This window comes from Gilliamella sp. ESL0405, assembly GCF_019469205.1.
GTDB lineage: Bacteria > Pseudomonadota > Gammaproteobacteria > Enterobacterales > Orbaceae > Gilliamella.
The window spans coordinates 346,029-403,699 of record NZ_CP048265.1 but is presented as its reverse complement, the minus strand read 5'-3'; the positions used below and the strand labels follow the sequence as shown (position 1 = coordinate 403,699).

At 38.2% G+C, this 57,671-nt stretch carries 53 protein-coding genes and 3 CRISPR repeat arrays (1 of these 56 only partly in view); of the genes, 24 read left to right on the top strand and 29 right to left on the bottom strand.

The window, feature by feature from the left end; translation table 11 throughout:
- The 4 genes from recJ to GYM74_RS01845 all read left to right on the top strand — a co-directional run.
- Nucleotides 1-1,609 carry the 3' portion of a single-stranded-DNA-specific exonuclease RecJ gene (recJ, locus tag GYM74_RS01860; RefSeq protein ID WP_220218807.1) on the top strand. The gene continues 128 nt to the left of window position 1, outside the view, so 1,609 of the gene's 1,737 nt are visible here — the last part of the coding sequence; its start codon lies beyond the left edge, outside the window; the stop codon is at nucleotides 1,607-1,609.
- Nucleotides 1,610-1,720: 111 nt separating this feature from the next.
- Nucleotides 1,721-3,118: a UDP-N-acetylmuramate:L-alanyl-gamma-D-glutamyl-meso-diaminopimelate ligase gene (gene mpl, locus GYM74_RS01855; RefSeq protein ID WP_220218806.1), complete on the top strand. Its 1,398-nt coding sequence runs from the start codon at nucleotides 1,721-1,723 to the stop codon at nucleotides 3,116-3,118.
- Nucleotides 3,119-3,182: 64 nt separating this feature from the next.
- The gene (locus GYM74_RS01850; protein WP_220218805.1) at nucleotides 3,183-4,667 is read left to right on the top strand and encodes an NAD(P)H-hydrate dehydratase; all 1,485 of its coding nucleotides are present in this window, start codon (nucleotides 3,183-3,185) and stop codon (nucleotides 4,665-4,667) included.
- Between the two features lie 55 nt (nucleotides 4,668-4,722).
- A complete protein-coding gene (locus GYM74_RS01845) occupies nucleotides 4,723-5,082 on the top strand; it encodes a helix-turn-helix domain-containing protein (RefSeq protein WP_220218804.1) in 360 nt (119 codons plus the stop codon).
- 72 nt (nucleotides 5,083-5,154) lie between these two features.
- On the opposite strand, the gene GYM74_RS01840 is transcribed toward GYM74_RS01845, so the two are convergent.
- Nucleotides 5,155-6,522 (bottom strand): L-serine ammonia-lyase, encoded by a 1,368-nt coding sequence (locus tag GYM74_RS01840; protein WP_220218803.1) that lies wholly within the window; start codon nucleotides 6,520-6,522, stop codon nucleotides 5,155-5,157.
- A 255-nt stretch (nucleotides 6,523-6,777) separates the two neighbouring features.
- The gene (locus tag GYM74_RS01835) at nucleotides 6,778-8,082 is read right to left on the bottom strand and encodes a serine/threonine transporter (RefSeq protein ID WP_220218802.1); all 1,305 of its coding nucleotides are present in this window, start codon (nucleotides 8,080-8,082) and stop codon (nucleotides 6,778-6,780) included.
- 359 nt (nucleotides 8,083-8,441) lie between these two features.
- On the opposite strand from GYM74_RS01835, the gene proS reads away from it, so the two are divergent.
- The 3 genes from proS (at nucleotide 8,442) to GYM74_RS01820 (ending at nucleotide 12,370) form a co-directional block, all read left to right on the top strand.
- Nucleotides 8,442-10,163: a proline--tRNA ligase gene (gene proS, locus GYM74_RS01830; RefSeq protein ID WP_220218801.1), complete on the top strand. Its 1,722-nt coding sequence runs from the start codon at nucleotides 8,442-8,444 to the stop codon at nucleotides 10,161-10,163.
- A gap of 20 nt (nucleotides 10,164-10,183) precedes the next feature.
- Nucleotides 10,184-10,768 carry a tyrosine-protein phosphatase gene (locus GYM74_RS01825; RefSeq protein ID WP_220218800.1) on the top strand — a complete coding sequence of 195 codons (585 nt, stop codon included), beginning with the start codon at nucleotides 10,184-10,186 and terminating at the stop codon, nucleotides 10,766-10,768.
- A gap of 138 nt (nucleotides 10,769-10,906) precedes the next feature.
- Nucleotides 10,907-12,370 (top strand): M48 family metalloprotease, encoded by a 1,464-nt coding sequence (locus tag GYM74_RS01820; protein ID WP_370634034.1) that lies wholly within the window; start codon nucleotides 10,907-10,909, stop codon nucleotides 12,368-12,370.
- A 57-nt stretch (nucleotides 12,371-12,427) separates the two neighbouring features.
- Here the strand turns inward: GYM74_RS01820 and GYM74_RS01815 are convergent, their stop codons facing one another.
- The 3 genes from GYM74_RS01815 to GYM74_RS01805 are packed head-to-tail and all read right to left on the bottom strand — an operon-like array spanning nucleotide 12,428 to nucleotide 14,572.
- Nucleotides 12,428-13,090 (bottom strand): histidine phosphatase family protein, encoded by a 663-nt coding sequence (locus GYM74_RS01815; RefSeq protein WP_220218798.1) that lies wholly within the window; start codon nucleotides 13,088-13,090, stop codon nucleotides 12,428-12,430.
- A 22-nt stretch (nucleotides 13,091-13,112) separates the two neighbouring features.
- Complete coding sequence (gene rluC / locus GYM74_RS01810; protein WP_220218797.1) at nucleotides 13,113-14,096, bottom strand: 23S rRNA pseudouridine(955/2504/2580) synthase RluC; 984 nt, start codon at nucleotides 14,094-14,096, stop codon at nucleotides 13,113-13,115.
- A complete protein-coding gene (locus tag GYM74_RS01805) occupies nucleotides 14,066-14,572 on the bottom strand; it encodes a hypothetical protein (RefSeq protein ID WP_220218796.1) in 507 nt (168 codons plus the stop codon). The genes rluC and GYM74_RS01805 overlap by 31 nt, the downstream gene beginning before the upstream one ends.
- A gap of 262 nt (nucleotides 14,573-14,834) precedes the next feature.
- Between GYM74_RS01805 and dsbB the strand changes: the two genes are divergently transcribed.
- From dsbB to rapZ, 4 genes are all read left to right on the top strand, one after another.
- Nucleotides 14,835-15,368: a disulfide bond formation protein DsbB gene (gene dsbB, locus GYM74_RS01800; protein WP_220218795.1), complete on the top strand. Its 534-nt coding sequence runs from the start codon at nucleotides 14,835-14,837 to the stop codon at nucleotides 15,366-15,368.
- 72 nt (nucleotides 15,369-15,440) lie between these two features.
- Nucleotides 15,441-16,097: a bifunctional tRNA pseudouridine(32) synthase/23S rRNA pseudouridine(746) synthase RluA gene (rluA, locus tag GYM74_RS01795; protein ID WP_220218794.1), complete on the top strand. Its 657-nt coding sequence runs from the start codon at nucleotides 15,441-15,443 to the stop codon at nucleotides 16,095-16,097.
- A 74-nt stretch (nucleotides 16,098-16,171) separates the two neighbouring features.
- On the top strand, nucleotides 16,172-16,768 hold the full coding sequence (locus GYM74_RS01790; RefSeq protein ID WP_220218793.1) for an XTP/dITP diphosphatase: 597 nt from the start codon (nucleotides 16,172-16,174) through the stop codon (nucleotides 16,766-16,768).
- 95 nt (nucleotides 16,769-16,863) lie between these two features.
- Nucleotides 16,864-17,712, top strand: coding sequence for an RNase adapter RapZ (rapZ, locus tag GYM74_RS01785; RefSeq protein WP_220218792.1), 849 nt, complete (start codon nucleotides 16,864-16,866; stop codon nucleotides 17,710-17,712).
- A gap of 3 nt (nucleotides 17,713-17,715) precedes the next feature.
- Here the strand turns inward: rapZ and GYM74_RS01780 are convergent, their stop codons facing one another.
- Entirely contained in the window at nucleotides 17,716-18,537 is an 822-nt protein-coding gene (locus tag GYM74_RS01780; RefSeq protein ID WP_220218791.1) for a divergent polysaccharide deacetylase family protein, read from the bottom strand.
- On the bottom strand, nucleotides 18,534-19,742 hold the full coding sequence (envC, locus tag GYM74_RS01775; RefSeq protein WP_220218790.1) for a murein hydrolase activator EnvC: 1,209 nt from the start codon (nucleotides 19,740-19,742) through the stop codon (nucleotides 18,534-18,536). Before envC ends, GYM74_RS01780 begins: the two co-directional genes overlap by 4 nt.
- A gap of 213 nt (nucleotides 19,743-19,955) precedes the next feature.
- Here envC and glyQ point away from each other — a divergent pair, with 213 nt between their 5' ends.
- The 4 genes from glyQ to ybaK all read left to right on the top strand — a co-directional run bounded on the left by glyQ (nucleotide 19,956) and on the right by ybaK (nucleotide 24,425).
- Nucleotides 19,956-20,891, top strand: coding sequence for a glycine--tRNA ligase subunit alpha (glyQ, locus tag GYM74_RS01770; protein WP_220218789.1), 936 nt, complete (start codon nucleotides 19,956-19,958; stop codon nucleotides 20,889-20,891).
- Nucleotides 20,892-20,901: 10 nt separating this feature from the next.
- Nucleotides 20,902-22,974 carry a glycine--tRNA ligase subunit beta gene (gene glyS, locus GYM74_RS01765; RefSeq protein ID WP_370634044.1) on the top strand — a complete coding sequence of 691 codons (2,073 nt, stop codon included), beginning with the start codon at nucleotides 20,902-20,904 and terminating at the stop codon, nucleotides 22,972-22,974.
- A gap of 60 nt (nucleotides 22,975-23,034) precedes the next feature.
- Nucleotides 23,035-23,853 carry a hypothetical protein gene (locus GYM74_RS01760; RefSeq protein WP_220218787.1) on the top strand — a complete coding sequence of 273 codons (819 nt, stop codon included), beginning with the start codon at nucleotides 23,035-23,037 and terminating at the stop codon, nucleotides 23,851-23,853.
- Between the two features lie 86 nt (nucleotides 23,854-23,939).
- Nucleotides 23,940-24,425, top strand: coding sequence for a Cys-tRNA(Pro) deacylase (gene ybaK, locus GYM74_RS01755; RefSeq protein ID WP_220218786.1), 486 nt, complete (start codon nucleotides 23,940-23,942; stop codon nucleotides 24,423-24,425).
- Between the two features lie 173 nt (nucleotides 24,426-24,598).
- On the opposite strand, the gene GYM74_RS01750 is transcribed toward ybaK, so the two are convergent.
- From GYM74_RS01750 to GYM74_RS01735, 4 genes are all read right to left on the bottom strand, one after another.
- The gene (locus GYM74_RS01750; RefSeq protein WP_220218785.1) at nucleotides 24,599-24,871 is read right to left on the bottom strand and encodes an HU family DNA-binding protein; all 273 of its coding nucleotides are present in this window, start codon (nucleotides 24,869-24,871) and stop codon (nucleotides 24,599-24,601) included.
- A gap of 165 nt (nucleotides 24,872-25,036) precedes the next feature.
- On the bottom strand, nucleotides 25,037-25,639 hold the full coding sequence (locus tag GYM74_RS01745; protein ID WP_220218784.1) for a YjaG family protein: 603 nt from the start codon (nucleotides 25,637-25,639) through the stop codon (nucleotides 25,037-25,039).
- Nucleotides 25,632-26,705: a uroporphyrinogen decarboxylase gene (gene hemE, locus GYM74_RS01740; protein ID WP_220218783.1), complete on the bottom strand. Its 1,074-nt coding sequence runs from the start codon at nucleotides 26,703-26,705 to the stop codon at nucleotides 25,632-25,634. The genes GYM74_RS01745 and hemE overlap by 8 nt, the downstream gene beginning before the upstream one ends.
- Before the next feature lie 153 nt (nucleotides 26,706-26,858).
- Nucleotides 26,859-27,764 (bottom strand): LysR family transcriptional regulator ArgP, encoded by a 906-nt coding sequence (locus GYM74_RS01735; protein WP_220218782.1) that lies wholly within the window; start codon nucleotides 27,762-27,764, stop codon nucleotides 26,859-26,861.
- Nucleotides 27,765-27,972: 208 nt separating this feature from the next.
- Between GYM74_RS01735 and rpiA the strand changes: the two genes are divergently transcribed.
- Together rpiA and serA are read left to right on the top strand one after the other, a co-directional pair.
- Nucleotides 27,973-28,629 (top strand): ribose-5-phosphate isomerase RpiA, encoded by a 657-nt coding sequence (rpiA, locus tag GYM74_RS01730; protein ID WP_220218781.1) that lies wholly within the window; start codon nucleotides 27,973-27,975, stop codon nucleotides 28,627-28,629.
- A 68-nt stretch (nucleotides 28,630-28,697) separates the two neighbouring features.
- Nucleotides 28,698-29,939: a phosphoglycerate dehydrogenase gene (gene serA, locus GYM74_RS01725; RefSeq protein ID WP_220218780.1), complete on the top strand. Its 1,242-nt coding sequence runs from the start codon at nucleotides 28,698-28,700 to the stop codon at nucleotides 29,937-29,939.
- A gap of 199 nt (nucleotides 29,940-30,138) precedes the next feature.
- Nucleotides 30,139-30,706: direct repeats of the CRISPR family, unit length 28 nt; unit sequence TTTCTAAACGACTTATGCAGCCGTGAAG.
- A gap of 573 nt (nucleotides 30,707-31,279) precedes the next feature.
- A CRISPR array of direct repeats spans nucleotides 31,280-32,208; the repeat unit is 28 nt; unit sequence TTTCTAAACGGCTTATGCAGCCGTGAAG.
- Nucleotides 32,209-32,781: 573 nt separating this feature from the next.
- Nucleotides 32,782-33,288: a CRISPR direct-repeat array (repeat unit 28 nt; unit sequence TTTCTAAACGGCTTATGCAGCTTTGAAG).
- 685 nt (nucleotides 33,289-33,973) lie between these two features.
- Here the strand turns inward: serA and GYM74_RS01720 are convergent.
- The 6 genes from GYM74_RS01720 to srlA form a co-directional block, all read right to left on the bottom strand.
- On the bottom strand, nucleotides 33,974-34,753 hold the full coding sequence (locus GYM74_RS01720; RefSeq protein ID WP_220218779.1) for a DNA-binding transcriptional repressor: 780 nt from the start codon (nucleotides 34,751-34,753) through the stop codon (nucleotides 33,974-33,976).
- A gap of 101 nt (nucleotides 34,754-34,854) precedes the next feature.
- Nucleotides 34,855-35,220, bottom strand: coding sequence for a transcriptional regulator GutM (locus tag GYM74_RS01715; protein WP_220218778.1), 366 nt, complete (start codon nucleotides 35,218-35,220; stop codon nucleotides 34,855-34,857).
- 74 nt (nucleotides 35,221-35,294) lie between these two features.
- Nucleotides 35,295-36,074: a sorbitol-6-phosphate dehydrogenase gene (srlD, locus tag GYM74_RS01710; protein WP_220218777.1), complete on the bottom strand. Its 780-nt coding sequence runs from the start codon at nucleotides 36,072-36,074 to the stop codon at nucleotides 35,295-35,297.
- Nucleotides 36,075-36,084: 10 nt separating this feature from the next.
- Nucleotides 36,085-36,453 carry a PTS glucitol/sorbitol transporter subunit IIA gene (locus GYM74_RS01705; protein ID WP_220218776.1) on the bottom strand — a complete coding sequence of 123 codons (369 nt, stop codon included), beginning with the start codon at nucleotides 36,451-36,453 and terminating at the stop codon, nucleotides 36,085-36,087.
- A gap of 102 nt (nucleotides 36,454-36,555) precedes the next feature.
- Entirely contained in the window at nucleotides 36,556-37,563 is a 1,008-nt protein-coding gene (locus GYM74_RS01700; RefSeq protein WP_220218775.1) for a PTS glucitol/sorbitol transporter subunit IIB, read from the bottom strand.
- Nucleotides 37,564-37,597: 34 nt separating this feature from the next.
- On the bottom strand, nucleotides 37,598-38,146 hold the full coding sequence (srlA, locus tag GYM74_RS01695) for a glucitol/sorbitol-specific PTS transporter subunit IIC (RefSeq protein ID WP_220218774.1): 549 nt from the start codon (nucleotides 38,144-38,146) through the stop codon (nucleotides 37,598-37,600).
- A 268-nt stretch (nucleotides 38,147-38,414) separates the two neighbouring features.
- Between srlA and GYM74_RS01690 the strand changes: the two genes are divergently transcribed.
- The 5 genes from GYM74_RS01690 to GYM74_RS01670 all read left to right on the top strand — a co-directional run bounded on the left by GYM74_RS01690 (nucleotide 38,415) and on the right by GYM74_RS01670 (nucleotide 41,989).
- The gene (locus GYM74_RS01690) at nucleotides 38,415-38,969 is read left to right on the top strand and encodes a Dps family protein (RefSeq protein WP_220218773.1); all 555 of its coding nucleotides are present in this window, start codon (nucleotides 38,415-38,417) and stop codon (nucleotides 38,967-38,969) included.
- A 77-nt stretch (nucleotides 38,970-39,046) separates the two neighbouring features.
- The gene (locus GYM74_RS01685) at nucleotides 39,047-39,595 is read left to right on the top strand and encodes an NADPH-dependent FMN reductase (RefSeq protein WP_220218772.1); all 549 of its coding nucleotides are present in this window, start codon (nucleotides 39,047-39,049) and stop codon (nucleotides 39,593-39,595) included.
- Nucleotides 39,596-39,668: 73 nt separating this feature from the next.
- A complete protein-coding gene (mutH, locus tag GYM74_RS01680; RefSeq protein ID WP_220218771.1) occupies nucleotides 39,669-40,340 on the top strand; it encodes a DNA mismatch repair endonuclease MutH in 672 nt (223 codons plus the stop codon).
- 394 nt (nucleotides 40,341-40,734) lie between these two features.
- Complete coding sequence (locus GYM74_RS01675) at nucleotides 40,735-41,256, top strand: PTS transporter subunit IIC (protein WP_220218770.1); 522 nt, start codon at nucleotides 40,735-40,737, stop codon at nucleotides 41,254-41,256.
- Entirely contained in the window at nucleotides 41,189-41,989 is an 801-nt protein-coding gene (locus GYM74_RS01670; RefSeq protein ID WP_220218769.1) for a PTS transporter subunit IIC, read from the top strand. The genes GYM74_RS01675 and GYM74_RS01670 overlap by 68 nt, the downstream gene beginning before the upstream one ends.
- A 96-nt stretch (nucleotides 41,990-42,085) precedes the next feature.
- On the opposite strand, the gene argA is transcribed toward GYM74_RS01670, so the two are convergent.
- The 7 genes from argA to GYM74_RS01635 all read right to left on the bottom strand — a co-directional run bounded on the left by argA (nucleotide 42,086) and on the right by GYM74_RS01635 (nucleotide 49,854).
- Entirely contained in the window at nucleotides 42,086-43,414 is a 1,329-nt protein-coding gene (argA, locus tag GYM74_RS01665) for an amino-acid N-acetyltransferase (RefSeq protein WP_370634043.1), read from the bottom strand.
- A 328-nt stretch (nucleotides 43,415-43,742) separates the two neighbouring features.
- A complete protein-coding gene (locus GYM74_RS01660) occupies nucleotides 43,743-45,023 on the bottom strand; it encodes an MFS transporter (protein ID WP_220218767.1) in 1,281 nt (426 codons plus the stop codon).
- A 91-nt stretch (nucleotides 45,024-45,114) separates the two neighbouring features.
- Nucleotides 45,115-46,314, bottom strand: coding sequence for an MFS transporter (locus tag GYM74_RS01655; RefSeq protein WP_220218766.1), 1,200 nt, complete (start codon nucleotides 46,312-46,314; stop codon nucleotides 45,115-45,117).
- Between the two features lie 294 nt (nucleotides 46,315-46,608).
- On the bottom strand, nucleotides 46,609-47,121 hold the full coding sequence (gene aroL, locus GYM74_RS01650) for a shikimate kinase AroL (protein ID WP_220218765.1): 513 nt from the start codon (nucleotides 47,119-47,121) through the stop codon (nucleotides 46,609-46,611).
- A 212-nt stretch (nucleotides 47,122-47,333) separates the two neighbouring features.
- Complete coding sequence (locus GYM74_RS01645) at nucleotides 47,334-47,687, bottom strand: DUF1870 family protein (protein WP_220218764.1); 354 nt, start codon at nucleotides 47,685-47,687, stop codon at nucleotides 47,334-47,336.
- A gap of 148 nt (nucleotides 47,688-47,835) precedes the next feature.
- Nucleotides 47,836-48,666 carry a shikimate dehydrogenase gene (gene aroE, locus GYM74_RS01640; protein ID WP_220218763.1) on the bottom strand — a complete coding sequence of 277 codons (831 nt, stop codon included), beginning with the start codon at nucleotides 48,664-48,666 and terminating at the stop codon, nucleotides 47,836-47,838.
- A gap of 288 nt (nucleotides 48,667-48,954) precedes the next feature.
- Nucleotides 48,955-49,854, bottom strand: coding sequence for a LysR family transcriptional regulator (locus GYM74_RS01635; protein WP_220218762.1), 900 nt, complete (start codon nucleotides 49,852-49,854; stop codon nucleotides 48,955-48,957).
- A 300-nt stretch (nucleotides 49,855-50,154) separates the two neighbouring features.
- On the opposite strand from GYM74_RS01635, the gene rpmB reads away from it, so the two are divergent.
- Nucleotides 50,155-50,391, top strand: coding sequence for a 50S ribosomal protein L28 (gene rpmB / locus GYM74_RS01630; protein ID WP_220218761.1), 237 nt, complete (start codon nucleotides 50,155-50,157; stop codon nucleotides 50,389-50,391).
- Nucleotides 50,392-50,406: 15 nt separating this feature from the next.
- Nucleotides 50,407-50,574 (top strand): 50S ribosomal protein L33, encoded by a 168-nt coding sequence (gene rpmG, locus GYM74_RS01625; protein WP_034884348.1) that lies wholly within the window; start codon nucleotides 50,407-50,409, stop codon nucleotides 50,572-50,574.
- A 126-nt stretch (nucleotides 50,575-50,700) separates the two neighbouring features.
- Here the strand turns inward: rpmG and gltP are convergent, their stop codons facing one another.
- The 5 genes from gltP to GYM74_RS01600 form a co-directional block, all read right to left on the bottom strand.
- Nucleotides 50,701-52,011, bottom strand: a complete 1,311-nt coding sequence (gltP, locus tag GYM74_RS01620; protein WP_370634042.1) for a glutamate/aspartate:proton symporter GltP — start codon at nucleotides 52,009-52,011, stop codon at nucleotides 50,701-50,703.
- Nucleotides 52,012-52,098: 87 nt separating this feature from the next.
- Nucleotides 52,099-54,792 carry a DNA topoisomerase (ATP-hydrolyzing) subunit A gene (gene gyrA / locus GYM74_RS01615; RefSeq protein WP_220218759.1) on the bottom strand — a complete coding sequence of 898 codons (2,694 nt, stop codon included), beginning with the start codon at nucleotides 54,790-54,792 and terminating at the stop codon, nucleotides 52,099-52,101.
- A 97-nt stretch (nucleotides 54,793-54,889) separates the two neighbouring features.
- Nucleotides 54,890-55,468: an SIS domain-containing protein gene (locus tag GYM74_RS01610; protein ID WP_220218758.1), complete on the bottom strand. Its 579-nt coding sequence runs from the start codon at nucleotides 55,466-55,468 to the stop codon at nucleotides 54,890-54,892.
- A gap of 16 nt (nucleotides 55,469-55,484) precedes the next feature.
- Complete coding sequence (locus GYM74_RS01605; protein WP_220218757.1) at nucleotides 55,485-55,856, bottom strand: YraN family protein; 372 nt, start codon at nucleotides 55,854-55,856, stop codon at nucleotides 55,485-55,487.
- Entirely contained in the window at nucleotides 55,819-57,669 is a 1,851-nt protein-coding gene (locus tag GYM74_RS01600) for a penicillin-binding protein activator (RefSeq protein ID WP_220218756.1), read from the bottom strand. The genes GYM74_RS01605 and GYM74_RS01600 overlap by 38 nt, the downstream gene beginning before the upstream one ends.
- Between the last annotated feature and the right edge of the window lie 2 nt (nucleotides 57,670-57,671).

The following is a 57,671-nucleotide window of genomic DNA, read 5'->3' as shown; positions in this document are numbered from 1 at the left end:
TACCACACGCAATTTAACCGGTTATGATAATTTAGATGGTATCAATGATGCTGTCGAATTGCTTTATCAAGCAATGAAAAATAATCAACGTGTTATGATTGTCGGTGATTTTGATACCGACGGCGCAACCAGCACCGCTTTAACAGTCAGAGCCCTAAAAAAAATGGGGTGCCAATTTGTTGATTATATTATACCTGATCGTTTTCAAGACGGTTATGGCTTAAGCACCAGTGTGGTTGAGAAAGCCATAGCTCAAAAAGCCGATCTTATTGTGACTGTCGATAATGGGATATCTTCATTCGATGCGGTTGAATTTGCCAAACAATCGAATATTGCGGTTATCATCACCGATCATCACTTATGTCCGGAGCAGTTACCTAATGCTGATGCCATAGTCAATCCGAATTTGCCTGATTGCGCTTTCCCTTCTAAACATTTAGCCGGCGTAGGTGTGGCGTTTTATTTAATGCTGGCTTTACGGGCTAAATTGCGCAAGGAAAACTGGTTTGCAAGCAATAACTTAGAAGAATATAACATTGCCAGCTTACTGGACTTAGTGGCTTTAGGAACGATTGCTGATGTGGTGCAATTAGATCATAACAATCGTATATTAGTACATCAAGGAGTCAATCGGATTCGTTCCGGCTATTGTTGTGCTGGTATCAAAGCATTATTGCAAGTTGCGAAAAAAGAGGCGGCTTGTTTTACCTCTATCGATCTTGCTTACTATATTGCGCCGCGCTTAAATGCCGCAGGAAGAATGGATAATATGTCATTGGGAGTGGAATTATTACTCTGTGATGATTTTGACACCGCCATTAAACAAGCAACCGAACTTGATGCGTTAAATAACGATCGCAAATTAATCGAACAAACAATGCATAAAGAAGCGTTATCGCTTATTGAAAAGATAGAAACACAAAAAGCGGCAATTCCTAGTGCATTAGTTGTTCATCATCCACAATGGCATCAAGGGATTATTGGGATATTATCGGCTCGGTTGAAAGAGAAATACTATCGACCAGTGATTTCATTTGCTTCAACACAAGACGGTCTATTAAAAGGCTCCGGCCGATCGATTGCCGGTTTACATTTGCGTGATCTGATTGAACAGTTAGATCAGCTTCATCCTGATCTTTTAGTCAGCTTTGGTGGGCACGCTATGGCGGTGGGGTTGTCTATTCGAGAACAAGATTTAGCCCATTTTACCGACAGTTTTGAAGCACTGGTTGATCAAGTATTAAATGATGAATTGCTTGAACAAGTGATTGAAACCGACGGTGAGATAGCCAGTCAAGATTTCAATTATGCTATAGCCAAACAGCTAAAAGATTCAGGCCCATGGGGAGAAGGCTTTTCCGAACCAATTTTTGACGGTGAGTTTATCGTTCACAGACAGCAGTTATTTGCCGAAAAACATCTTAGATTAGTACTGGAGCCGAAACAAGGTGGACCTATTATTGAAGGGATATATTTCAATGCTGATACAACTAAATGGCCTGATCAATCAATCAAAAATGTAACAATCGTTTATCACTTAGGTGTCGATGAGTTTCGAGGCAATCAAGCTGCAAAATTAATGATAAGGCATTTATGGCCTATCGCATAAGCCATAAAAATCGACTATAATTAACGAAACTACTTCAAAAAACCTATTTAACCAAACTGGTAACAAAACCATTATTTTTTACTACAATTTATACAAAGTTAAGGACTAAAAATGCATATTCATATTCTTGGTATCTGTGGCACATTTATGGGAGGAATTGCATTAATAGCCCGCTCACTAGGTCACAAAGTCACCGGTTCAGACAAAAATGTTTACCCGCCGATGAGCACCTTGTTACAACGAGAAAATGTCGAAATCATTGAAGGCGACGATCCTGCGCAATTAAATCCTACACCGGATTTAGTTATCATTGGTAACGCATTATCACGGGGTAATCCTTGTGTGGAATACATTTTAGATAATAACATTCCTTATATCTCAGCACCGCAATGGTTGCATGATAATGTGTTAAAAGATCGCTGGGTGATTGCGGTTGCCGGTACTCATGGTAAAACTACTACCGCCAGCATGGTAAACTGGATCTTAGAACAACAAGGCTTTAAGCAAGGCTTTGTTATTGGTGGCGTACCTGGAAACTTTGACATATCAGCCAGATTAGGCGAAGGAAATTTCTTTGTTATTGAAGCTGACGAGTATGACTGTTCGTTCTTTGATAAACGCTCCAAATTCATGCACTATTGCCCGAAAACGCTAATAATGAACAACTTAGAATTTGACCACGCTGACATATTTGATGATCTCAGCTCAATTCAAAAACAGTTTCATCACTTAGTGCGCTTAGTGCCAAGTAAAGGTCTGATTATTGCACCTCAAGAAGATGTCAATCTTAAACAGGTGTTAGCCAAAGGTTGTTGGAGTGATCAAATTTTTACTGAATCGGAAACAGGTTGGTTAGCCCAACGAATGAATAACGATGCCAGCCACTTTGCGGTCTACTTTAATGGTAATAAAGTAGGCGAAGTTCGATACTCTTTAGTTGGTGAACATAATATGCACAATGCCATAATGGCTATTGCTGCTGCCAACAATGTCGGGGTTAAAGCTGAAGATGCTTGTCAGGCATTAGGCTCATTTATCAATGCCAAACGACGTTTAGAGTTATATGGTCAAGTGAATAATATTGAAATTTATGACGACTTTGCGCATCATCCAACCGCAATTTTAGCGACGTTAGAAGCATTACGCAGTAAAATTGGTGCTAATCGCCGAATTTTAGCCGTACTCGAACCACGTTCTAACACCATGAAACTCGGAATATCTAAAGATGAGCTTGCACCGTCGCTTGGGCGGGCTGACGAAGTTTACATGTTCCAACCGGAACAGTTACCTTGGTTGGTTGTTGATGTTGTTGATGCCTGTATTCAACCGGCTTATTGGTCGGGCGATATCGATCTTTTAGTTGAAATGATCACAAAATCCGCAAAACCGACCGACGCTATATTGATTATGAGTAATGGTGGTTTTAATGGTATTCATAAAAAGATTTTAGATAGTCTGGAAAAACAACAAATTAAAAATCAGCAAGACAAACCCTTGTTAATCAAATAGTCGTTTTCACCCCTTCAAAGATATGCCACAGCGTGTGGCATACCGTTACCAACAAGGAGACTGCATGCAATACTTAGTCACCTCGTCTGAAATGCAGCACTATGATGCTCATACTTCGCAAACAATCGGCTTGCCTGCACTAGTGTTAATGGAACGAGCGGCATTAGCGGTCGTCAATCAACTTCAAACTGAAGATTTTAACCTAAGCAGAGTTGCGCTCATATGTGGTTATGGTAACAATGGTGGAGACGGCATTGCCGTTGCGCGTTTACTCAAATTACACCATATCGATGTGACAGTCTATTTAGTTGGCTTACCTAATAGTGCATCGGCTCAAACATTACAGCAAATTAAAATCGCTCAGCACTATCAAATCCCTGTCATGACATCGTTACCCGATTCACTTTCGTCCTATACAACGGTTGTCGATGCTATTTTCGGTATCGGTCTTAATCGCAATGTTAGCGGTGAATTTTTGCGGGCTATTGAGCTGATTAATCAAAGTCATGCCGATGTGCTAGCGATTGATATCCCTTCCGGCGTGTGTGCCGACACCGGAAAAATATTAGGTGCGGCGGTAAAAGCGAAACAGACAGTAACCTTTGCCTATTCTAAGCTCGGATTATCCTTCTATCCTGGCCTTGAGTTAGCCGGCAAAGTAACGATTGCCGATATTGGGATTTATGCCGACAAACCGGCTTCGCATTATACTTTCGAGCAAGATGATCTCGATAAATTATTACCGATACGAGCAAATGACTCCCATAAAGGCTCTTATGGTAAAGTATTGACAATCGCCGGTTCGCAAAACATGTCCGGTGCCGCTTACTTATCGGCTAAAGCCGCCTATCGAGCCGGCGCCGGGTTAGTACGTATTTACACACCAATTTGTAATAGCACAATTTTATTATCCCAACTCCCCGAAGCATTATTATCGCCTTTTACACCAAATCACGTTAATTTTACTGAACTCGAAACATGGATAAATTGGGCATCGGTAATTGTTATCGGCCCCGGTATGGGGGTATCAGATGATAGTCATCAGATTTTATCTTACGTGCTTAACCATGCGACCGTGCCAATTATTATTGATGCTGACGGACTTAATGTGTTATCGCAAGATTTGTCATTACTTAAGCAAGCCAAATCGCCCATTATCCTTACACCACATTTAGGTGAAATGGCCAGCCTAACCAAACGCGCTATCGATGAAATTAAACATAATTTAATCGCAATAGCAAAAACTTTTTCGCAAAAGCACAATGTCATTTGTGTGTTAAAAGATGCTAAGACCGTCGTTGCCCAACCTCACAAACCGACTTATATTAATCAATCGGGTAATAATGGTATGGCAACGGCAGGATCAGGTGATGTGTTAACTGGCATTATAGCCGGACTTATTGCCGGTCATTTACCCGCCGCTCAAGCAGCCCCAGTAAGTGTTTACTTGCACGGTTTGGCTGGTAATAATGCGGCTGAAAAATTAAATAAATACAGTTTATTAGCTTCTGATATCATCGAAGGTTTAACCCATATACTACCCAATTAATCCCAAAATAACAGGCTCGAAACCCAATGCATTATCTCTATATTGAGGATAACTCATGAATGAAACAACCGAAATGGTTGCCATGTTATGTCGCAGAATAAAAATGGCCAGAATTGAAAAAAATTTATCACAACAAGAACTTGCCCAAAAATCTGAGCTTGGCATAGCAACCATTAAACGCATCGAAAGTGGTGAATCCATTACTTTACATACACTGATTAACGTACTAAAAGGATTGGGCGAGCTTGATCAGCTCAATAATTTACTTGCCTACAATGAACTGATGCATCATACATCAACTGAGCAAGCTAAACGAAAAAGAAAGTTACGTTCAATAAAAAGTGAAAAAGCCGATATGCTGGCCAATAATGATTTTTTACGTTCTAAAGTCAATACCATGCGCTGGAAATATTAACTTTGATCGCTTCAATTCGCCAAATTGTTAGTCGGCGAATTGAAGGATTAATTTATCGCAGTTAACGGCAAATTAACTACAATGAACGGTAATTGCCAGCCCGCCTCGTGATGTTTCACGATATTTAGCGTTCATGTCTTTACCGGTTTCATACATGGTTTCAATCACCTTATCAAGCGACACTTTGGCAACGGTTGTGCGTCTTAAAGCCATACGAGTGGCATTAATTGCTTTAACAGCGGCGATAGCATTACGCTCAATACATGGCACTTGTACTTGCCCGGCAACCGGATCGCAAGTTAAACCTAAATTATGTTCCATGGCAATTTCAGCGGCCATACAAACTTGTTGCGGATTCCCACCTAAAAGCTCAGCAAGCCCAGCGGCAGCCATGGAGCAAGCAACACCAACTTCACCCTGACACCCTACTTCTGCACCCGATATTGAGGCATTTTTTTGATAAAGCTGCCCAATTGCGCCACAAGTTAAAAAGAAACGCATTGAGATATCCGGCGTAACAGGATTAATAAACTTATCATAATAGGCAAGCACCGCAGGAATGATCCCACATGCACCATTAGTTGGCGCCGTGACAACCCGCCCACCGGCAGCATTCTCTTCACTCACCGCTAAGGCAAACATATTGACCCAATCAATAATGACCATAGGATCGCTGATAATATTATCTTTGGTGGTCGATAATTGACGGTACAAGGAAAACGCTCGGCGTGGCACTTTAAGCGGGCCGGGTAATAACCCTTCGGTGTTCATGCCACGTTTAATACAATCTAAAATAGTCTGCCCGACACGATGAAAATAGTCTTCAATCTCTTCATAAGAGTGCAATTCCAGCTCGTTTTTCATCATAATACTGGAAATGGATAACGAATTATCTTCACACGATTTTAATAGCTGTGCGGCAGTCGAAAATGGATAAGGCAACAAAACCGGATTTTGCTCTTGCTGACCAAATTGCGCCTCTTCAACAATTTTGCCCCCACCAACAGAGTAGTAAGTTTTTTGAAACAGCAGCTCATCGCCATGATAAGCGCTTAATGTCATACCATTTTCATGTAATGGTAAAAATTTAGAATGAAAAACCATACACTCAGCTAGTGGAAAATCAATTTCATAACGATTGTCATAAATCGATAACCGATTAGTCTGACTAATTTTTTCAATAAATATCGGGATGTTATCAATATTGACGGTATCGGGTTTTTCACCAGCCAGCCCCAGAATAATGGCGATATCGGTCTGATGCCCCTTACCGGTTAGTGATAATGAACCATAAACATCTGCTACAATTTTGGTTACAGACGGCATCAACCCTTGACTTATCAGCTCATCGACAAATGCTTTTCCAGCTCGCATTGGTCCGACTGTATGTGAACTTGACGGCCCAATACCGATTTTAAATATTTCAAATACCGAACTCATATTTTTCCCTTTTCAAAGCCCAATGTAACTGAGCCTTTTTGATAAAAACTTTATAGATTACTCAAACAAATTGGATAACAAACATCTGTGTTAAAAGCTTAACAACCACCAGTTAGGACAAAACGCCTCACGCTTAGAATGAAAAATTAGGACTGCTTTATAACACAATTGCTATCAACTTGAAGAATATTTATCCGCCTATTAACCTAAGCGGATTTTTTCTTTAAATGGTCATCATTACTGATAAATTCAAGCTTAAAGCAAATTATAAATAGCTGCTGAAATAGCAATCAAACCCATAATGACAATAAATACATTACTTAATTTGCCACGATACTTAGCTAATGCCGGTAATTTGTTGATCGCATACATTGGCATTAAAAACAGCAGTATCGCTAAAATTGGACCACCCAATGATTCAATTAAACCTAAAATACTCGGATTAAGTGTGGCTGTTCCCCAGGCCGTGATAAACATAAAGCCAATGGCAATTTTATCTAATTTTGCCGGTGAAATTGTTTTATCACAGCTACGCAGTGCTTTATTAACCACGCCATTAAAGCCCTCTTTACCCCCTAAATAGTGGCCTAAAAATGATTTCGCCATTGCAATAAACGCAATTGGGGGCCCAATATACTCAATAACAGGTGAATTAAATCGGTTTGCCAAATAAGATAATGTCGAAATATTTTGTGCTTTTGCATCCAACAGCTCAGCAGGGGTTAAGCAAAGTGCACAGCTAAACACAAAAAACATGACCGTTACAACCATCATTATATTACTTGCAGCAATAATTGTAGAGCATTTTGGTTCAGCGTAAACATCGCCATACTCTTTGCGTTTAGCAACGGCTAAAGAAGAGATAATTGGAGAGTGATTAAATGCAAATACCATAACCGGAATAACCAGCCACAGCGTCATTAAAATACTTTGACTGCCGTCACTACCGGCCCCACTTAATGATACGTTAGCAAAAATTTCACCATTCCATTCCGGAATTAAAAATAGCGCTAAAATCATCAGTACAGCAATAAAAGGAAACACTAAAATCGACATCACTTTGACAATCAGCTCTTCACCAAAGTGAACAATCGACATTAAAAAAGCGACTAATACAAAAGATAATAACGCCCTTGGTATCGATGCCATGCCTAATTGATGTACCATAAAGCTATCAACAGTATTGGTGATACCAACGCTGTAAACCAATAAAATCGGGTAGATAGCAAAGAAATAAAGCACCGTGATAAAGTTGCCGGCAGTTCGTCCAAATGCCTCTTCAACCACCACCGTGATATCACCTTCAGGATTTTTACCCGATAAAACAAATCGACATAACGCTTGATGAGCAAAAAACGTCATCGGAAAGGCAAGGACTAACATCACCAATAGTGGAATCAAGCCTCCGACACCTGCATTTATTGGTAAAAACAGAACGCCAGCCCCGATTGCTGTGCCATACAGACTTAGCATCCATAAGGTATCACTTTTACGCCACTTAGGTAATTTTACCCCATTGGTACCCCCAACAACATCTTTGTTTTCTACAGCATTATCCATATTAAAATTCTCCTATACCTAAAAATTTGGGCGTATGATATCAATTTAACAACGTTACTAAAGTGATCTACATCACACAAATAGATAAAAAATTAAATATAATCAATGGGATAAACATATCTTTTTTGATACCTAGCCAACTTCCTAATTGCTAAAGCATCACTTTTGATACGAAATACATAAAAATCACTATCCTAATTACATAAATCTGTAGGTTGATCTAACTAAACTCTTTTAAACCAATTATGCCACTGCAAAAAAAATAACAATAAAATTACTTTAGTGTTACGTTAGGTACTGCTAAACTAGCTAACATTTTTATTATATTTATAGATAAATTATTTTTTCAGGATAAACGTATGCGAACCAGTAAATATCTTCTTTCTACGTTAAAAGAAACGCCTGCTGATGCTGAAGTCATTAGCCATCAATTAATGTTACGTGCCGGAATGATCCGCAAAGTTGCCGCGGGATTATATACTTGGCTACCGACTGGTTATCGTGTGCTAAAAAAAGTTGAAAACATTGTTCGTGAAGAGATGAATAAAGCCGGTGCGATCGAAGTGCTAATGCCGGTTGTTCAACCTGCCGATATTTGGCAAGAGAGCGGACGCTGGGAACAATATGGTCCGGAATTATTAAGAATTAAAGATCGTGGCGATCGTGATTTTGTCTTAGGCCCAACCCATGAAGAAGTCATTACTGATTTAGTGCGTAATGAAGTGAGTTCATATAAACAATTACCGCTAAATATTTATCAAATTCAAACAAAATTCCGTGATGAAGTTCGCCCAAGATTTGGCGTGATGCGATCACGTGAATTTATTATGAAAGATGCTTATTCGTTCCATACCACTCAAGAATCGCTTCAAGAAACTTATGATGATATGTATAAAGCCTATAGTGCGGTATTTACTCGTGCCGGATTAAACTTTAGAGCGGTGCGAGCGGATACAGGCTCAATTGGTGGTAACTGGTCACACGAATTTCAGGTATTAGCTGACAGCGGCGAGGATGATATTGTTTTTTCAACCGAATCGGATTACGCTGCCAATATTGAAATGGCACAAGCATTAGCACCAACGCAAACTCGCCTTGCGCCAACAAGTGCCATGACATTAGTTGATACGCCTAATGCCAAAACTATTGAGGAATTAGTCGAACAATTTGAATTACCGATTGAAAAAACGGTTAAAACACTCATGGTTAAAGCAAGTAAAGAGAGTGGGCACCAGCTAGTTGCACTATTAGTCCGTGGTGACCATAGTTTAAATGAGATTAAAGCAGAAAAGATTGATATTGTGGCATCTCCTCTTGAATTTGCGACCGAAGAAGAGATACGGGCAATTGTCAAAGCTGGACCAGGATCATTGGGACCAATTAATCTCAATATGCCAATTATTATTGACCGTGATGTGGCTGTAATGAGTGATTTTAGTGCAGGCGCCAATATCGATCATAAGCACTACTTTAATATCAACTGGGAACGTGATTGCCCGCTTCCTCGCATCGAAGATATTCGTAATGTTGTTGAAGGAGATATCAGCCCGGATGGTAAAGGCACGCTACAAATAAAACGAGGTATCGAAGTTGGGCATATTTTCCAACTGGGTACTAAGTACTCACAAGCAATGAAAGCCACCGTACAAGGTGAAGATGGTCAAAACCATGTGATGATCATGGGCTGTTATGGTATTGGTGTAAGCCGTATTGTTGCTGCTGCCATTGAGCAGTGTCATGATGAACGTGGGATTGTATGGCCAGAAGCAATTGCGCCTTTCAGTGTTGTGATTATACCTATGAACATGCATAAATCAGAAAAAGTACAAGCAACGGCTGAAAAGCTCTATGCCGACTTGCAAGCTGCTGGCATAGAAGTACTATTTGATGATCGTAAAGAGCGCCCGGGCGTTATGTTTGCTGATGCTGAGCTTATCGGTATTCCACACACCATTGTCATTGGCGAAAGAAACTTAGATAACGGCGAAGTTGAATATAAACATCGTGCCGGTGGTGATAAAACGCTGGTTAAAGTTGAAGATATCCTTAGCTTTATCCAAAAGCGTCGTCAGTCAATTTAACACTGAATCAATTATTGAAGATGAATTATAAAACACAACATCTAATAGCAAACTATCCAAGCATACTAAAACAATTGGTGATGCTATTATTGTTGTGTTATTTAATTTTGATTACCACCGGTTGCCAGTTGCCGAATAAAAACCAGCTGGAACTACCCGGCAATTTTCATAAAATTTCTGATGATGTTTATCGCGCCGAACAACCAACAACGAAACAGCTACAGAATCTTAATGAGCTGGGCTTTAAAACTATCATTAATTTACGATTATTGCACAGCGATCGTGGTAGATTAACCGATACTAACCTGTCTGAGGTTTGGGTTAGAATGCGAGCCGGTGATATCAATGATGAAAACATGATTGAAGTGCTGACCGCTATTGCCAAATCCCCTAAACCGATTCTGATCCATTGTTGGCATGGTAGCGATCGCACCGGTGTAGTCAGTGCGATGTACCGTTTGGTTTTTCAAAACTGGACAAAAGAGCAAGCAATAAACGAATTGATGCAACCGGAATTGGGTTATCACAAAAAAGCATACCCCAATATCATACAATATCTGAAACAAGTGGATGTTGAAAAAATCCGTGCAGTCGTATTTCAATAATTTATTTTACGAATAAAAAACCGTTCAAGTTCGCCTCAATACGCATTTTATGCTTTTTTAGGAAAGGCTATTAAAATTCAGTGTGGTATTGTCTTTTTTTTCAGCTAAAATAACTGCCTATCACTCCTATGATTATGGTTGAAAAGAATGTTAAAGAAAGCAATCGCATTAGTTTTATCAAGTACATTATTATTACAAAATAGCGCTGTCGTCTACGCGAATAACATCTCCCTACCGGATATCGGCACCGCTGCCGCTTCGACCTTAAGTATTGGTCAAGAACTGGAAATGGGCGATTACTACATGCGAATGCTTCGAGCCAGTGCGCCAATCATTAACGATCCGGTTTTGAACCAATATATTAATGAGATTGGCAAAAAGTTAGTGTCAAAATCTGAATCCGTGCAAACCCCTTTCCATTTTTACATTATGCGAAGCGATGTGCTAAATGCTTTCGCCTTTTTTGGTGGAAATGTGGTGATTCATTCTAAACTTATATTAGATACCGATAACGAAAGCCAACTCGCCTCCGTTATGGCGCATGAAATTGGCCATGTTACTCAACGCCATTTGGCAAGAGCAATGGAAGCACAGAATCGTAATAGCCCTTATGTCTGGGGAGCTACGTTATGCTCGTTATTGCTTACTTTAGCCAATCCTGAAGCTGGCATGGCAGCCATGACCGGCACGATGGCAGGATCGCAACAAAGCATGATAAGCTTTACTCAATCAAATGAACAAGAGGCCGATCGTGTCGGGCTTAGAACATTAGTGAAAGCGGGTTTTGATCCTAACGCTTCATCTGAATTTTTACAAAAACTCGCCGATCAAAGCCGTTTTACCACTAAACCGCCAGAAATTTTATTGACTCACCCCTTACCCAATAGCCGTTTAAGCGATGTTCGCAGCCGTTCCTTACAGTACGGTAAAAAAAATGTCTCCTCGTCAATAGACTACTATTTAGCCAAAGCACGACTTGCTATTCTTTATAACTCAAGAAATAAAAACATTGCTAAACTCTTGATTGAAGATTACAAAAAACTTAATACGCCACAAAGTAAAGTAGCCATTATCTATGCCAATGCGCTGGTTGATAATCATAATGGCAACAATCAGAAAGCTAAAGAGCAACTACAACCATTATTAGATAATGATCCAAACAATATCTGGTATATCGATTTAATGACCGATATTGATTTGGCAATGAATAATGGCAGCAGCGCTATTACTCGCCTGCAAGCGGCACTGAAACATTCACCGAATAACGCGGCATTAAAGCTTAACCTTGCAAATGCCTATATTAAAACGAAAAACTATCAGCAAGCTGCCAGTTTGTTACATCGTTATACCTTTGATAACAGTGATGATCAAAACGGCTGGGAATTACTGGTACAAGCTTACGGTGGCTTAAATTCACGCGCGCAAGAGATGAGCGCTCAAGCTGAAGTACAAGCGTTAGACGGTGATTTTGAAGGGGCAATTAATATCTTGCAAAATGCCAAACGTCAAACCAAAAACAATCAGACTTTAATTTCAAAGATTGATGCAAGAATTAATCAAATACAAAAACTACAAAAACGCTATGCGCCTTATCGAAGATAACAAGTAGCAAAACATCTCCAGACGACATTCACGATGAGTCTGGAGAATAAAATCACACTATTTTTGGTTTAAATGATCGACATTATTGAAGAATTTAACTGAAAATTGACCTTCTGTCTGATCATCTGATTGCTGATAGTTCACCACGCTAATACTGGTATTTAACATTCGTGGGAAGTAATCCTCGTCACGATGCAACCGCCAGTCACCGCCATTTAGAACGCAAAGCAATAAGCGCAATACCGTGCCATGCGAAACCACAAGAATGTTACCATTTTGTTCGGGTGCATTTTGCACAATGGTGGTTAATGCGTTTTTCATTCGGGATAGCACTTCAAGGTAGTTTTCACCTTGATTGACACTTGCATCAAAATTAGCCGGATCGGTTAAATAAGTATTAAATTCCGGGACTTCTTTTTTCAGCATAGGAACATGCTGACCTTCCCAGGTACCAAAATCCATTTCCCGAAGATCGGCAAGTTCAAATGTTGGTATCACATTATCATTTTCATGAATAATATAATCTCGAGTTTCCATTGCTCGTTGCTGAGGGCTGGAATACGCCTGCATAAAAGGCACATTTTTTAAATGCTGTCCGGTCACTTTAGCCCCTAAAATACCGTCTTGTGTTAAAGGAGAATTTTGCGATCCTTGCATCTGATCTTTAATATTCCATTCAGTTTGACCGTGTCTTATTAGATATAAATTTAGATCTTTCATTCGTGCTTACTACCTTTTAATTTTATGATTTTGACTGTTGATGTTTATCTTTTCTCAGCAATGCCAAACAAGTTTGCAAAGTCTCATCCATCGGCGCTTGTAGTTGCATTGGCTCTAAGCTTTTGGGATGAATAAATTTTACATTGGCAGCGTGTAAAAATAATCGATTCAACTCGGTTTTATTTAATAATACATCAAATTGATGACAACCATACCTGTCATCAAAAGCAATCGGGTGTCCGGTATATTGAGTATGCACCCGAATTTGATGCGTTCGCCCTGTGACAGGACTTGCTTTTATCAATGTGGCACATTCAAACCGCTCTTCAACTTTAAAGCGTGTTTCTGAAGGTTTACCATTTTTATCGACTTTAACCACACGTTCACCACTTTTAAGCACATTTTTAAGCAACGGCGCTTGCACGACTTTGCATTCAGAAGGCCAACTGCCTTTGACTAAAGCAAGATAGTTTTTGGTCATCTGTTTTAATCGGAGTTGTTCATGCAGTGCTTTTAAAGCTGAACGTTTTTTAGCAATTAACAGCACACCCGAGGTTTCACGGTCGATACGGTGAACTAATTCAAGAAATTTTGCTTCTGGTCTTAACGCACGTAATCCCTCAATAACGCCAAAACTCAGCCCACTACCGCCGTGCACCGCGATGCCGGAAGGTTTGTTAATGGCCAAAATGACCTCATCTTCATAAATAATCGCTTTTTCTAAATCAGCCACTTTGTTGAGCTTAGTTGATATTTCCGGCGCGGGCTTTTCTGACACACGAATAGGCGGAATACGAATTTCATCCCCGATATTTAACTTATATTCGGGTTTTATACGTTTTTTGTTAACCCGCACTTCCCCCTTTCTCAATATGCGATAAATCATACTTTTTGGGACACCTTTTAAATGTGTGATCAAAAAGTTATCGATACGTTGAGTCGCATTTTCTTCAGATATCGTCACAAAAGTAACGTTTAATTTTTTTTGTGGGGCGTTTGTATGCATATAGGTGATAACTCGTTGATAATTGCTTCCCAATAATAATCCAGACTTTGAAAATGATTAGTTAATATATTCATTTTTTGTTCAAAATCATCAAAATAGTGTGCTCTATTTTTTTTATCATTTTTCCAATTATTTAAAAATAATTCATAATAATAAATAGAGAATAGAAATTGAAATAATCCAACATTTAATATAATTTTTTTCTTATTTGAAGGAAAAAATAAATAAACGTGATGATTAGTAATATTATATATTATCTTTCCATTTTCACTATCATCTAAAATTAATTCATTATTATTGAGATAGTTAGTTTCTTTTGTAAATTTAAAATCTAATTCTGTGGAGTTGGGTAAACCGATATTAAATAGTATTTCTGCATCTTCAATATTTAAACTATCTCTTAAATCATTGTTATCGTTTTTTATAATTAAATTATCTTGAAAAAATAATTTGATTTGCGCTAGTTGATTTGTCATTCTTCTTCCATTATTACTAGGGAAAACCGGTTTTTTGCAAATATTAAATTTTCAATATCTGCTTAAACTATTTAAGTTTCTTTTGTTAAATCCGGATAGTCATAACTTTGATTAATTAGAGATGATGAGTCCACTATCAATGAGTAAAAGTCGTTTTACATTATTGAAAAATCCTCTACACTACCGCTAACTTAATAATAGAACATTTTCCAATACACTCACTGATGAATGATTATAACGGAATACGGGAGAATAAAATAGTATGTTAGCATTGCTCAATCAATACTCACGTGGAAGAATAGCATGGGCGCTATTATTTTTATCTACAGCTGTTTTTGAAATAACCGCACTCTATTTTCAACACGGTTTAGGGCTAGCCCCTTGTACGCTTTGTATTTATCAACGATGTGCAATTTACGGCATCATGTTAGGCAGTATTTTCGGATTAATTGCCCCCCAAAAGCTAATTTATCGCCTATTGGGTATTGCAATTTGGTTATATAGTGCCTATAAAGGTTTGAACTTAGCCATGTATCACGCCCATTTACAATTTGAACCCAATTTAACCGACAGCTGTGCTATAAACGTTCAATTTCCAAGTTGGCTTCCATTAAATCAATGGTTTCCAAGCATGTTTAATGCTTATGGTAGCTGCGCTGAAAAAATATGGTCATTTTTAACCATTGAAATGTCACAATGGATGATTATCATTTTTGCCTGCTATATTATTGTCGGTATCATTGTCCTGTTTTCCCAAATTTTCCCAACAGCCAAAAGCTCGACGTGGCATAAATAATATTAGACTGGCACTTTTTGCCGAGTTTGTTAGAATGTGTGACAATTTTATTTTACAAATTGTCACACACAAATGCTTTTGGAATATCATCCGCCTACTGATCCGTGGCTTTCAATTCTATATCAAGATGATCATATTGTGGTTGTTAATAAGCAATCTGGTCTGCTATCTGTTTCGGGTAATAAGCCTCAATTTATTGACAGTATTATTCATCGTCTACAACAAAAATACAGTTATGTTGAATCGGTACATCGTTTAGATATGGCAACTAGCGGTATTATGGTCGCTGCGCTATCTAAACTTGCCGATCGTGAAATTAAGAAACAATTTAGAGAACGGATTCCGAAAAAAACTTATATCGCTGTTGTACATGGGCATATTGAACAAGATTGTGGCCAAGTTGAACTGCCTTTGATTTGTGATTGGCCTAATCGTCCACGGCAAATGGTTGATATGGAAAACGGTAAACATGCATTAACCGAGTATCAAGTCGTTGCACGCAATAGTGACAACACCACACGGGTTGAGTTATACCCGTTTACTGGCCGTTCGCATCAATTACGGGTACATATGCAAGCTATCGGACACCCAATTTTAGGCGATAAATTTTATGCGCACCCGCAAGCTTTTGCGATGTCGAAAAGATTGCTATTACACGCACAATCACTCACGATTAATCACCCTAAAACCGGGGAAAGCATGACATTTACTTGTGAACCGGAATTTTAAACCGCTAGGTAATCAGTAACCATTTAACTGACTAAAATAGCCTAAACAACATCAATCAATTAAGGAGCAACAAAATGCAACAAATTGTTTTAGCAACCAATAATCAAGGTAAGGTCAATGAGTTACAAACGCTATTAGCCGACGCCGGTTTTAATATTGTTGCGCAAAAACAGTTCAATGTTCCGGACGCTGAAGAAACAGGTTTAACCTTTGTTGAAAATGCTATTTTAAAAGCTCGTCATACTGCAAAATTAACCGGTTTACCCGCCATTGCTGACGACTCAGGATTAGTTGTTCAAGCGCTTAATGGCGCTCCCGGGATCTATTCGGCTCGTTATGCCGGTGAGCATGGCAACGACCAGAGTAATAATGAAAAATTACTCAATGCATTAAAAAATGTCCCGCCGGAAAATCGGCAAGCTTACTTTTATTGTGCGCTGGTATATTTGCAACATGAAAACGACCCAACGCCCATTATCTGTTTAGGTAAATGGGATGGTGTTATCTTAAATGAATTAAAAGGCGAAGGTGGTTTTGGTTACGATCCGCTGTTTTACATACCGCAACTCAATTGCACAGCGGCGGAGTTAACCAAGGATCAGAAAAGCCAGATATCACATCGTGGATTAGCGCTTAAGCAGTTAATTGCCCAAATTAAAGCTAAGCACTAAAGCATGATGTTTTGCATGATTGTTTATACACAAAATTGCACAACAAGAAGTAAAAAGTATATACTTAAGGCAACAAATATGCTGGAGTTGTTATCATGATTTTAATGATAGTAAGTGGTCGTTCAGGTTCCGGAAAATCGATTGCGTTACGTGCATTAGAGGATATGGGATTTTATTGTGTCGATAATATCCCGCTTGCACTATTACCACAATTAGCCGATTCATTAAAAAACAACAATACCCCTGTTGCCGTTAGTATTGATATCCGAAATTTACCCGCCAATTTTGACTTTAATCACGATGTATTACAGCGTTTACCGGCATCGGTAACCCCCGAAATTATCTTTTTCGATTGCAGTCGAAACACCCTTATTCGCCGTTACAGTGAAACAAGGCGCATTCACCCTTTAACCAATCAAAAATATTCGTTAGAAGAAGCTATCGACCTTGAAGAAAAATTTCTGGAGCCATTAAAATCGCACGCTAGCTTAGTGATTAATACCGATAATCTTTCGGTACATGAGCTATCAAGTATTTTAAGGTCTCGAATTTTAGGTAAAAAAGAGCGTGAATTAACAATTATTTTTGAATCGTTTGGCTTTAAACATGGTTTGCCGGTCGACGCCGATTTTGTTTTTGATGTACGCTTTTTACCCAATCCACACTGGGATATCAATTTACGAGCCCTAACCGGATTAGATGAGCCGGTTAAGCAATATCTGTTAAAACATGACGAAGTGACCAATTTTATCTATCAAACAGCCAATTACCTTAAGCAATGGCTGCCTCTTTTAGAAAAAAATAACCGCAGTTATTTAACCATTGCTATCGGTTGTACGGGTGGTCAACATCGTTCGGTTTTTATTGCTGAGCAGTTAGCGGCGTTTTTCCGGGCGCAAAATAAACAAATTCAAGTTCGTCATCGCACGTTGGAAAAAAAGTAACCGCTACTGTTTGGTTAGCATAAACTGACACAATAGCTCAAATAATTGTCGATATTTGTCGAGTAGTTTTTCTAAGTAAAGTGGGTTTTGCGTAGGTAACTCCGGGGCTGGAATTAACTCGCTGATTTTAATTAATTCAATATCATCGGGTAAATTTGCCAGTTTAGATGTTAGCACATTCACCGTTTGTGGATGAGGATGACCAATTGCAATTGCCACGCCATGCTTGCGCGCAACGTTAATTGCTGATTCAAATTGCTGGCCGATTGCGGTTTCAGTTATTTTATCATCTAAAAAGACATCTCGCTCAAGAACGGGAATAGCGTACTGGCTTGCCGCCTCTTTGGTTTTAGTTCTACCGATTGTCTTACTATCTAAAAAAAACATTGAGTAGTTGCTTAAGGCTTTCATCACATGATTCATACCCGTAAGATCCGAGGTCATCAAACTCCCCATATGGTTATTGACACCAATTGCATAAGGTACACGCTCTACTGCATCGGTTACAATTCGACTCACGACTGACTCTTCCATATAAGGAAAAAGGGTATCTTTCTCGAGCGGTTGTTTTCCTGTAGGTGCCATAGGTAAATGAATAATCACATCATTACCATGCTGATGAGCTAGCGTTGCAATCTTCTGTGCATTTGGAGAATTAGGTAAAACAGCGACAGTAATATTGGGTGAAAGCGCAATAATTTTCTGTTCGTTACTTTGCCGATAACCAAAATCGTCAATAACTAAAGCAAGTTTTGCCGCCCAAACACAGTGGACATTAACGATCATTAAGCTTAAAAAAATAAAATGTACTAAACGTATCATCATTTTAACCACCCTCTTGGATCAAGCGCTTTACCGTCTCGCCTAATTTCAAAATATAAGCTTGGCGTATTTTGCCCGCCGCTTGAACCAACTAAAGCAATAGGTTGATTGGCATGAATTTTATCCCCAACATCAACTAAAACCCGTTGATTATATCCATATAAGCTCATATCACCTTTCCCATGTTCCAGTGCAACAACAAAACCATATCCTTGTAACCAACTGGCAAGAATAACTCGCCCGTCTGCAATCGCTTTTACTTGTGTACCGTCATTAGCATTGATTACCATTCCTTTCCAATGAAGTTCACCTTGTAAAGACTCACCAAATCGATGCGCAACAGTTCCGCTAACCGGCCAATCAAATTGGTGTCCGGGCTGACCAATACCACTGACACGAGCCATTAAACTGCGTTCGTCAGCGCTAAGTGTATAGTTTGTATTTTTCTGTTTTGCCTCAATGTGTTTTGCTTGTCTGGCTTCTTCTTCGGCAATAAGACGGCTCTCTCTTTCTGCCTGAGCAATTTTAGCTTGTAGTTTGGTTTCGTTTTCTTTTAGCTGAGCCAATTTTTGCTCATTTATTTGCATCGACGATTCAAGCGAGTTAATGGTTTTTTGCCGATCTTTTTGATTTTTCACAAGCCCGACTTGCTCTTGTTTCTGTTTGGTTTGTAATGCTTTTTGCGTAGTGAGTTTTATTTGTAACGCCGCTTTTTTATCGTTAAGTTGTAATTGCGTTTCACGCAGGGCATTAATTTGCTGCTCTCTTGCCTGATTGATATAACGATAATAGGTAATTAAACGTTCATTGCGATCGTTCTCTTCACTGGCAAAAATAAGTTCGAAACCGGTACTTTTTCCCAATTTAAACGCACTTTCAAGCTGTTTAGCTAATACCTGCCGTTGTTGCGTTTGTTTAGCGCTCAAATCATCGATTTGTTTAATTAATTGGTTAATTTCAGAATTGAGTTTTTTAAGTATGGTGCCATTTTTTTCAATGGATGTGAGTAGTTTGGCTATTTGTGTTTCTTGTTCTTTAAGCGCATTAACTAATTGTGTTCGCTCTTTTTTTTGCTCAGCTAAACGGGTTTCTTGCTCTTCAATGGATTGACGTATAATTTGTAATTGCTGATTATCATCAGCATACAAAAAACTAACTTTCATTAAGCAAATTAGCGTTACGACGACAATTTTGTTATGAATAGACATGGCGTTTGAATTTTTAATTTATTACCAAGCAATTAAGATAGTTTTACTATACCGATAAATAAGCCAATATGCAAAATGAAAACAGTATCAAATCGGTTAAACAATATATTAAATTATATAATGATTAGGCATTTCACAAGCTTGAATAAAAAGTATAAAATACAGCACTATTTAAATTATTGAAAAATCAATTCAACCATTAAAGATAACATCATGCAAAAGTTTAATGTCAAAACCTTTCAAGGGTTAATACTTACGTTACAAGATTACTGGGCTAATCAAGGTTGTACGGTAATTCAACCGTTAGATATGGAAGTTGGCGCCGGCACCTCTCATCCGATGACCTGTTTACGTGCACTAGGACCTGAGCCTATCAATGCCGCTTATGTTCAACCTTCACGCCGCCCAACCGATGGTCGCTATGGTGAAAATCCCAACAGGTTACAACATTATTATCAGTTTCAAGTTATCTTAAAACCGTCACCAGAGAATATCCAAGAGCTCTATTTAGGATCACTCAAAGAGCTAGGACTCGATCCAACAATTAATGATATTCGTTTTGTCGAAGACAATTGGGAAAACCCTACGTTAGGCGCATGGGGATTAGGCTGGGAAGTTTGGTTGAATGGTATGGAAGTAACTCAGTTCACCTACTTTCAGCAAGTAGGCGGGCTTGAGTGTAAACCGGTAACAGGCGAAATAACTTATGGTTTAGAACGCTTAGCGATGTATATTCAAGGTGTCGATAGTGTTTACGATTTAATCTGGAGCGACGGTGCTTTTGGTAAAACCACCTATGGCGATGTGTTTCATCAAAACGAAGTTGAACAATCGACTTACAATTTTGAATATGCCAATATCGACTTTTTATTTTACTGCTTTGAACAACACGAAAAAGAAGCAAAATTTTTACTTGAATTAGAAAAACCTTTACCGCTACCTGCTTATGAACGAATTTTAAAAGCTGCACATTGCTTTAATTTACTTGATGCCCGTAAAGCGATTTCAGTAACCGAGCGACAACGCTATATATTGCGGATCAGAACATTAACCAAAATGGTTGCTGAAGCTTATTACGCCTCGCGTGAAGCACTTGGATTCCCGATGTGCCAAAATTCACCGTCAAACGAAAATGCATCATCTAAGTAGGAAGATAAATATTATGCAAAAAACATTTTTAGTGGAAATTGGTACAGAAGAGTTACCACCAAAATCACTCCGCACATTAGCGCAAAGTTTTGCCGCTAACTTTATTGAACAACTGGATAATGCTAATTTAGAACATGGTGAAGTACTTTGGTACGCATCGCCACGACGTTTAGCGTTAAAAGTATTAAATTTAAATGATACTCAGCCCGATAGCCAAATTGTTAAACGTGGCCCGGCTGTGAGTGCCGCTTTCGATCAAGCAGGCAATCCAACCAAAGCGGCAGAAGGTTGGGCTCGTGGTTGTGGTATTAGCGTTGATCAAGCTGAGCGTGTGCAAACCGACAAAGGTGAATGGCTATCTTATACCCAATATCAAAAAGGTCAGGCGGTTGTTGATCTATTGTGTGATATGGTAAAAGCATCGCTGAGCAAATTACCAATACCTAAACCGATGCGCTGGGCGGCTCGTCAAGTTGAGTTTATCCGCCCTAGCCATACTGTGACAATGCTATATGGTGATGAGCTGGTTCCCGGCACAATTTTAGATATTCAATCAGACCGCATTATCCGTGGTCACCGTTTTATGGGTGAACAAGAGTTTACCATTGATCATGCTGATCAGTATCCGGACATTCTTGAGCAGCGTGGTAAAGTCATTGCTGATTATGACAAACGTAAATCAATTATCAAACAGCAAGCACAAGAGGCGGCAGCCAAACTTAACGGTAAAGCAGATTTAACCGAAAGTTTACTTGAAGAAGTCTCATCTTTGGTTGAATGGCCGGTTGTGTTAACGGCAAAATTTGAAGAGCGATTTTTAGATGTGCCGGCCGAATCACTGGTGTATACCATGAAAGGCGATCAAAAATACTTCCCTGTTTATGATAATCAAGGCAAATTACTGCCGAATTTTATTTTTGTTGCCAATATTGAATCAAAAGATCCACAAGTGGTGATTGCCGGTAATGAAAAAGTGGTGCGCCCACGTTTAGCCGACGCCGAATTTTTTTATAAAACCGATTTAAAACAGCGTTTAGAAGACCGCTTACCTCGCCTTGAAACCGTGTTATTTCAACAACAACTTGGCACCGTTAAAGATAAATCATTACGAATCGAAGCACTGGCCGGTTATATAGCCGAGCAAATTGGCGCTGATGTTGCTAAGGCCAAACGTGCCGGAAAATTAACTAAGTGTGACTTAGTCACTAATACCGTGTTTGAGTTTCCCGAAACGCAAGGTATTATGGGACGATATTTAGCCATAAAAGACGGCGAAAGTATTGAAGTTGCCACTGCCATTGAAGAACAGTATAAACCACGTTTTTCAGGTGATGAATTGCCGAGCACAAACGTATCATGCGCGGTTTCAATCGCTGAAAAAATGGATACCTTAGCGGGTATTTTTGGTATCGGTCAACACCCTAAAGGCGACAAAGACCCGTTCGCATTACGCCGTGCGGCAATCGGTGTTTTACGTATTATTGTTGAAAAAAGCTTACCTTTAGATTTGCTTGATTTAACAAACTATGCGACATCACTATATGGCGATAAGTTAAACAATAAAAACGTTGTGACCGATATTGTCAGCTTTATGCAAGGTCGCTTCCGAGCATGGTATCAAGAGCTTGGTTTTGCAATCGATACCATTCAAGCGGTGTTAGCGCTTAATCCAACTAAACCGGCTGATTTTGATGCCCGGATTAAAGCTGTTACCCATTTTAGAACGCTACCGGAAGCCTCTTCACTGGCTGAAGCCAATAAACGGGTTTCAAATATTTTATCGAAAGCACAAGTGCAAATTCCCGATACTATTAATACGGCATTATTAGAAGCCGGAGCAGAAGGTGAATTAGCGAAACAAGTGGTGATATTAAACGATAAGTTAGCACCTTATTTTAATGAAGGTCGTTATCAAGATGCGTTAGTTGAATTATCATCATTAAAATCACCTGTTGATGAATTTTTTGCATCAGTCATGGTGATGGCTGATGATGAAAAAATTAAACTCAATCGCTTGGCCTTGTTGAAGAAACTGCAAAATTTATTTTTAAAAGTTGCCGATATCTCTTTATTACAAGCATAACAGCTATCTTATTTATAATAACAAGTGGTAATCAAGCGATTGCCACTCAGTGGATATAATATGAACAAACAATCAAGTTTAAGATTTAATGAAGTTTTCAAGCAAACTATTCATTTTATTAGCAATCGAATTGGGACGATTATTATTACCTGCATCATTTTTGGTGTATTAATGACATTGGCTATCAATAGTTTCTTTTATCAAGAATTACTAACTGAATTTAAAACTAATCCTGCTGTTATTATCTATCCCTTTTTTCAGTTTTATTTATTTCACACGTTTATAATTGCAATCATTATTGCAATGATTTATAGTTTTTCTCACTGTGATAATTTAAATATCAATAAATTAATATCAAACTCAGTAGCGAAATTTTTTCAGTTATGCGTTTTTTATTTACTATTTATTGGGGTGATATTAGTTCCTTTAATGATCGTCATTTTTTTATTACAGCATGTATTGTTATTACTATTTCCCCAACAAGGTGAAACGATATTTGACCTAATGATGACGATTGTTTCTTTAATTTTTCTATTTGTATTTTATTTTTATTGCGCATCTATCGTTGAACCTAAACAAAAAAGATTTAAGGATCTTTTTGCCGATGCCTTTAATTTTAGGATAAATCTTAAATCAGCAACAGCAATAATGTTCATTTGTTATATTGTTTGTGTCTGTGTTGTCTTACCACCGGTATTAAACTCACTAAACGCTGAAAATTACTTTGTTGTTATGAGTATTTTATTTTGTTTGACTTACTTTCTGATTTTTGTGTTGATAAGCTTTTTTTATCGTTTCATCACTTTACAGACCAATAATCAAACACCTGTATCGAAAAAAGATGAAGATGATCAGCAGTATAACAGTCTTATTTTGTAATCACTTTGCTTACTCGCTGGCTTTCCGTCAGCGGGTTGTTAAAGTTAGTTATTCAACGATTAAGGCCAATATCCGGATTAAATATCATGACACCTGCGATAAATCTTCTCAAAAAGCACAATATTCGTTTTCATCTTCATCAATATGATCATGACCCCAAACAGACACATTTTGGTCAAGAAGCCATTGATAAACTTGATCCTGATTCAAATGTAGCTGCCGGTCAAATATTCAAAACGCTCATTGTCAATTTAAATGGTGACAATAAAACATTTGCTGTTTGTGTTGTACCGGTTAATACCCATTTAGATTTGAAAAAAGCCGCTAAAGCGCTCGAATGTAAAAAAGTTGAGTTAGCCGATCCAAATTTGGCACAAAAAATTACCGGTTATTTGGTGGGTGGAATAAGTCCATTAGGTCAAAAAAAGCAATTACCCACACTCATTGACATAAGTGCAAATCAATTCGAAACGATGTTTATATCAGGTGGGAAACGTGGTTTAGAAATTGAGATTGCACCGCAAGCATTGGCAAGTATAGTAAATGCTAAATTGGTTGATGTTAGTGTTTAAACCAAAACAGTTTTAACCGGATAAATAGGGGTTATTAAATCAGGAAGAAGGAATAAAAGATAAGATAAAACTATAATATTTTACGGCGTAAAAAAAGTTAATAGGCCACAAGACTAGGTCTTATGACCTCTAGATATCTTCTATCAATAAATCGACAGAAAATAAGCAAACAATTATTTGATTGCTTCTTTTAAGCTTTTACCAGAAACAAATGCTGGTACTTTGCTTGCAGCAATTTTAATTTCTTTACCTGTTTTAGGGTTACGACCGGTACGAGCTTTACGAGCATTAACTTTAAACGTCCCAAAACCAACTAATTGAACTGGTTCACCTGCTTTTAATGATTCAGTTATAGCAGCTAAAGTAGCTTCTAAAGCTGTCTTTGCAGCAACTTTAGTTACACCAGCTTTGCTAGCAATTGCATCTACAAGTTCTGTTTTATTCATGGAGATATCCTTACATATTTATTTTATTGTTAATGTTGACATGATAAACAAAGTTAAAAAAAACTTTGCAGCTGTAAACGTCTTTCAGACTACATTACTAGTAAATGTAGTCTATATTTCTCTAATGTTAAAGAAAAATTTATTAAAAAATAAAAAAAACACCCATTAAATGACTTGATTGCTCAAAAAAACACCAATATTACTGATTTTTTCAGACCTTATATCCGTCTTTAAGCCTTTTATTAAATCGATCATAACATTATTCTCATTACATAATAATCTAAATATCTCCCATTGCAAATCAAATTCTTCAATAACATCAGATAATTTTTCTTGCTCGCTTTCAGATAGAGAAATATTCGATTTGGTCATCTCAAATTCGGCAACGGTAGTGGCCGATATGCTGCTGACTTTAGCGGTATGTTCAGCGATCTCACCACTTAAATAGGAGTGCAAGATTTCACTTAATGCATGACAAGCATCAATCGCCGGATAAACCATATAAGGGCTATCTTCAGTAACGGTTGGAATAATCGCTTCTAATTTTTCAAGTTGTAAATCGAAGTTAATTTTGGCATCTTGAACTAAGAGCGACTCCCAGATTAAATCTAGAATTTTTTTGAAGTTTTTGGCATCTTGTTCACACTGTTGTAAATTACAATAATAAACAAAGTTTGGATACATTCGTTCACACAAGCAAACCATAAATAATCGTTGTTGCCAATCTGCTAATTTTTCCACTCTTAATTGGACGGGATTTTTAATCATAATGAAACCTTTTGGACTGACGATGTACGGCGTCAACTAAATATTTTACATGCTCTACCGGAATATCGGGCAAAATTCCATGACCCAAATTAAAAACATGCCCATTATTATAGCCAAATTCTGATAAGAGTGATTCAACATTTGCTTCAATTGTCGGCTTATTGGCATATAAAACCGTCGGATCGAGATTACCTTGCAGCGCAATTTGCCCTTTATTGGCAATTTGACTTAAATTAACCGTCCAATCGACACCAACTGCATCACAGCCCGAACGTATAATGGTGTCTAACCATAATCCGCCACCTTTGGTAAATAATGTCACTGGTACATAAGACGTGATATCCTCACTCTTTTTACCTCGTTTTAATTGTGACAAAATTAGCTGCATATAATCTAATGAAAACGTTTGATAAGCTTGATGAGATAACACGCCGCCCCAAGAGTCAAAAATCATTACCGATTGCGCGCCAGCTTCAATCTGAGCATTAAGATAAAGTGCAACACTGTGGGCTAACTTCTCTAATAAAAGATGCAGGGCTTTTGGTTCGCAATAAAGCATCTTTTTGATTTTACTAAAAGATTTGCTGCTTCCCCCTTCAATCATATAAGTGGCTAATGTCCATGGGCTGCCGGAAAAACCAATTAACGGCACTTTTCCATTTAAGCTTTTTTTGGTTAAGCTAATTGCATCAGTAACATATTTAAGTGATTGATTGGGATCGGGAATCGGCAATTTTTCGATATCAGATAATTGAGTAATTGATCGGCTGAATTTAGGACCTTCTCCCGCTTCAAAATAGAGACCAAGCCCCATTGCATCAGGAATCGTTAAGATATCAGAAAAAATAATAGCGGCATCAAGATCAAAACGTTGCAGTGGTTGTAAAGTGGCTTCGCAGGCCAGTTCAGGATTTTGACACATGGTCATAAAATTTCCGGCTTTGGCTCTTAATTGTCGATATTCAGGCAAGTAACGCCCCGCTTGACGCATCATCCATATTGGCGTGTAGTCTACCGGTAAACACTGCAAGGCACGTAAATAACGATCATTTTGTAATTGGCTCATTTTATCGACTCTTTAATAGAAGATGTTACGCTGTCAAAAAGTTTCAGAAAAGCACCATGTATCATAAGCACATGTCTCAAAAGTAATATATTTCAAATGGTTATACCTAAAAAACAATATGTTTCAGTAAAAAAACTCAATACCCTTTGTATATTATTTTTTATCTTGCGGCTGTGATAATGTTCGCTGAGCATAACTAATCAATGTTTCTGAGATATTTTGCATGACACTGCTTTCCGGCGCAAAGCGATGCCAGTAAAGCATACGTCTTTGGTATAAACCTTCAGTTAAATTGACCAACTCACCGGTTTTTAATTCCTGCTCAACTTGCAACATTGGGATCATACAGCACGCCGAACCTTGTTTAGCTAGCTGAACAAAAGCCTCAGATGAGCTCGTGATATGGCAAATCACACTGCCGGGGGTAAGATTAAAATTCTCTTGTAAAAACGCTTGATGCATATCATCCAAATGGTCAAAAGCCACTGCCGGCGCTTTTAATAGCGATGAGCGAGTCACGCCGTTAGGAAAGTATTTTTTAGCAAATTCCGGAGAAGCCACAAAAATATAGTCAAGCGCACCTAATCGATCCGACAAACAGCCAGGCAAAGGATTGGCTTGAATACTAATGGCGGCAACAACGGTACCTAATCGCAATAGCTCTAAAGTATGCTCTTCATCTTTGACTTGAATATCAAAACGTAAGATATTTTTATCCAAAACTGGCTTTAACGCAGGTAACACCCACGTTGCTAACGAATCGGCGTTAATGGCAATAGAGAGTGATAACGGCGTTGAATTTTGTTCATTGTCACCTAACCACTGCTGTTCTAACAATTCGACTTGATGCAATAATCCTAAAAGATGCTCACCTTGTTTAGTCGCTTTAGGCGGAATTGTTCTAACCAGTAATTGTTGACCAAAAAAGCTTTCTAGTTGCTTGATACGTTGTGAAACCGCAGGTTGGGTTATACACAGTTTATCAGCCGCTCTTTCAAATCCTCGTTCTTTTATTACCGCATCTAATGCTTGTAATGCTCTATAATCTGGACGCTTCATAATCTCTTTACTAATGATTTGACCACAGCTTGGATAGTCAAGCTATATTAATTTTGCAAAAAAATTTAAACAGAACTTAAACTTAACATATTTTATAAAAATACTAATGATTTTTGCTTTCCAATTGGTTACTATGCCATATCTTCAACAATTTTGCTTTCAAAATTTTAATTTTTTAAGAAAAATTATACTTAAGTACGGTGATATCATGACGCAAGATGAATTAAAAAAAGCGGTGGGCTGGTCAGCATTAAAATTTGTTAAACCCGGCGCACTAGTTGGTGTTGGCACAGGATCAACAGCTGCCCACTTTATTGATGCTTTAGCGACGATGAAAGATCAGATTAAAGGCGCTGTCTCAAGCTCGGAAGCATCGACCCAAAAATTAAAAAGCTATGGTATCACAGTGTTAGACTGTAACGATGTTGATAGTTTAGATGTCTACGTTGACGGTGCTGATGAAATTAATCATCAGTTACAAATGATTAAAGGCGGTGGCGCTGCGCTAACTCGTGAAAAAATTGTCTCAGCATTAGCCAAACAGTTTATCTGCATAGTTGATCAATCAAAAGTTGTTGATGTGCTAGGTAAATTTCCGTTACCGGTTGAAGTGATCCCAATGGCTCGCTCATATGTGGCAAGAGAGCTATTTAAACTCGGCGGAAAACCGATTTATCGTCAGGGAGTGATAACTGACAACGGTAATGTCATACTTGATGTCCACGACCTTGTCATTTCAACACCAACAGAACTTGAAGACCGCATCAATGGCATTGCCGGTGTGGTAACGGTAGGATTATTTGCCAACAAAGGCGCCGATGTTGCTCTAGTCGGTACACCAAATGGTGTGACAGAATTAAGATAAAGCCTATTGCGCAAGCTGGCAGTATGTAACAATGATATAAAAAAAGAAAGAGAGAGAGAGAGGAAAAAATGGTTGTTCAGGCGTTAACCAAAGATGAAAACAAATTTTTATTGCTTGAAGGGGTACACCCGACTGCGATAGAAACACTCAAATCAGCAGGCTTTACCAATATTGAGTATCATAAAAGTGCCTTATCGCAATCCGAGCTGATCGAAGCATTAAAAGATGCACGTTTTATTGGCATACGTTCCCGAACAAACTTAACCAAAGAAATCATCGAAGCGGCGCCAAAACTAGCCGGTATTGGTTGTTTTTGTATCGGCACAAATCAAGTGGATCTTGATGCTGCTGCGGTAAAAGGAATACCTGTTTTTAACGCCCCATTTTCCAATACTCGCTCAGTCGCTGAATTAGTGCTGGCCGAAGCCATTTTACTGTTACGCCGGGTACCGGAAGCGAACGCTAAAGCACATCAAGGAAAGTGGAATAAAATAGCCACCGGATCGCATGAAGCTCGAGGCAAAAATCTGGGAATCATTGGTTATGGACATATCGGCAGTCAATTAAGTGTGTTAGCTGAATCACTGGGTATGAACGTTTACTTTTACGATATTGAAACCAAATTACCATTAGGAAATGCCAAACAGATAGCCAGTATCAAAGAGTTACTCGCTATGAGCGATATTGTCAGTATGCACGTGCCGGAAAACGCAACCACAATAAAAATGATCAGTCACACTGAGTTTGACATGATGAAACCCGGCGCAATTTTAATTAACGCCTCACGTGGTAAAGTGATTGATCTGCAAGCATTAACGCAAGCGCTTGAAAGCGAAAAAATTAGCGGCGCAGCAATTGATGTTTTCCCAACTGAACCGGCGAGCAATAGCGATCCTTTTGATTCACCACTATGCAAATTTGATAATGTGATTATCACACCCCATATTGGTGGATCCACAACCGAAGCGCAAGAAAATATCGGTATCGAAGTGGCGACAAAACTCGCCAAATACTCAGATACCGGCGCCACCCTATCGGCGGTTAACTTCCCGGAAGCATCATTACCGATTCCGGCGAAAGGATCCAGCCGTTTTATCAACATTCACCATAATCAGCCCGGCGTACTAACCGCAATCAACACCCTATTTGCCGAACAAGGCTTAAATATCTCAGCCCAGTATCTGCAAACCGATCCAAAAATTGGTTATGTGGTGATTGATATTGATCGCGTTGAGCAAAACAAAGCCGAAGAGTTATTAGTAAAACTTAAAAACGTCACCGGCACAATCAGAGCCAGACTCCTATTCTAATCACAACCCACGCAAGTGAACTCAGCGTCACTTGCGTAAAAATGCCAACCGCTAACCTATCACCAAAGCCAAAAAATGCTTGTCAAGAAGTTTCAGAAAATATAGGTGTTTAAGCAAAAAACACAAATCCTTGACAAGAACTTTCAGAAAATACCCATGTTTTAGTATAAAAGCAAAAAGTCTTAGATATTTCAAAAATATCCTAAACTCCTTATTCAGCTTTCAAGCATTAGAATGTTTTTTAAATCTGATTGTTTTCTTTCTAAACAGCTTATGCAGCCGTGAAGCATCCGGTGATTATGTCCTTATCTTGCGTAAGATTTCTAAACGACTTATGCAGCCGTGAAGTTGGTCATGAAAACATCGCACTTGGCGCAGACTTTCTAAACGACTTATGCAGCCGTGAAGGACGCACTAAAAACAGCTAGAATTCGCCTGAATTTCTAAACGACTTATGCAGCCGTGAAGCTCTGCCTTGGCCTCAAGTCACTCCCCCGGCATTTCTAAACGACTTATGCAGCCGTGAAGTTGCTTGATAGAATTCCGAAAGCTGTGAACTATTTCTAAACGACTTATGCAGCCGTGAAGCTCAATTCAGCCGAATAAATCAGAATAAGCTATTTCTAAACGACTTATGCAGCCGTGAAGTGTGTAATCAATGCCATTATCAAATCGATAATTTCTAAACGACTTATGCAGCCGTGAAGTTTACCAAACGCCTACAGGGAAGATATATTGCTTTCTAAACGACTTATGCAGCCGTGAAGTAGAATCTTACATACTATAAACATCGTTTATAAAAACATAAAGGGCAATTTTAGGTTTAAAAACCCTTTTTTTTAACGCGTTTGCAATATATTGATTTTTAATAGTTTTATTTTTAGCCAAAAAAAAGGGTTCATAAAGTTTGTATTTTAAACTCCACTACTATTTCTAAACGACTTACCATTACCTTTCCCAAAAGCAAACAAGTGCACCAGACCGCACCTTCACAAAGCGCCGACAACTGAGTGAGGTTAGCACGCCAAACAAGGATGTTTGGCGAGGCGCTGCTTTGTCAGGAACAAATCAGCGCCGGTGCGTTAAGACCGAACGAAGGCGGAGGGCAGTCGAAGACCGCTTTGGGTGGTGCTGCGAGGGGGTTATTAGGGAGATTTCGCAAAAAATCCCCTTAATTCGGACGCTGACACCAAAATGAAAATATCAATCAATTAACAGCGTCCGAAACCTACGGACTAAAAAACTGTAACTTTCAAAGAAAGTAAAAAACCTTGTCAAAAACCTTCAGAAAATACCTATATTTCAGTATAAAAGCAAAAAGTCTTAGATTTTTCAAAAATATCCTAAACCCCTTATGCAGCTTTCAAGCATTAGAATGTTTTTTAAATCTGATTGTTTTCTTTCTAAACAGCTTATGCAGCCGTGAAGATTCGCAATTTACTAATGCATTCACTCAGTATTTTCTAAACGGCTTATGCAGCCATGAAGTACGTCGTTCTATTGGTAATGAATTGAGCAAATTTCTAAACGGCTTATGCAGCCGTGAAGTCCACATCATATGTATATAAGGAAATTAAAATTTTCTAAACGGCTTATGCAGCCGTGAAGAAATACCCAGCGTTTGTTGGTGGGTTCGGTACTTTTCTAAACGGCTTATGCAGCCGTGAAGTTCTGCGCCATCTTCAAGCCCGAAGGCGGTAATTTCTAAACGGCTTATGCAGCCGTGAAGAAAAAAAAATAACAAACCAGTTAAGTTTTTTGTTTCTAAACGGCTTATGCAGCCGTGAAGAATATAACATACGAAATACCGACATCGCCCAATTTCTAAACGGCTTATGCAGCCGTGAAGGTATTATTGTTTTTTATATTGTATTTTGTAGATTTCTAAACGGCTTATGCAGCCGTGAAGATAAACATCCCCATTTGCGGTATCGATTGCACTTTCTAAACGGCTTATGCAGCCGTGAAGTCAGTTTGTTGCGCTCACATTCCCAGTTTTTATTTCTAAACGGCTTATGCAGCCGTGAAGGTATTGTTCGAGTGAGTGTTTTATTAACGGATTTTCTAAACGGCTTATGCAGCCGTGAAGTAGTTCTTAGCATGATCAGACACTCAGCAGCTTTTCTAAACGGCTTATGCAGCCGTGAAGGCAATGAATCTATATTATAACGGAATTGATGATTTCTAAACGGCTTATGCAGCCGTGAAGGATAATTATTTATTAGATTCGCCTCAAGGGCATTTCTAAACGGCTTATGCAGCCGTGAAGTAGAATCTTACATACTATAAACATCGTTTATAAAAACATAAAGGGCAATTTTAGGTTTAAAAACCCTTTTTTTTAGCGCTTTTGCAATATATTGATTTTTAATAGTTTTATTTTTAGCTAAAAAAAAGGGTTCATAAAGTTTGTATTTTCAATTCCACGACTATTTCTAAACGACTTACCATTACCTTTCCCAAAAACAAACAAGTGCACCACATTGCACCTTCACAAAGCGCCGACAACTGAGCGAGGTTAGCACGCCAAACAGGGATGTTTGGCGAGGCGCTGCTTTGTCAGGAACAAATCAGCGCCGGTGCGTTAAGACCGAACGAAGGCGGAGGGCAGTCGAAGACCGCTTTGGGTGGTGCTGCGAGGGGGTTATTAGGGGGATTTCGCACAAAATCCCCCTAATTCGGACGCTGACACCGAAATGAAAATATCGACCAATTAACAGCGTCCGAAACCTACGGACTAAAAAACTGTAACTTTCAAAGAAAGTAAAAAACCTTGTCAAAAACTTCCAGAAAATACCTATGTTTCAGTATAAAGGCAAAAAGTTTTAGATATTTCAAAAATATCCTAAACCCCTTATGCAGCTTCCAAGCATTAGAATGTTTTTAAATCTGATTGTTTTCTTTCTAAACAGCTTATACAGCTTTGAAGTTATCCCGACCCACAACCGTGATTGTGTGCTCTTTCTAAACAGCTTATACAACTTTGAAGCCTGAAGCCGAGGATGACGGCATGTCAATTATTTTCTAAACAGCTTATACAGCTTTGAAGTTGATTATTTTTTATACAGATAGGTAATCGAATTTCTAAACAGCTTATGCAGCCATGAAGTGTTGTTCTATTTGTTTAGTTTGATTTTGTGTTTTCTAAACGGCTTATGCAGCTTTGAAGGTTTCTCACTCATGGTCTGTTTCCACCGGTTTTTTCTAAACGGCTTATGCAGCTTTGAAGTCACATGAACGTTATAGCCTACATGGTCTGTTTTTCTAAACGGCTTATGCAGCTTTGAAGTTCAGCATGCATTCGTTGCGACGATGAAATCTTTTCTAAACGGCTTATGCAGCTTTGAAGTAGAAACTTACATACTATAAACATCGTTTATAAAAACATAAAGGGCAATTTTAGGTTTAAAAACCCTTTTTTTTAGCGATTTTGCAATATATTGATTTTTAATAGTTTTATTTTTAGCTAAAAAAAAGGGTTCATAAAGTTTGTATTTTCAATTCCACTACTATTTCTAAACAACTTACCATTACCTTTCTTAAAAAACAAACAAGTGCACCAGATTGCACCTTCACAAAGCGCCGACAACTGAGCGAGGTTAGCACGCCAAACAGGGATGTTTGGCGAGGCGCTGCTTTGTCAGGAACAAATCAGCGCCGGTGCGTTAAGACCGAACGAAGGCGGAGGGCAGTCGAAGACCGCTTTGGGTGGTGCTGCGAGGGGGTTATTAGGGGGATTTCGCACAAAATCCCCCTAATTCGGACGCTAACACCAAAATGAAAATATCAACCAATTAACAGCGTCCGAAACTTGCGGACAAAAAACGTGCAACTTACAAAAAAGTAAAACCTTGTTAAAAAGTTTCAGAAAATATAGGTGTTTAAGCAAAAAACACAAAACCTTGACAAGAACTTTCAGAAATCATAGGTGTTTAAGTAAAAAACGGTAATGGTAACCAAAGCCGCAATAAATGGTCGCTTGCACATATTTGGCTTATTAATAAGCTATAAAAAAGAACAACTACACTACGCCGTTAGCTATCAGCGACCTTAACTTTGATAACTTTGATGTTTCGCTCAACAAGGGCATCATAATATTTATCATCTAAATTATCATCGGTAATAATGGTATCAACCGCACTTAAATCACACACCACATTGGGACTACGGCGGCCAAATTTTGAAGAATCGGCAAGTAAAATTAACTTAGCAGCGGCTTTACTCATCGCAACACTACCATGATAGCTTTCGTTAAAGGTTGTCACGCCACCGACCAAATCTACACCGTCAGCTCCCATAAACAGTTTATCAAAAGTATAGGATTCAAAAGCGGCAATCGCTGAAGCATTATTACTGTGAAAAGAGGCTGATTTACGGCGAAAGGTGCCACCTGTTAGGATAATAGTTTGATCGTTATCATTCGCCACCAGCTCATTTACCATATGTAAGCTGTTAGTCATAATAGTGAGATTATTAAATTGGGCTAACATGGGGATCATCTGTGCCACGGTACTACCGGCATCAAAAATAATTGAATCACCTTCATGAATTAGCTTAGCCGCTTCGGCTGCTATCGCCTTTTTTGCGGCGGTATTGATGTAAGTTTTATGGTCAATGGCTCGATCACCAATCTCCCGATTTAACATAGCACCGCCATAAGTTCTTAAAACTAAACCACTTTCATTCAGTTGGGTAAGATCTTTACGAATGGTTGTACCGGTCGTTTGGAAATGGGCAACCAATTGATCAACACTTACTTGCCCATGATTTTGCAGATACTCTAAAATTGCAGTTTGTCTTTGCTTTACCTTCATGCTTAGATTCCATCATCATTATTAGCAGATATAAGAACTTATTTCGAAACTTATTATACTTTAAAATAAAAGAAAATACTTTTCATAATAAAAGTTTATTACTAATTATTTGCAGTAAGGGCGACACGTAATGCACTTTGTGAGGCAAGATCGTTTGGAAAGTATTGTATTGGATCGATTTGAGTGATCGATAAGCCATGTAAATCGCTCATCGCTTTTGGTAAAGCAAAAACGGTAATGCCCTTCATGATAACAGAGTCGATAACTACTTGATTTTCATCTAATGATAAAGCAATTAACACTCTAGGTTTAAAGCGTTTGGTTTGACTACGACCGACACCCAAATAAGTGCCTTTTTTCATGGCTAAAAATGCTTGATTGAAACGTCGAATCTGCACCCAGCTAAACACAATTTGGGTGCACCATGCAATAAAAGCCAGCACAATTAAGGTTGTTGTCATATTCATGGTGATCTCCGTTGATAAGCAAGGTAAATAGATGCGGCGAAAGCAATTGGTTTTGCTTTCGCGCGCTATTTTAACTAGAACATCACTTGTCCACCAGTAATATTAATAGATTGCCCGGTGCAGTAAGAGGCTTTATCGCTGGCATAAAACAGTAATACATTTAACACATCTTGATAATCACATCCTCTTTTGAGTGGCACTTTATCAATATAGACTTGCTCAACTTCGCTTTCGGCAATACCTAATTTTTTCGCATATTGTGGGATCAATGATTGGAACATTGGCGATTTGAGTAAATTGCCTAACATCAGTGAATTGACCGTAATGCCATAATCAGCCAAATCGAGCGCTAGCGATTGAGTTAATCCCACCCCACCGAATTTAGCCGCACTGTATCCGCAATTATGTTTGCTGCCGACTTTTCCTGATTTTGAGTTGATTTGAATAATGCGGCCGGCTATTTTGTGTTTTATCATCAATTTAGCAAATTCACGTGCACACAGAAAATAGCCGGTTAGATTGACATCAACCGACAGTTGAAAATCTTTTAAGCTAAAATCGGTAATTGGTGCCGCTTTGGCCACCCCTGCACTATAGACAATTAAATCAACCCGATGAAAGGTATTATCGACATCTTGCGCCAGTTTAACGACACTTTCTTGATTACCGGCATCAACCTTAAATCCTTGTGCCGTACCTGCACCATGTTTTTGATTAATTGCTTCGGCCACTTTGTTAGCATTATCTAAATTTAAATCCGCAACAACCACTTTATAACCGGCATCAGCAATCCCCAGGCTTAAAAATTCCCCTAGCGTTTGCCCGCCACCAATAACAACTGCAACTTGTTTCATTTTATATTCCTTAATTATTTACAATGCTAATTTCATCACCCACAAAAAGTTGAGCGGGTATGTCGCCTTTTACATGTACTGTTCCGGGTAATTCCGCTTGGCTACTACCGTCAAATCTTAATGTGATGTGACCCAATTGACGAAAATTGATGTTAGCGACATCGCCAACAGCTGTGATGTGATAAAGGTGCTTGCCTAATTGGAGTGTTTGCCCAACTTGCAGATCGTGTTTTAAATCGTCATGACTATGTACAAAACAGTAATCCGCCAAATCTGCCGGCGCGCCATTTTTAAACAGAATTAACATACCGTCAGCTAACGCTTCTTGAGCAAATTCACCGATTAGATCGATTTTTGAATGATAAATAACATTAGACATTATTAACCTTCTTTATTTGTAAGTTCTTAATCCAAAAATTTCTATTTTTTCCACTACTTTTAGCAGGGATGAAATTCATCCCCGTGCTTTTGTTCATACCATTTAATGATAGATAAAAAACGAGACTGCCCATGCAATAAGTACCGTTGGTGCGCCGGTCAGAAAACGGCTGACTAAAACAGCAGGTACCCCAACACGAACGGTATCTTGTTTAGCTTCCGCTAGCGATAAGCCAACCGGTATAAAGTCACATGCCGCTTGAGCATTAATGGCAAACAGTGCCGGTAGCGCTAAATGAGGCGGAATATTACCCAGTCCAATTTGAACGCCAACTAAGGTGCCAATCACTTGCGCAATAACGGCGCCGGGTCCTAAAAATGGTGAAAGTAGTGGGAATGAGCAGATCAACGCTAAAATGATTAACCCTATCGGATTATTTGCCAAAGGCACTAAACCATGGGCAATAAAGTCACCGAGTCCGGAGGCAATGATGATCCCAATAAGCGCTGAAACAAATGCCATAAAAGGCAATATTGTTTTCAATACGGTATCTATCGTGTCACGGCCAGCTTGGAAAAATACCGCTACCCCCGATCCCATACCAATCCCGATTTTGGCTAACAGACCGTCACTTTGTTCGGTGATTTTTTTACTGCTGTCGTATTGCTTATAGTCGGTTGATTTTTGCTCTTCATCTATGATTGGCGGATTAGCGGATGCGTGATCGGCCACATCACTTTGCTTTTCAATCAGTTGGATGTTATTGGGCTTGACTGCTGACACATAGATATCTTCCACAATATATTGCGCTAAAGGTCCGGATTTACCGGTGGCATGAATATTAATTGTAGGTACGCGATTTTTAGGGTAGATACCACAACGCAAGGTACCGCCACAATCAATGACAGCAACCCCGATCTCTTCTTTTGCCGGCTCGCCTTCTTTAAAACCGTCGATAGCTTCCCAGCCGGTTAATTCTACTAATGTGTCAACAATTGCTGGTCTTGTGCCGGCGGCGATATACACAATTTTTTTACCTGCAATAACCGGCAATTCTAAAGGGCCACCCCAACCCGCTTCGCCTTTTTCAATTCGAATAAATTTAGCCATTGTTGTATTCCTTCTTATAATGATTGATAAATATTTAGAGATGAACTTTTCTGTCTAATTTGATACCCATTTTTTTCTCAAAAATGGCGGTACAAAAGTCAGTTATCCAACCCCTAAAGAAGTTAGTGACAAGACCAACAAGAAAATAGCTAACCGCTAGCGGTCCTAATGGAAGATTTAATTGGGTTAAACCAGCGGCAATCCCTAAATAGACAAACAGCTCACCGGGATTAACGTGGGGAAATAGCCCATTCATGGAGTGGCAACTATAGGAAGAAGCTGCATAATAACTTGGCTTGTAAAACTCTGGCATAAAGCGACCTAAACTTAATGTCATTGGATTACAAAATACAAATGTGCCAATTAAAGGTAATAACAGATAGCGTGAAATCGGATTACCGGCACAAGCTTGCGCTAAACGCTCAATCCGATCTTGCCCAATAAATTTAATTAGCGCATTCATCACAACGAGTAACGAAATTAACAATGGCAAAATGGCTGTTACCATGCCCACAAACACTTTGCCGCCCTCTTGGAATAAACCTATGAACCATTCGGCTCCAAACGAAATTGCATCAATCATATTGTCTCCTATTGAGTTAAATTTCGAAGGAATAGTAACAACTTTAAAAATCAAAAACTTTTAACTTTGTCACATTTTGAAATATTTTCTTTTATTTTGAAAGAAAATATTTAAAACAAAAGTTAACTTTAAAAGTTTTACAGATTCATAGATTGCTAAAATAGCAGTGATAGTCAACAATAGCTGTTTTTTATTGGACTTTGCTTCATAGTTAGCGTAATTTGATACTACAAAGCGTTTTTATTATAAATTTAGAGGAGAATCTAATATGGCTAAAAGCACTAAAAGTACCAAAAGTACGACTTCTGCAAAAAGGCTCCAACAAAAAGCAATTTTGTTTCCAACTGATTTAGGGCAAAAAGCATCAAGAGATATTTCCGGCGCAATGAATTCCGTTTTGGCAGATGTATTTGCCCTTTATTTAAAAACTAAAAATTTCCATTGGCATGTCAGTGGTCCACATTTCCGTGATTACCACTTAATGTTAGATGATCATGGTGAAGAATTATTTGCAATGACAGACCCTATTGCAGAACGTGTACGTAAATTAGGTGGTACGACATTACGCTCAATCGGTCATATCTCAAAATTACAAAGTATTTCTGATAATGATGCTGATTTTGTTGAACCGTCTGATATGCTTGCCGAACTTTGCCAAGATAATATTAAACTCACCGAGCGCATGCGTGTTGCTCATGATATTTGTGATAAATATAACGACTCAGCAACAGCAAGCTTGATTGAAGAGTGGATTGACCAAGCTGAACGCCGTGCATGGTTCTTATTTGAAACCGGTCGTCGACTTGATTCATCTGGTCACTAAACAAATATTATGCTCAATTATTACAACCCATAAGAGACACATTTGTGTCTCTTAATCCAAATTTAAGGGGTCGACAAATGAGTAAAAAAATTGCTGTATTGGTTGGAAGTCTGCGTAAAGATTCGTACAACTTAAAAGTTGCTAAAGTTTTACAACAAATTGCCCCACCTTCTTTATCACTATTAGTCATTGAGATCGGCGATCTGCCGTTATATAACGAAGATATCGATACCGACAACCCTCCCGCTTCTTATACCCTTTTCCGTCAAGAAATTACCGATTGCCAAGGCGTCATTTTTGTCACACCGGAATACAATCGTGGTTTACCGGCAGTAATTAAAAATGCGATCGATGTTGGCTCTCGCCCTTATGGTAAAAATGCCTGGGCGAAAAAACCTGCGGCGGTAGTTTCCGTATCACAAGGTGCGATCGGCGGTTTTGGTGCTAATCATCAACTACGTCAATCTTTAGTCTTTCTTGATATGCCTACCTTACAACAGCCTGAAGCGTATATCGGCAATATCAATACTGCTTTTGATGAAAACGGTAATATTAGCGAAAAAACCAAAGCATTCCTTTCACAAATTATTAATAGTTATGCCAGTTGGATTGAAAAGCTAAGCTAATAAGCCTTTCTTTTACGATTCACAGTCAATATAATTGACTGTGTTTAATCCGTTCGCTGGTAAGAATTGCTTTATGACACTGTTTTTTCCCAAAAATGAACAAGAATTACTAAATCGAGCCAAACTGGTTGCCGGCTACAGCTTTGGTGAAATAGCACAATATTTAAATATTGCAATTCCCGCTAATTTAAACAAGCAAAAAGGTTGGGTGGGTAATTTGCTTGAAACATTTTTAGGAGCGAATGCCGGCAGTAAAGCGCAGCAGGATTTTGCCGACTTAGGCATCGAGCTTAAAACCATTCCGGTTGATAAAGAAGGTGAACCGTTAGAGACCACCTTTGTCAGTGTCACACCGCTCATGGCAAATTACGGCGTTATTTGGGAAACCAGCCACGTAAAATATAAACTTAATAAAGTCCTTTGGATCCCAATCGAAGGTGAAAGATCCATTCCCCTTGCTGAACGTAAAGTCGGCCACCCTATCTTATGGACACCCACTGCCGAGCAAGAACAGCAACTTAAACAAGATTGGCAAGAATTAATGGATATGATTGCCCTAGGACAAGTTGAAAAAATTACAGCCCGCTATGGCACTTATTTGCAAATTAGACCGAAAGCGGCTAACGGCAAAGCATTAACCCAAGCAATTGGCGAACACGGGCAAATAATATTAACCCGACCAAGAGGCTTCTATCTAAAAAAAGCATTTACCCGACAAATCCTCAATTGTGTCATCAACGATTAAATATTTTATCGCCTAATACAGCTTTTTCCCAAAAAACTTCAATCGTTCAATTTTCTAACTGTTTTTATCTAACCGTTTTTCTCACTAACACTACTCATCTTTTAAGAACTCCTCCTGAAAAATTAGTCTTTTGATTTTTATGATTATTCTATAAAAAAGGTCTTCCCACTCCCCACACCTTGCCAAATAACAAAGCAAATAGCCTAGTCTCAACAATTTTTAATCTTTGTGATTGTTTTTGTCGCAATGAGTTTCAGCTTATAACCGGTTGTTTAGTGTCGCACTGTAACATTTTGATGCTTACTTTCGTTAAATTGTGATCCCTAACACAATTACAAAACAATGTTTTAATTATAATAAATTTTAGTTTCAATATTGTTTAGGGAGTAAGTATATGGACCTATTTTTAAATATTTTTGGGCAACCTGCGATTATTATCGCTTTAGTCGCTTTTATCGGTTTAGTTTTACAACGGGCTAAATTATCAAAAATCATTACCGGAACGCTGTTATCTTTTATTGGATTTGTCTTAATTAAGACCGGTGGCAAGATACTTGGTGGCGTATTGGTGATGTTTAGTAATATGTTTACCCACGCATTTGGCATGCATGGCGTAGTACCGAGTAACGAAGCTATCACCGCCTTAACAATGGAGTCTTTGGGCGCAAGTGCGGCATTTATCTTATTTTTTGCCATGATTATTAACTTGTTATTAGCCCGTTTCACTCGGTTTAAATCGATCTATTTATCACTGCATCTCATTTTGTTTATGGCATTTTCCTATACTGCGGTGCTTAAAGGTATGGGCTACGACGGTGTGATTATCGTGGCTTCTGGTGCCATAATTATTGGCTTTTATATGGCAATATTTCCTACTTTGCTCTCTCGCTTTAGCCAAAAAAATTATTGGCCATAACGATTATTGCATAGCGCATGCCGGCACTATTTCTTACTTGATTGGCGCCTATAGCGGTCGGTTAATTGGCAATGCCAAAAACGATATTGAGCAGATTAAAATTAACGACCGTTTTAGCTTCTTAAGGCAAGCTGATGTGGCAACTTTTATCACGATGTTTGTTTTGTTGTGTCTCTCTGGATTATTTTCACAACCGGAATATTTAAAACAGATATTGAAGAATAATACCTTTATTATTTTTGCTTTGGAGCAGTCAGCTATTTTTGCCGGCGGTTTATATATTGCTAAAAAAGGGGTGGCTATTTTTACCGAAGAGATTATTCCGGCTTTTAAAGGCTTTGCACAAGTTGTTGCGCCTGGTTGTGTGCCAGCCGTTGATCCTATGGTGTTGTTTGATAAAGCGCCAAACTGTGTGTTGGTCGGGTTTATCGTCAGCTTTTTTACTGAAGTGGCTTGCGTGGTGATTTTTCCTTTTATTGGTTTACCCATTATTATTCCGGGAATTATGGCAAGTTTTATAACTGGCGGAACGGCAGCTATTTTTGGTAATTCAACCGGCGGGGCGATAGGTGCAATAATTGCGGCGTTTATCAATGGGTTATTATTGTGTATTTTACCGGCTTTAGCATTACCACTTTTCGCCTTTTTAGGGGTTGAAGGGGTCACTTTTGCCGATCCGGATTTTACCACGCTTTCACTGCTAACCGAAGGAGTGATGAAACTGTTTCATTAATATTATAGGTGCGCCATTTAGCCTATATTCATTGTATCAATTAGCCATTGGCTAGGTAAAAAAAAGTCCGCCGAAGCGGACTTTGGGTTGAGGCAATTATAAAATATCTAACATTAAAATTTTGGAATTACGCTGATAGTTGTACAACTGTTTCTTTTTAATCGGTAAATCATCGACTTGAGCAGGATTAAAGCCTTTTTCTCTAAACCAATGAATGCTGCGGGTAGTTAAAACAAAGATTTTCTCTAATCCTAAACGATTAGCACTTTCAGCGATTTTTTCAATTAACAGATCGCCTCGTGAGGAGTTACGATATTGTGGATGAATGGCAACACAAGCCATTTCACCCATTTTTTCATCCAGATATGGATAAAGCGCAGCGCACCCAATTGTCATGTTATCCCGCTCGATTATGGTAAATTTATCAATTTCGATCTCTAATTGTTCTCTTGAGCGTTTAACTAAAATGCCTTGCTCTTCCAATGGGCGTATCAGCTCTAGGATGCCACCGATATCGTTAATGGTTGCTTGGCGAACTTGTTCGGAGTGTTCCATGGCAACTTGCGTTCCAATCCCGTCCCGAGAGAATAACTCTTGTAAAATCGAGCCATCAACCAGATAACTCACTAAATGACTGCGCCGTACACCATTACGGCAAGCCTTCGATGCTGCACGTAAAAAGCGAGCTTCACTCGATAAGTGTTTTCCTTGTAGCGCTTTTTGATCGACGTAATTATCGGCATCGATTGGAAACAGATCAGTAATAACATGCCCTTGTTCATCAAGCACACCTTGTTCGGCACAAAAGCTAATCAGCTTATCGGCTTTTAATCGAATGGCAACCTCTGCTGCGACATCTTCTGATGCTAAGTTAAAACTCTCACCGGTAACAGAAACTCCCACCGGTCCTAATAAAACAATCGAGCCTCGATTTAATTGTTCATCAATCGCTTCACCATTAATCCGGCGAATTTTACCGGTATGACAATAATCAATGCCGTCATCAACACCGAGTGGCTGGGCAATGACAAAATTACCACTTACCACATTAATATGTGCACCTTGCAACGGGGTATTATTCAAGCTCATCGATAAACTGGCGGTAATATTAAGCTGTAATAGCCCGGTGACCTGTTTGATGATGTCAAGGGTGGGAGCATCGGTGATGCGGGTGTTTTTATAGTATTTCGGTTCGATATTGTGTTGTTTTAGTGATTCATCAATTTGATTACGAGCGCCGTTAACAATGACCAATTTAATGCCCAGACTATACAGTAGACCAATATCGCTAATGATACTTGAATAATTATTACTTTTTAGAACAGCGCCGGTTAATAAAATAACAAACGTTTTTCCATGATGTGCATTGATATAAGGGACGCTATGCCTTAACCCTTCAACTAATTCAGTTGTTCTTTCTTTCATCATTACAACCACCAAAATGAATATTTATTCAGATTTTGTGTATTTTTATTTATTTTTAGCGGATTAGCAAGTAATATTTGTTAAAATATAGACAATATTCAGTGCTAACTTAGCGGTAGCAAAGGGCGATGAAATTCGGCAAAGTTCAGGTTAGATAATGTTTAAAGGTGAAATAAGGTTACATTACCAATAGTTAAAAAGCACACCTTTTTTGAGGTGTGCATTTTTATTGAGATAATAGAAATTATTTTAAATAGTGGTGTTAAATATAGTTATGATCAACTAAATACAATTCTCTGTCACCCCTATTTCAGCGTGAATATTTTGCTTATTTTGCCACATTAAAAGTTTTACGATAACGCATCAGCACAATCAGCGCCATTACCGTACCTAAGCCGGCAAAGAAGGCATCAGTAAGCATAACGTAACGCAAACCATACATCGTTGATACCCAGCCGATTATAAATGGAATAACCATGGTGGCAAAGCTTGAAGAGGTAAAGAAAATCCCCAATACTTTACCTTTACCGGACGGGAAAAACTCCGCCATAGTGGTGAGTGCCAATTGTAATACACCACCTGCTGCGGTAAATCCAAGCACAAACCCGCCGACAATACACATCATTGGGGTCGGATAAGAATACAAGGCGATCAGCATAAAGGTAGACAGTAACGGATAGAGCACCACAATATAAACAGGTCTAATTAAGCTTTTAACTAAAATTGATGTTAAAAAGACGCTAGCAAGTGTGCCGATACCATATGCAGAAAAAGCTTTAACGGCACCTGCGGCATCCATATCTGCAACCGTTTGTGAAAAATCTTTCAAACAAGAAGAGACTAAATAAAATGTTGCCGTTGAGGTAAAACCAATGACAATAAAACAGATTCCTTCGATCATCCTATTTGAATTCTGTTTCAACGTTGCAGGATTTTTTTCTATGGTTTGCAGATCTTTTACTTCCTCTTCCGGCGTAATTTTATGGTTAGGGAATGGCATTTTAAGCACGATTAGCGCATTTAAAGCCAGAACAACACAGCAGAAGATAAATGACCAACCATAATACCCCTGGCTTGCCATAATAATCCCCATAATCAACGGTAAAACCGATTGACCAGCGGCAATCGCCGCTTTAGTGAGAATAGAAGCCGATCCCGGTGATTTCGGGAATGATTCCATTAATGCTGGGTATGTACCTGCATCAAGTGTTGAGTTGGCAATACCGCCTAATACGGCAAACAAGAAGGCAATATCAGCGTTAGGGCTAAATAAAATGCCAAGCAAGAAGCCAATATAAAATAATCCACCTAAGGCAATAAATGGTTTACGTCCATACTTATCTGATAATGTTCCCATGACAAATAACACGAGTAAACGACCAACACCTAATCCCATCATCACGTTGTAAACACTCTGTTTTGCCTCACCAATTTGGCTCAGCTGATCGGGCGTGAGTGCATCTTTAGCGATATTAAACAGATACGCTACTTGCGGATTAAATTGCGCGGCTAAATAGTCAATATTTAAACCAAGAATGATTGCGCCCATTCCATGCACAAAATAGTTCATATACATACAAACCGCTGTGCCTAAATATTTATTCTTCATCTATTTACTTCCTATATAAATTATGTAAAAACGCCTGAGTTTTTATTACAAAAGTAGGCGAGTATTTTGTAATTTTGTCTCTTTTTGCGATTTATATTTTGTTGATATCAATAACTTTTTTAAACCGATAAAAAACAATCGATCCTAAAATGACACTTAACATAGCGATAAAAAAGTCGAGCAAAATTGCGTAACTAACGTTAGTCATTGCCAGTTTCGGTACAATACGTGGTATAACAACGAAAGTCAGTCCACTAAAGGTGTACATACAACCGACCGCTAATCCTTTACGGGTTGGGAACATTTGCTGCATCACAACCAGTGTGAGTTGCAATACGCCACCAGCAGCAGTAAAGCCCATGCCGATAGCGGCAATAAGGCACATTAATGGTGAAATATTGAAATAAAATAAAATCAGAACAATGGCAGATAGCGCCGGCAATATAATGATACAAAAGATCGGTTTTAAGAATCGTTTTACGATAAATGCTGTTGCAAAAACCGAAATGATCGAAGCCGTACTGTAACAGCTAATCAGCAGGTTGGCGTCATCATCAGACATATTTACGCTTTTCATTGCGATAGTGGGTAACCACTGTAAGATAACAACGAAAGTTGCTGTGGTGGTAAATCCCATCAGCGTTAATAAAATGCCTTCAATTTCAAATCGAGGCGTAGCTTTAAAATAGTCCCCTGAACCTTTACTCCCTTTGATAGCGGTGTCTTTATGCGGAAATTTTTGCGGGAGTATTAATAAGCAATTAATTAAGAGATAAAAAGTGAAACCCCAAAATGCCCAGCCATACCATATGTGATTGGAATGAAAAAATGTGACAATAAAAGGAAGGACTAAAGAACCAATTGAGATAAATGCTTTAATCAGTACGCTTGCTGAGCCTGCCGAATTAGGAAAACATTCCGTTAATGCCGGCATTGAACCGGTATCTAAAAATGAGTTTCCGGCACCGACTGCAATAGCTAAACAAAAGGCGACATGAATATTAGTACAAAAAGTCATGCCGATAAAGAAAATGGCATAGCAACTCATACCTAATAAGATAAACAGTTTTCGCCCAAATTTATCTGATAATAACCCGCCAATAAACATTAGACCTATCTTGCCAATTCCAATACCGGAAGCGATATAGCCAAGATCAACAAGATCGGCATTGAGTTGGGTAAACAGATCTAGGGAGAATTGCATTATTACTATCAGCGCAATACTTTGAATAATATAATTAGCATAAATTGAACCGACAATTCCATATGAATTGACCTTTCGATTATCCATTGGTAATACTCCATATTTTAAAATTGAAAACTTTAACTACATTCAATATACAAGTATCAATATTAATCTGAAAGCGATAAGTACAAATTTATTGCTAAAATTTAACCTGCGTCACATTTATTTATAGATTTTAAACTATTTATAAAAAAAATAGCATGTTTTTGCGCAAGAATCATTCTTATACATAAAATTATTTTATAAGATTAGTAAAATCTATTCTTTTTTATTATCAAAAAAAATACCACGTTTAGGCGGTATTTTTAATAATGATCATGATAAGAATGATGATTAATATTAATTTTGTAATACTGTTAATATTTGAGCGAGAATCTGACTTTCATCCTGATCGACATTGATAACATGATGTGCTGCATCATGATAGAGTGGTAAGCGGTCAGCTAATACTTTTTCCATTTCATCAACAATCGATAAACCTGTCAAAGAGGGGCGCTGGGCAACATTTGGGTCTTTCATTAAACGAGCCGCTAGCGTTGCAGCTGGCGCAGAAAGAAAAATCACAATGCCATTTTCTTTCATAAAATCTCGATTATGATCAGCCAGTACCATTCCCCCGCCAGTTGCAATAACACGATTGGGCTTTGTTGTATCAACAAGTACTTGGCTCTCTCTTGCACGAAAACCTTCCCAACCCTCTTTTTCAACTATTTCAGCAACGGTTTTTTGTGTGGTTTCAAGTAGATGACAATCTGTATCAATAAAAGAATACGCTAACTTGTTGGCTAACATCTTTCCCATCGTGGTTTTACCTGCGGCTCTTGCACCAACTAAAAAAATTGTATTATTCATTTTTTGTCCTTTTAGATATACAGATCTCACAATATGCTAACTATGCTAGTGATTCACTTGCCATTTTGCAACATTTATTTTACATTTTATTTGATAAATATTTAACGTTATGAATTTATTTAAATTAATCACAAAATAAAATGCTCAATTTTGTAAACTAAAGTTTACATCGTTGATTTTTATAATCTGCTATATCCTATTATGGTTGCCAATTAGCACAGCTTTTCTAAGCCACGAAAATAGAGCTCAGTGGCTATGGATTGGTGCAATCGCCATTGAATAACGTCAAGATCGGGATTGACCTTTTTAAACTCGGCATAAGTCATAAAATAACGAATCGTATTGCTACCGACGCGATCATTAATGCTATTAATGATGATATTGATTTTGTCACTTCGCAATTTTTTCAGTTCTTGCATGGCATTTGCCACCGATTCCGGCACAGGTATTGAACCGTTTTCCCATTCATGCCATGTGCTAGCATCCGTTTTACCAATATATTCACTTGCCTCTGGCACTTTTAACATCAGAAAACGACGATATGCCTGTAATTCTAAATTGGTCATAATGACTCCTTTTGATAACATTTTTCATTTATACAACTCGCTAACACCCTATTTATTTTTCAATAGTTGAACTAAACACCTAGAGTGAAGTGTATAAATTTATTATTGATGCACCAAACAAATGCGGTTTGATGCATACTTTTTTGATCTATTTTTCAGCTAAAGCATCGATGACCGCTTGTTTGGCTTTTTCAGAAAGGTCTTTTCCTGTCCAAATTTTAAATTGCGCATTTGCTTGACCTATAAACATTTCACGCCCTGATATCGAGTCCCAGCCAGCTTTTTCTGCTGCTTGTCGGAATTTTGTATTATAAGGGGTGTAGACAATATCATAAGCCACACCTTTGCCTTTAAACCAATCTTGTTCGTAAGGTGTTTGATCTTCAAATTTACCTTTCATTCCTAGCGGCGTTGAGTTAATAATAATTTGTGCTTCAACTTTATGACGATCTTCCCAGGCAACAACCTTGAGGTTGAACTCTTTGGCCAAAGCTTCCGGTAAATCGGTTACAATATCGGTAACAGTGATATCGGTATAGCCTAGATCATGCAATCCAACCACAGCGGCACGCGCTGCGCCACCGGCACCAAGTAATAAAACTTTTTTATACTCTGGTGGTAACTTTTTCTGTTCAAGGGGCTGCATAAAGCCAACAATATCTGTGTTATCACCACAAAGCTTATCGCCATCCCAATAAACTAAGTTTGCTGCCCCAGCTTTTTTTACATGTTCAGTTACTTCATCTAAATAAGGGATAATTGTTTGCTTATGTGGAATGGTGACACATAATCCCCTTATATTAAGTAATCTGACCGATTTAAACAGAGTTGCAATTTCTTCTGGTGGGGTAGGAAATGGGACTAAAACTGCTGGAATGCCATAATCTTGAAATGATGTCGTATGAATTAGTGGGCTCATACTATGCCCTAAAGGATAACCGATAATGCCGTATATGCTATATGACGTGAACTGGCTCATATAATCTCCTTGAAAGTTAGAAAATTAAAGCGAATAAATAAAATCTTTATCAAGAGTATTAAAGCATATTTATTATAAAATTAAATCATTTTTTCTTAATTTATAGATACAGTTAATGTTTTGTTTTATAACAATATGTTTAATATATAAAAAATAATTATTCCGACTTATTGACTGAAAATTTTCTGACTTGCAAGGCGATGATCGTAGCCTGATTCTATTTGGCATTTGTGCCAAATAAAATCAATCTGATTTAATGCTACCTGCAATATTGTTAATTATTGGCTATCACCGGCCAAAGATTGCATCATCGCTATGTTCGATTAAAAAGTGGTAAAATTTTTGTGCCGCAGGCAAAAGTGGTCTGTTTTCCATGGTGGCAATAAAGATATCTCTTTTTTGATAGTTTTTACTCATCGGCACCAGCGTTACGTTAAACTCTTCAGGTATCAACACTCTTGGCATAATACCGATACCATAATTGATTGAAACTAATCCCATCATGGCACCTTCTGTTTCTACTCGACAAGCTATATTGGGTTTTACCCCTGTTTTATATAACATCTCATCAACGACATTTTTCATTCCACTTCTTTCGGTAAATAAGATTAGCGGTTCGTTAATCAGATCTTTTAAATCGAGTTTTTTACGTTTCGATAACGGGTGATCGTTAGAAATTATAAATACCAGTTCTTGTTTAGTTAATTTTTGAAAATGAACATCGGGTTCATCTTGCAAACGGGAACAGATCGCAATTTCATATTTTTTTGCTTTCAACCCTTCAATAATATTTTGTGACATTCCTTCATAAAATGAGAAAGTAATATTTTTATTGTCCGGTTGATCTAAGAAAGCTTTAATGATTTTTGGCATGTAATTGGTACTTATAGAATAGATGAAAGCTAGCCCGATATGCCCATGCGAAACGCTGGTTAGCTCTCTAACAAATTGTTCACCTTCCGACAAAGCGCTTAATGCTTGTTCTACATAAGTTAGATACTGCTTACCCTCTTTTGTCAGTTCGACGTTGCGCCCTCGTTTTTGAAACAGTTTGATTCCTACTTCTTTTTCAAGTTCTGAAATTGAATGACTTAAACTAGGTTGGCTAATGGAGAAATATTCTGATGTTGATGTGTAATGTTGTGTTTTAGCCAGTACCTGAAAGTACTTTAATTGTTTTAGATTCATGTCATCAAACTCTCTTAACTGATCTGTGCCCAAGACAGTATAGGAGAATTTTAGATTTACACAATATTTGTCGATTATTTAAATTTACCTTGTCGCTACTTATTTTTCGCATAAAATAAGATAATACTTGAGAATCTTTGCATAAAAGCGTATACTTCGCTACCTCATTATTATGGGTGTAGTGTGAGAGGTTAGTCTGCTTCTCAGATAGACTGCAGCAAACTAAAAGCCTGACGAGGTTAATTCCATTAACATATTACGCCCAAGGCTTAAGCATAGAAATTTCGGAGAATTATTGACATGTCACGAGTATGCCAAGTAACAGGAAAAAAACCTTTAGTAGGGAATAATCGTTCTCATGCGATGAATGCTACTAAACGTCGTTTTCTACCAAATCTTCAAACTCACCGTTTTTGGGTTGAGAGTGAAAAACGTTTTGTAAAATTACGTATATCTGCTAAAGGTATGCGAACTATCGATAAAAAGGGTATTGATGCAGTTTTAGCTGAACTTCGTGCCCGTGGTGAAAAGTACTAATAAGGAAACCATATCATGGCTAAAGGTGTACGTGAGAAAATTAGATTAGTTTCTTCTGCTGGTACCGGTCATTTTTATACCACTAGCAAAAATAAAAGAACAATGCCTGAAAAAATGGAGATCAAAAAATACGATCCTGTTGTTCGTCAGCACGTTGTTTATAAAGAAGCTAAAATTAAATAATTTTACTTTTAAATAAAAAAACCCAGCTTAAGCTGGGTTTTTTTATATATATAATTGTGCAAATTAGATTAAGTTAATAAAAAAAGCTCCAGTTTTAACTGAAGCTTTATAAATTATAATGATGTTTTATTTTAAATATTGTTGCTCATATGCTCTTGCTTTTTTATCATCAAAAACATGTTCCCAGCGAGCGATAACGATAGCAGCCAATGCATTACCCACAACATTCACAACTGTTCTACCCATATCTAAAATACGCTCAACACCCATAATATAACCAATACCCTCGATTGGTATACCAACACTACCAAGTGTAGCTGATAACACTAAAATTGAAGCGCCTGGTACACCAGCAATCCCTTTTGATGCTATCATTAATGTGATAACGATGATAATTTGATCGAGAATACTTAAATCCATACCAAATAATTGCGCGAGAAAAATAACAGTTATACTTTGATATAGTGTTGAACCATCAAGATTAAATGAATATCCAGTCGGGATAACAAAACTGGTAATCGCTTTTGGTGCGCCATAAGCTTCCATTTTTTCAATGATCTTAGGCAAAGCTGTCTCGGAGCTTGCCGTTGAAAACGCAATAACGAGTTCTTCTTTTAATATTTTTAATAAGGTAAAAATATTAAATCGGCACAATTTACAAACTAAACCTAATATGACCAAGGTAAATATAATCATTGCTGAATAGACCGTTAAAATCAATTTCAGTAATGGTAGTAATGAAGCAAATCCATATTTGGCAACGGTTACTGTGATTAAGGCAAATACCCCAATAGGTGCGTAACGCATAATCATATTTGTTACTTTAAACATTGTATCTGATACCACTTTTAATAAGAATAAAAATGGATCACGCTGTTTATCAGGTAACGACATTAAGCCTAAGCCAAAAAAGACACAGAAGAAGATAACAGGTAAAACTGCACCATCAGACATTGCTTTAAAGATATTAGCCGGAATCATGTCTAAAATCATAACAATTAAACCATGCGGTTTACCGCTAAGTTCTTCAGCTGCTTTCGTATATTTACTAATATCTGCTGAAGCTAACGTTGAAGAATCTATTCCCGCGCCAGGTGCAAAGAAATTACCCCAAAAAAGACCTAATAAAATAGCAATAGTGGTGATAACTTCAAAATAAAGAATAGTTTTAAAGCCAAGCATTCCTAAACGTTTTGAACCACCAATGCCTGCTATACCTAACGTTAAAGTACTAAGAATAATTGGCAATACAATCATCTTAATTAAACGGATAAAAATATCACCTGCAGGTTGGAAAATATTAACAATGGCAAATTGATAATATGAATGTAATTCATGATTAGGATTTGCTAATTCATATAGAAAAGCACCTGTCACTACACCTAAGATCAAGGCAATTAAAATTTGCCATGCAAGATTAGTTAAGATTTTTTTAATAAAAAATGACATCTCATACGATTCCTTTTGAGGTTTTCTAAAACAAAAAAGGATTAGTTTTTCACTAATCCTTTTAATAATAAAGATTTATTCTTCGGATTCCTGTGCGGAATCACCCAGCTCCTCATTTTGCTGAGATAATTCCGTATCTGCCTCATCCTCAGTTTCAGCAATTCGCTGTAATCCGACCACTTTCTCGTTATCCGCAGTACGAATTAACATCACGCCTTGCGTATTTCGACCAACAACACTCACTTCTGATACACGAGTACGGACTAATGTACCGGCATCAGTAATTAACATGATTTGATCCGTTTCTTCAACTTGTACTGCACCAACTACTGCACCATTTCGCTCACTGACTTTAATCGATATTACGCCTTTAGTTGCACGTGATTTAGTTGGATATAATTCTTGTTCAGTACGTTTACCATAACCATTTTGCGTTGCAGTTAAAATTGCACCATTTCCACGAGGAACAATAAGTGAGACAACTTTATCATCACCTTCTAATTTTATTCCTCTAACACCTGTTGCCGTTCGTCCCATGCAACGAACTTTATTTGCCGGGAATCGAACAACTTTACCATTAGCTGAAAATAACATAATGTCTTCTGTATTAGAGATTTGAGACACTTCGTCATCATTGTCAGTCTCATCAACGATTAAATCATCATTCAGCTCTTCATCATCAACGATATCAGATGTTTCATTACTAGTTAAATCAACGCCGATTAATTCGTCATCATCACGTAAGTTAATCGCAATAATTCCACCACTGCGAGGGCGGCTAAATTCAATAAGTGAAGTTTTCTTAACCGTTCCTTGTGCGGTTGCCATAAAGACGCAATGTTCATCATCAAATTCCCGAACAGGCAAAATGGCAGTAATGCGCTCATCAGCTTCCAGTGGTAATAAATTGATGATTGGTCGACCACGTGATCCACGGCTGGCTTCCGGTAATTGATAAACCTTCATCCAATACAATCGCCCACGGCTTGAAAAACATAAAATAGTGTCGTGAGTATTTGCCACGAGTAATTTTTCAACAAAATCTTCTTCTTTGATTTTGGTCGCTGACTTACCTTTACCACCACGGCGCTGAGCTTCGTAATCTGATAATGGTTGATATTTTACGTAACCTTGATGCGATAACGTCACAACAACATCTTCTTGAGCGATAAGATCTTCAATATTGATATCTGCGCTACTTGCCGTGATTTCAGTTCTACGGGCATCTTGGAATTGGTCACGAACAGCTTCAAGCTCTTCGCGAATCACTTCCATCAATCGTTCCGGGCTTGATAAGATAAATAATAGTTCACCAATTAAAACTAATAGCTCTTTATATTCATCAAGGATTTTTTCATGTTCAAGACCAGTTAAACGGTGTAAACGTAGATCTAAAATAGCTTGTGCTTGCGCTTCAGATAGGTAGTAGTGACCATCACGAATACCAAATTCCGGTGCAAGGTCTTCCGGACGAGCGGCATCATCACCGGCTTTTTCCAGCATAGCGGCAACATGGCCTAATTGCCAAGCTTGCGCTAATAATTTGGCTTTCGCTTCCGCTGGCGTTGCTGCCGCGCGGATTAACTCAATCACTGGATCGATATTGGCCAGCGCAATAGCGAGGCCTTCTAACACATGGGCACGCTCACGTGCTTTACGCAGTTCATAAATGGTACGACGAGTGACCACTTCCCGACGGTGAAGCACAAATGCTTCAATCATTTCCCGTAAGTTTAATAGTTTTGGTTGACCTTTATGTAAGGCTACCATGTTGATACCAAATGAGACTTGTAATTGCGTCAGTGAGAAAAGATTGTTTAATACCACTTCACCAACAGCATCTCGTTTGATTTCAATGACAATACGCATACCGTCTTTATCAGATTCATCACGTAATGCAGAAATGCCTTCGACTTTTTTGTCTTTAACTAATTCTGCAATCTTTTCAATAAGCTTTTTCTTGTTAACTTGATAAGGAATTTCGTTAACGATGATTGTTTCACGACCGGTTTGGTCATCGACTTCAACGGTAGCTTTAGAACGAATATAAATAATACCACGCCCGGTACGGTAAGCATTTTCGATACCTTTGCGACCATTGATTAGCGCAGCAGTTGGGAAATCCGGACCTTGAATATGCTCCATTAATCCTTCAACTGAAATATTTTCATCTTCGATAAAAGCAAGACAACCATTGATAACTTCAGTTAAATTGTGAGGTGGAATGTTGGTTGCCATACCAACGGCAATCCCGGATGAGCCATTAATTAATAAATTAGGGATACGTGTTGGTAACACATCGGGGATCATTTCTGAGCCGTCGTAGTTAGGCGAGAAGTCGACCGTTTCTTTATCGAGATCGGTTAGTAATGCGCCAGCGAATTTTTGCATGCGAATTTCGGTATAACGCATCGCCGCCGCTGAGTCACCGTCAACCGAACCGAAGTTACCTTGACCGTCGACAAGCATATAGCGTAACGAAAACGGCTGAGCCATACGCACGATAGTGTCATAGACAGCAGAGTCGCCATGTGGATGATATTTACCGATCACATCCCCTACAACACGTGCAGATTTTCGATAAGGTTTATTCCAATCGTATCCGGCCTCATGCATGGCAAATAAAACCCGTCTATGTACCGGTTTTAATCCGTCACGCACATCAGGTAATGCACGCCCGACAATAACAGACATTGCATAATCAAGATACGAGGATTTCAATTCATCTTCAATATTAACGGGGGTTATTTCTTTGGCTAGTTCGGTCATAACACCATGTTCTCTTATTAATTTAAGTCATCAAATCAGCCTATAATTATAGCACAAAATCACTATAAATGCAGAATTAAACTGATTTAATTTCAACTTATTCACCATGAATAAACAATGTGTTTTCAATTAATTGGCATAAACAGTTTAAAATCATGGCATGCATTTCATATGCCATGACTTTTTTGTATGACGGAATTCGAATTTCTATATCATTTTGCCCCAGTAAACCAATAACTTCACCGCCATCAAAAGCGGTCAAGGCAACAATTTTCATATCTTTGATTACCGCCTCTTGTACGGCTCGAATAATCGATCGGCTATTACCTTGGCATGTAGAGATAACTAAGGTATCGCCTCGATGACCGATTGCTTGAATTTGGCGAGCATAGACTTCTTCATGATTACTAATAGCACTGAGTAACACATTATCAGAGACTAACGCAATAGCAGGAATGCTCGGTCTTTCTATATCCATACTGGTAATTAAACGTGAGGTAAAACTTTGCACATTTGCCGCCGCAGAGCCATTGCCACAACTCATTATTTTATTCCCGTTTAGCAAACTCTCGACAATAATATTAGCCGCTTTTTCTATGGAAGAACCGAGTGACTCAGCCATGACAATTTGTGTTTGAATACTTTCTGTAAAATAATTTTTAATTAAGTCTTGCACGTTTTTCACCTAAAAATTAAAACGCATTGATAATCCATTTCTGGTTTTTACCGGTCACGGCAAAAACATCAAATCTAAATTCGGTTTCTTCTATGTTTAAATTATTCGATATCATCCAAAGTTGTGCCGCTTGCCTAATTTTGGCTTGTTTAGACGGCGTAACTGTCGTTTCAGCTTCACCAAAATTAGCATTTTTACGGTAGCGCACTTCAACAAATACAAAACACTGTTTGTCACGCATAATTAAGTCAATTTCACCTAAGCGACATCGACTATTTTGTGCAACGAAAACCAGCCCTTGTTGAATTAAAAATTGGCAAGCAATTTGCTCATAATGCTTGCCAATATTTTTATTCTTCGTTTGTTGTGTTGGTTGATGCTGCAACATAAGCGTACTGTTGCCAGGATAACGAACGTGTAACTTCACATTGGTTACTGGTAGATAATTTCCCGGTCATACCGTTTAGGAAATCAGCTTGATAAGAGTCTAACTGATTAAAGCGATTCGCTAGTCTCCAAGCATCAATTCCCATTGCATACAATCGTAATAATGAATAATCTTTTTGAATATTACCCGGTACCATTGTTGTCATACTATCAGATAAGTTTACTATCATTGGAATATCGGCATACTCGGTTTGATTCATATCATAATTAAAATCGTTTGATCGATTAGCGGTATGGCTTTTAGAGCTGGAATAAAGTAATACGGAGCTCGATGCATTACCCACAGTTTTACCCGCACCCATATCAAGCATTGGTTTAATTAATGTCATTTCATCGTATGAAGCGTAAACATAAACGGCATCAAAACCAGAAGCTGAACCTGCATAGGATGCATCATCAGCAAAAACCGGACTACCTGTTAATCTAATTCCGACATTGCGATTCATATTTGCTCTTAGCGAGCTTGCATTAGCAAAATATTGAACATAGGCTTGCGAACTGTTTGCCGATAGTTGTGACCACTGTTTAGCAAAGCTTTGTGCAACCCGGCGACCTAAATCGGTTTGTGGTACAAGTAATAGTGGTCTTGTTTTATTTTGCGCATAAATATGGTTAGCCGCATCTGTGGCTTCATCTTCCGGCGATAATGCAAAATAGCACATCTTATTTGTCGTTGCGATGCTATTATCAACTTTATTAAGCGCTAAAACCGGAATACTTGGGGATAACTGTTTTATTTTTGTAACGTCATCTTTCAACAAAGGCCCCACGATTAATTGAACATTTTGGTCTTGAGCTTGTTGAATTAAAGATTCCATTGGGGCAGATGATGTATCTAAGATAACCATGTCTTGCTGTGGCTCCTGTGGATAAAATTTAATAGCATCCACATAGCCTTGGCGAATAGTATTACCAAATATGCGTGAAGAACCATTTAATGGCAGTAATAATGCAACTTTTTTAGCATTTGCATTATCTACCGAAATAGACTCTTCACCGGTTAAAGAAGGAATAAGTAATTTAGCTGGATGATCCGGATAACGCATCGCCCAATCTTTAATTGCTTGTATTAATATTGCATTTTGATTTTGAGCGTTCGCTGCAATGGCTTGACCATTTTCATCATCTTGTTTCACCGGCACTGGTCGATTGTTTAAAAACACAAACGCTAAATCAACCCAACCTTGCAACGTCGTTTCATTGTCGTAAACGCTAATTGAACTTAATTGATTTTGAGTTAGTTTTTTGAAGAAATTAAAGGTATTGTGAATCACTTGCTTTCTTTGCTGATCAGTAGCAAATATTTCAAGATCGATATAATCATGCGCTTGTTGATTGATATTTTTACTTTTTGCGTCAAACGCTAATTTTATACTGTAGTAACGATATAATTGACGATTATTTAATTCTTTAACATTTAATTGGTTGAGGTCAAATGATTTACCGGTTTTAACAGCAATTTCACCTAATAATAAGAGTTTTTCATTTTGCTGAGCAACATTGAGATCGGTTAGCTGAGATAAGATCGACTTCGCTTGTGAAATTTTATTTTCTTTCACTAACGCTCGCACCGCCAGTAATTGCCAGTTTGTCTTAGCTGATCCGGTCGCAGAATCTACCTGAGATAAATAATAAGCAGAATCTTTAATCTCATCAAAATCAGAAGATTTTTTTGATATATTGAGTGTACAGCCAACCAGTAATGCATATAGTGCTAATATTACAATAGCATATAAGGATTGTTTTAATTTCATAC

Coding starts and splice junctions, on each gene's coding strand:
- mpl (WP_220218806.1), top strand. CDS start 1,721: ATGCATATTCATATTCTTGGTATCTGTGGCACATTTATGGGAGGAATT.
- GYM74_RS01850 (WP_220218805.1), top strand. CDS start 3,183: ATGCAATACTTAGTCACCTCGTCTGAAATGCAGCACTATGATGCTCAT.
- GYM74_RS01845 (WP_220218804.1), top strand. CDS start 4,723: ATGAATGAAACAACCGAAATGGTTGCCATGTTATGTCGCAGAATAAAA.
- GYM74_RS01840 (WP_220218803.1), bottom strand. CDS start 6,522: ATGAGTTCGGTATTTGAAATATTTAAAATCGGTATTGGGCCGTCAAGT.
- GYM74_RS01835 (WP_220218802.1), bottom strand. CDS start 8,082: ATGGATAATGCTGTAGAAAACAAAGATGTTGTTGGGGGTACCAATGGG.
- proS (WP_220218801.1), top strand. CDS start 8,442: ATGCGAACCAGTAAATATCTTCTTTCTACGTTAAAAGAAACGCCTGCT.
- GYM74_RS01825 (WP_220218800.1), top strand. CDS start 10,184: ATGAATTATAAAACACAACATCTAATAGCAAACTATCCAAGCATACTA.
- GYM74_RS01815 (WP_220218798.1), bottom strand. CDS start 13,090: ATGAAAGATCTAAATTTATATCTAATAAGACACGGTCAAACTGAATGG.
- rluC (WP_220218797.1), bottom strand. CDS start 14,096: ATGCATACAAACGCCCCACAAAAAAAATTAAACGTTACTTTTGTGACG.
- GYM74_RS01805 (WP_220218796.1), bottom strand. CDS start 14,572: ATGACAAATCAACTAGCGCAAATCAAATTATTTTTTCAAGATAATTTA.
- dsbB (WP_220218795.1), top strand. CDS start 14,835: ATGTTAGCATTGCTCAATCAATACTCACGTGGAAGAATAGCATGGGCG.
- rluA (WP_220218794.1), top strand. CDS start 15,441: ATGCTTTTGGAATATCATCCGCCTACTGATCCGTGGCTTTCAATTCTA.
- GYM74_RS01790 (WP_220218793.1), top strand. CDS start 16,172: ATGCAACAAATTGTTTTAGCAACCAATAATCAAGGTAAGGTCAATGAG.
- rapZ (WP_220218792.1), top strand. CDS start 16,864: ATGATTTTAATGATAGTAAGTGGTCGTTCAGGTTCCGGAAAATCGATT.
- GYM74_RS01780 (WP_220218791.1), bottom strand. CDS start 18,537: ATGATGATACGTTTAGTACATTTTATTTTTTTAAGCTTAATGATCGTT.
- envC (WP_220218790.1), bottom strand. CDS start 19,742: ATGTCTATTCATAACAAAATTGTCGTCGTAACGCTAATTTGCTTAATG.
- glyQ (WP_220218789.1), top strand. CDS start 19,956: ATGCAAAAGTTTAATGTCAAAACCTTTCAAGGGTTAATACTTACGTTA.
- GYM74_RS01760 (WP_220218787.1), top strand. CDS start 23,035: ATGAACAAACAATCAAGTTTAAGATTTAATGAAGTTTTCAAGCAAACT.
- ybaK (WP_220218786.1), top strand. CDS start 23,940: ATGACACCTGCGATAAATCTTCTCAAAAAGCACAATATTCGTTTTCAT.
- GYM74_RS01750 (WP_220218785.1), bottom strand. CDS start 24,871: ATGAATAAAACAGAACTTGTAGATGCAATTGCTAGCAAAGCTGGTGTA.
- GYM74_RS01745 (WP_220218784.1), bottom strand. CDS start 25,639: ATGATTAAAAATCCCGTCCAATTAAGAGTGGAAAAATTAGCAGATTGG.
- hemE (WP_220218783.1), bottom strand. CDS start 26,705: ATGAGCCAATTACAAAATGATCGTTATTTACGTGCCTTGCAGTGTTTA.
- GYM74_RS01735 (WP_220218782.1), bottom strand. CDS start 27,764: ATGAAGCGTCCAGATTATAGAGCATTACAAGCATTAGATGCGGTAATA.
- rpiA (WP_220218781.1), top strand. CDS start 27,973: ATGACGCAAGATGAATTAAAAAAAGCGGTGGGCTGGTCAGCATTAAAA.
- serA (WP_220218780.1), top strand. CDS start 28,698: ATGGTTGTTCAGGCGTTAACCAAAGATGAAAACAAATTTTTATTGCTT.
- GYM74_RS01720 (WP_220218779.1), bottom strand. CDS start 34,753: ATGAAGGTAAAGCAAAGACAAACTGCAATTTTAGAGTATCTGCAAAAT.
- GYM74_RS01715 (WP_220218778.1), bottom strand. CDS start 35,220: ATGAATATGACAACAACCTTAATTGTGCTGGCTTTTATTGCATGGTGC.
- srlD (WP_220218777.1), bottom strand. CDS start 36,074: ATGAAACAAGTTGCAGTTGTTATTGGTGGCGGGCAAACGCTAGGGGAA.
- GYM74_RS01705 (WP_220218776.1), bottom strand. CDS start 36,453: ATGTCTAATGTTATTTATCATTCAAAAATCGATCTAATCGGTGAATTT.
- GYM74_RS01700 (WP_220218775.1), bottom strand. CDS start 37,563: ATGGCTAAATTTATTCGAATTGAAAAAGGCGAAGCGGGTTGGGGTGGC.
- srlA (WP_220218774.1), bottom strand. CDS start 38,146: ATGATTGATGCAATTTCGTTTGGAGCCGAATGGTTCATAGGTTTATTC.
- GYM74_RS01690 (WP_220218773.1), top strand. CDS start 38,415: ATGGCTAAAAGCACTAAAAGTACCAAAAGTACGACTTCTGCAAAAAGG.
- GYM74_RS01685 (WP_220218772.1), top strand. CDS start 39,047: ATGAGTAAAAAAATTGCTGTATTGGTTGGAAGTCTGCGTAAAGATTCG.
- mutH (WP_220218771.1), top strand. CDS start 39,669: ATGACACTGTTTTTTCCCAAAAATGAACAAGAATTACTAAATCGAGCC.
- GYM74_RS01675 (WP_220218770.1), top strand. CDS start 40,735: ATGGACCTATTTTTAAATATTTTTGGGCAACCTGCGATTATTATCGCT.
- argA (WP_370634043.1), bottom strand. CDS start 43,414: ATGAAAGAAAGAACAACTGAATTAGTTGAAGGGTTAAGGCATAGCGTC.
- GYM74_RS01660 (WP_220218767.1), bottom strand. CDS start 45,023: ATGAAGAATAAATATTTAGGCACAGCGGTTTGTATGTATATGAACTAT.
- GYM74_RS01655 (WP_220218766.1), bottom strand. CDS start 46,314: ATGGATAATCGAAAGGTCAATTCATATGGAATTGTCGGTTCAATTTAT.
- aroL (WP_220218765.1), bottom strand. CDS start 47,121: ATGAATAATACAATTTTTTTAGTTGGTGCAAGAGCCGCAGGTAAAACC.
- GYM74_RS01645 (WP_220218764.1), bottom strand. CDS start 47,687: ATGACCAATTTAGAATTACAGGCATATCGTCGTTTTCTGATGTTAAAA.
- aroE (WP_220218763.1), bottom strand. CDS start 48,666: ATGAGCCAGTTCACGTCATATAGCATATACGGCATTATCGGTTATCCT.
- GYM74_RS01635 (WP_220218762.1), bottom strand. CDS start 49,854: ATGAATCTAAAACAATTAAAGTACTTTCAGGTACTGGCTAAAACACAA.
- rpmB (WP_220218761.1), top strand. CDS start 50,155: ATGTCACGAGTATGCCAAGTAACAGGAAAAAAACCTTTAGTAGGGAAT.
- rpmG (WP_034884348.1), top strand. CDS start 50,407: ATGGCTAAAGGTGTACGTGAGAAAATTAGATTAGTTTCTTCTGCTGGT.
- gyrA (WP_220218759.1), bottom strand. CDS start 54,792: ATGACCGAACTAGCCAAAGAAATAACCCCCGTTAATATTGAAGATGAA.
- GYM74_RS01605 (WP_220218757.1), bottom strand. CDS start 55,856: ATGTTGCAGCATCAACCAACACAACAAACGAAGAATAAAAATATTGGC.
- GYM74_RS01600 (WP_220218756.1), bottom strand. CDS start 57,669: ATGAAATTAAAACAATCCTTATATGCTATTGTAATATTAGCACTATAT.